The following is a 57,108-nucleotide window of genomic DNA, read 5'->3' on the forward strand; positions in this document are numbered from 1 at the left end:
GAGCAGCCAGCGGCTGGAGATGCCCTGCATCTGGGGGACGGATTTGGTGGTGGTGGCCAGGGTGCGGGCCGCGGCCCGGCTCAGGCTCGAGGGCGCCTGCTCGTCGGTGTTCAGGGCATCCACCGGATCGGTGACAGTCACAGCGAAAACCACCCAATCAGTTCGCATCGGCACGCGCCCGTCACGCGGACGCGCCGGTCATGGCGTGCTATTCCTCGATTTCGCGCGGTTACACGGCGCCGCGAAATCAACATAGCAACCGGGTCGCGGCGCACAATGACACGATCGGGTCTCCGGGCCAATCCCCGGCAGGCGGTCTTGATCATTCCGGGACGGCGTGGTCACCGGCTGTCCCCGGCTGTCACTCGGTCGTGAAGATCGCGGCCCAGCAGCGTAATCCGTGGTCGCGGGCGGTGCGGCGGAACCGGCTCGCGGGCCCCGGAACTGGGCCGAACCGGCGATCTCCGCGGCCGTGGTGCGGCCACCAGGATGAATTCGGCAATTGCCCGTCGCCGGTCCGGAAATGGGTGCTAACTTGAGCGTTCCCCGGCGGCGGAATGCGCCGGTGGTGCGTCCCGCGCTCCGCGGGTGAAAGGACCCGGATGAACATCTTCGTGGCCGGCAGTCTCTGGGTGGCCGGCGCGGCCGTGGTCGCGGGCGTGATCGCGTACCTGGTCCGCCGGTTCGGCTGGGACGAGGGCAGGCCCGACAACAACGACGCGGCGGGCCAGGTGTTCACCATCGTGGGCGGCCTGCACGCGGTTCTGGTCGCCTTCGTGCTCATCTCGCTGTTCGACGCGGTAAGCGAAGCGAGCCAGAACGCGCAGACCGAGGCCGACAGCCTCATCGCGGCGACCTGGGCGGCCGACGCGCTGCCGGCCGAGACGAAGGACCGGGTGCACCAGCTCGCCGCCGCGTACGCGCGGACGGTCGAGGACCAGGAGTGGCCGCGCCTGGCCGACGGCGGCCCGGTGCCCGCCACCGGTGCGGCGCAGCTCGACCAGATGCGCCAGGCGGTGGCGGAGGCCCCGGCCGACGACGACTGGCTGCTGGACCGCAAGACCGAGGCGAGCAACCAGCTCTGGTCGGTCTACCAGGCTCGCGAACAGCGGCTGTCCCACTCGGGCGCCGACGGGGTCGGCGCCGTCGTCTGGTTCGCGCTCATCCTCGGCAGCGTGATCACCGCGATCCTGCTGCCCAACCTGTTCGGCGGCACCCGGCTCGCCGCGCACATCATCATCGTGTCCACCCTGGCCGGCACGATCACGTTGCTGCTGTTCGCCATCTACCAGCTGCAGAACCCGTTCAGCGGCGGTGCGAAGGTGGCGCCGGAGGCGTTCACCTCGGCACTGGAAAAGCTGGTTTGACCGGCACGCGGGCCCGCTGGGCGGCGATGCTCGGCGTGGCCGCGGCGGTCTCGGCGCTGCTGGCGGCGACGGGCTGGCTCGCGCCGCCGTCGGCGAACCCGCCGGCCAAGGCGCCGGACGGCTGCACGATCCTGCAGGCGGAGAACGAACGCGAAGGCGCGCCGACGACCTTGCGGCTGCTGGCGCTGCCCGCCGGAACCACCCGCCGGCTGACCGAGGCCGGGTACTGGATCAACGCGATGGGCTACTCCGCCGCGCAGGACGTCGTCTACGGCGTCGCCGACGGCACCCGCGCCGGCCGGTACGGCCACGGCGCGCACGCGGTGCGGATCGACGCCGCCGGCGTGGTCACCGACCTCGGCGTGATCGGCCGCGCGGGCGCCCGGCGTCCGGTGTGGAGCCTGGTCACCGGGGCCACCGCGGGCGCGATCGACGGCGACCGCTGGTACGTGCGGCAGGGCAGCGATCTGTACACAGTGGACATCGACCCGGCCGGCGCGGACTACCTGCGGGTGGTGCACCGGACGCCGCTGCGCCCGGTGTCGCTCGCCGTCGACGTCGACGACTTCGCCGTGGACCCGGCGGACGGCCTCCTCTACGGCGTCTCGGCGGCCACGCACGGCGACAGCCCGGTGGTCACGCTCGACCCGGCGACCGGGGTGGTCGCGGTGGTCCCCGGGCTCGCCTTCCCCCGCGGCGGCGCGTACGGGGCGGTGGTGCTCGCGCCCGGCGCGATCTACGCCACGGCCAACGAGGACGGGCAGCGCAGCGTCACCTACCGCCTCCCGCGCGACGGCTCGGGCCAGGCCGTCGAGGTCGCGTCGGGGCCGCCGCTGGTGAGCAGCGACGCGGCCGGGTGCTACACCGAAGCAGCCCCTCCGCCGCCGCCCTCGTCGACGTCCCCGTCGCCGACCCCGTCGCCGAATCCGCCCACGCCGTCGCCGAATCCGCCGACCCCGTCGCCGAACCCGCCCACGCCGTCGCCGAACCCGCCGACGCCGTCACCCACGCCGGCTCCGGAGCCGCCGCCACCGCCGCAGCCGCCGCCGGTGGAGCGGCCGGCCGCCGTGCCGCCGCCGGTGCCCACGCCGTCGCCGGTGGTGGTCACGCCACCGCCGTCCACACCGGAGCCACCGCCGCCTTCGCCGTCACCCCTCGTGCGCCCGGCGAAGAAGGCCCAGGTGAAGCCGTCGGACACCGGGAAGCGGACCCGGGAGAAACGCCGCTGGGGGCTGACGGCCCTGATCCTCGTGCTCGGCGGGGGTGCGGGGGCCGCCCACGTGCGGCGGCACCGGTGAGCGTCAGTACTTGAACTGGTCGACGTTGTCGGCGGTGATGAGCAGCGGATCGCCCAGCAGGACGGTCTTCGACGGGGCGTCGTACTTCACCGCCGGCAGCTCCAGGCTCACCTTGTTGACCGGGTTCAGCGGCTTGCCGTCGGCGACCTGCTTGGCCGTCCACGCGGTCAGGTAGCCGAGCGACTCGACGTTCCACAGCACCGACTGCGAGCAGGACCCGTCGAGCAGGAACGGCTTGATGGCCTGCGGCGTGCCGACGCCGACGGTGAACACCTGGCCGATCTTCTGCTCGTCGCCCACGGCCTTCGCCACGCCGGGCGCGGACGTCGTGCACTCGCCGACCAGCCCGGTCAGGCCGGGGTGGCCGGCCATCAGCTGCTTGGCCAGGGTCGTCGCCTTGTCTTCGTCTTCGCCCGCGTACACGGTTTCGACGAGCTCGGCCTTCGGGTAGCGCTCGGCCGCGTACTCCTTCTGGACCGCGATCCACGAGTTCAGGTTCGCCGCGGCCGGGCCGCAGGAGACGATGGCGTACTGGCCGGTGCCGCCGGTCTTCGCCATCAGCGCGTCGACGAGCGCGGTGCCGATACCCCGCGCGCTGGCCTGGTTGACGAACACCTCCCGCTGCGTGCCGGGCGCGTCGGTGTCCGAGGTCAGCACGTGGATGCCCTTCGCGCGGGCCTCGGCGATCACCGGCGCGAGCGCGGCCGGGTCGTTGGGCGCCACCACGATGACGTCGACCTTCTTTGCGATCAGGTCACGCAGGATCGTCACCTGCGCGGCCGGGTCGACCGTCGACGGGCCGGTCGTGTGCCACACCACGCCCAGCTGCTTCGCCGCATCGAGGCCGCCGGTGTCCATCGCCTCGAAGTACGGGATGCCCCGCACCTTGGGCACGAACTCGATCCGGGTCGGCGACGGCGCGGGCGCGTTGCCCAGCTGGTCCGAGCAGCCCCCGAGCGCGAGCGCCGCCACCAGCGGCAGCGTCGCGACCAGCCGGAAGGTCTTCGTCGGCCCTCGCATCCCCACCCATTCCTCACTGCCTTCGATCGGTCTGCGCACGGTGAAGACCAAGGGCGAACGTAGGGCCCCGGGTAACTGTGGTCAACGGGATGTGCGCAAAGGGTTACGGAAGTGAGTTCTGCTCCGGGCGTTTCCGGCGGTAGATCGCCTGGTCGGCGGCGGTTGTCACGCTCCGCAACAACGGACTCGTCCCTCCGTGGTGGAGCGGTGTCGGTCACAGCGATCACCCTTGGTACCCCCAGGGGGTATAGTCCCGGGTATGAGCGAACAGCACGGAGCTTCGTGGGCGACAGCGATCCAGGCGACCCTGCACTGCCTCACCGGCTGCGCCATCGGTGAGGTGCTCGGCATGGTCCTGGGCACGGCGTTCGGCCTGCACAACGCGGCGACGGTCGTCCTGTCGATCGTGCTGGCCTTCGTCTTCGGCTACGGCCTGACCATGCGGGGCGTGCTGAAGTCGGGGCTCGGCGCGGCGGCGGCGTTCAAGGTCGCGCTGGCCGCGGACACCGTGTCGATCGCGGTCATGGAACTGATCGACAACACCGTGGTCGTGGCGATCCCCGGGGCGATGGACGCCGGGCTGGCCAGTTTCCTGTTCTGGCTGTCGCTGGCGCTCTCGCTGGCGATCGCGTTCGTCGTCACGGTGCCGGTCAACAAGTGGATGATCGGGCGTGGCCTCGGCCACGCCAAGGTGCACGCGCACCACCAGCACTGAACCGGCGGCCGGGGAGGTGGCGGCCTCCCCGGCGCCGCTACACGCTCGACAGGTCGATCGCGCGGTCCACCCGGCGCCGGTCGAGCACCCGCAGGATGGCTTCCAGCAGGTAGTAGTCGGCGTAGGGCAGCGACACCTCGACGCCGTCCTCGCTCGGCCGGTTGCGGGTGCAGCGCGCGACGCTCGCCTCGGCCCGGGTGGATTTCGTCGTCAGGCACGTCCGCGACACCGCCGTGAGGATCCGCAGCGCGCTTTCCCGGTAGTGCGGGCGGTGCGTCAGCTCGGCCAGGTCCAGCAGGCCGCACGCCATGATCACGCCCGCGGAGGCGTCCTTGACGTCGTTCGGCGCCTGCGGGGCCAGGTAGTCCCACACCGGCACGTCGTCGGGGGTCAGGTGGGACAGCGCGAAGTCCGCGAGCCGCCGGGCGGTGGTCAGGAACTCCGCGTCCCCGGTGCGCCGGTGGATCGTCGTGAACCCGTAGATGCCCCACGCCTGCCCGCGCGACCAGCACGAGGTGGGGCTGTAGCCCTGCACGGTGTTCGGCCCGATCGGCGCGCCGGTGACCGGGTCGAAGTCGAACACGTGCGGTGTCGACCCGTCCGGGCGGACGAAGTTGCGCTGCGCCGTCTTCGCGTGCGCGACCGCGATCTCCAGGTACTTCGGGTCCTGGGTCTGCCGGCTCGCGAACGCCAGCAGGTCCAGGTTCATCATCGTGTCCATGATGACGCGGCCCGCGTTGTTCGGATCGCCGAGCGCGCCCCAGGCCCGGATGAAGCCGCCCGCGGGGTTGTAGCGCTTGATCAGCGAAGACGCGGCCTGCACCGCGCCCGCCCGCCACTTCTCGTCGCCGGTGAGCCGCCAGGCGGTCACCCACGAGGGGTAGAAGAGGAAGCCGAGGTCGTGCGTGCCGGTGTCGTTCTGGCGCGGCGCGAGTTTGTCCGCGGACGCCAGCGCGAGGGTCTTGAATTGTTCCTCACCGCTGTAGAGCCAGGCCAGCCACAACTGGCCGGGCCAGAATCCGCCGACCCAGTCGCCGTTCTGCGAATAGGTCCATTTCTCGAACTTCGTGCCGACCGGAAACGCGGTGACGCCGGGGGCCACCGCGCGGAGCTTGGCCACTGCGTAATCGGCCGCTTGGCGGAGCGTCCGGGTGGTGGATGCCTGGTCGGAGGCATCGGGGGTGGCCGCGGACGCGGCCGTCGAGGTGCTGGCGCTCACCGCCACCGCGGCGCCGGCCGCGGTGGTCAGCAGGGTTCTCCGGGAAACGCTCACAGGTACCCGCCATTCCGTGAATCCGTGAGAGGAAAGTGCCCGGAATCTTTGCACGATCGGCGGGGCGTTGTACACCCGGCAGAAGTCTGTTCACGGTTGTGAATTGATGTCCCGGTGAGCGGAATGGTCCCGGAAAAGGGCGAAGGCCCGGCGGGGGACACCGGGCCTTCGCGGGTGCCGCGGGGGTGAGGGCAGTCATCCGCGCGACGATCGGGGGTGGTTCAGCAGTGCGGGGCCACGGGGGCGTCCGAACCGGTCTGGAGGTAGGTGTCCGAGACGTAGTTGTTCGGGCCGATCCGGTCCCAGATGTTGGTGGTGCCGAACTTGCCGGCGACCGTGTCACCCTCGACGTAGCACTCGATGTTCACCTTGGCGTAGTTCGCCGCGAGCCCCTTGACGGCGGCCGAGGTGCTGGCGCTGGCCCGGACGTTCATCGGGTCGCCGGCGGTGCTGACGACACCGGTCGGGCCGGAGCCGGTCCACAGGTAGGTGACGTTGACGTTGCCGTTGTCGGACATGCCGAGCCCGTCGTAGAAGACGCCGTCGCCGAGGTCGATGCCGGCCGGGTTGCCGACCTTGTAGCCGAGGTCGTCCTTACCGCCGTTGTAGCCGTTGTGGTAGGCGGCGTACGCCTCGGGCTGGCCCTGCGGGAGGTCCTTGTACTCGGCGCGCACCGACGCCGGGTTCCAGTAGTCGTCCTTGGTGTTCCACGGGCCGACGTCCCACACGGGCGCGTACTCGCACCGGCTGGCGTCGGTCTTGCAGACACGCACGGTGTAGGTGCCGGAACCCTTGCCGGACAGGCCACGCCCGGACGGCAGCGCGACGAAGTGGTCGCGGCTGGTGATGACGTGGCCGTTGGCGGTCGTCTGACCGGTCAGGCCCTCGCGGGTGGCGTAGATCTTGTAGGTGAGCGCGGCGGTGGCGGCCAGCGCGTTCGCCTGCGGGACGCTGTCGGCGCTCAGCGCGACGCTCTTGACCGACGGCCGCACGCCGTCGGTGCTGCTGTGCAGGCTGATCCGCACCTGCACCTCGCTGACGGCGCTCTTCAGCGCGGTCCCGGCGGGCGTCCACTCGGTCCAGTCGTTCACCCCGGTCCGGCCGCGGACGTCGACGTCCACCGACGTGCCCCGGGGGGTGTCGGCGGAAAGTTCGGCACTGACGCGGTTCGACGCGGAGCCGAGTTTGTGCGCGGCGGTGGTCAGGCTGCCCTCGCTGCCGGCGAACACCCGCTCGGTTCTGTGCCACGCGGCGTCGGCCAGCGTCAGTGTCCCGCCCGCGCCGGTGACGTTGACGTCATTGCTGTCCACAGAGGACAGATCGGCGGTCCAGCGCCCGTTGTCGGCGGTGGCGGCCTGCGCGGGGCCTCCGGCCAGCGCCGTCACCGCCCCGGCGGCCAGAACCGCCGCGGTCACGCGGCCGGCCATCTTGATCCGGATCATCCCCGGTTCTCCTCTCGCACCTGTTCACTCGAAGGTGTGAGAAGACTGACGGGACGGCGTACATGATCCGTACAAGCAGGTTGTGCGTCAGGCGGAAACGATGTGCGGCCGCGCCTCGGCCACGGGCGCCTCTTCCTTCGGCCGCGTCGACAGCTCGCGCCAGATCGCCAGCGCCCGCTCCGAATAGTCCCGTGACCGCTCCGGCTGCGCCAGCGCCCGGTGCAACTCCCCGAGCAGCTGCGACACCTCCGCCTCCGAGCGCCGGTCCCCGTTCCGGCGGTGCACCGCCAGCGAGTTCACCAGCAACAGCTGCGCGTGCGCGAAGTCCCCGCTGTGCAAGCACAACTCGCCCAGGTTCTGGTTCGCGTACCCCACGCAGTGGTCGTCGCCGAGGTCGGTGAAGATCGCGATCGCCCGGTCCACGTGCTCGCGGGCCGCCGCCAGGTTGCCCTGGTGCTGGAACAGCAGGCCCAGGCGCTTGAGCGCGTGGGCCTCGCGGTGGCGGTCGCCGATCGCGGCCGACAGCTCCAGTGCGTCGGTGATCCAGCGCTTCGCCGCCGCGTAGCAGCCGCGGGCCATCCAGACCGCGCCCGCGCCCAGGCGGGCCACCGCTTCGCCGTGCGGGTCGTCCGCCTCCGCGAACAGCTCCAGCGCCTCGTGGCAGTGGTCGAGCGCCAGTGCGTCGTCGCCTTCGATGCGCAGGATCGTCGACAGCCCGGTCAGCGCGACGCCGACGCCCTGGGCGTCGCCGAGGGAGTCGAACAGCTTCCTCGACTCCTCGAACGCCACCCGCGACTCGGCGTACTCGTCCTGGTAGAGCAGGTACTGCCCGAGGTTGCGCTGGACGATCGCCTCCGCCCGCACCGAACCGGCCCGCCGGGCCGCCGCCAGGGCGATCAAGTGGGTACTGTGCCAGTCGTCCTGGGGGCCGCGCAGGTCGAAGTACGGGGTCAGCGCCGACGCCAGCTGCCAGGCCAGGTCGTCGAAACCCTGCTGGGCGGCCAGCGAAACCGCGGCGACCGTGCTGCGCCGCTCGGCGGCGAACCACTCCGCCGGGTCTTCGGGCAGGACGTCGGAGGGCACCGCCGGGCGCGGCAGCTCGTCGTCGCAGTACATGCCGAAGAAGTGCAGCGGCATCCGGCGCGCCGCCTCGAGCGCGAGCCCCAGGTAACCCTCCAGCACCCGCCGCAGCCCGGCTCGCGTCTTCGCCGCGTCACTGCGCTCCGCCAGCTCCACCGCGTACACGCGCAGGAGGTCGTGCAGGCGGTAGCGCGGCTGCCCGGCCGAATCCGACCCGACGAGCTCGACGAGGTGGCCGTCGACCAGCACGTCGAGCACGTCCTCGGCGTCCCGGCGGCCCAGCACCGCCGCCACCGCCCAGGCCGGGAACTGGACCGGCCCGAGCAGGCCCAGCCCGCGGAACGCGGTCGCCGCCGACATCGGCAGCAGGTCGTAGGACAGCGTCACGCTCGCCCGGACGGCGAGGTCGCCGACGCGCAGCTCGTCGAGCCGGCGGCGCTCGTCGCCGAGGCGGTCGGCCAGCAGCCGCAGCGTCCAGCCCGGCCGGTGCGTCAGCTTCGCGCCGGCCACCCGGATCGCCAGCGGCAGGTGCCCGCACTGGCGCAGGATCGCCGCGGCGCTCTCCGGCTCGGCCGCCACCCGCTCGGCGCCGACGATGCCCTCCAGCAGCCGCGCGGCCTCGGCCTCCGGCAGCAGGTCGACGTCCACCGGCTGCGCCCCGGCGAGCCCGGGCAGCCGCAGCCGGCTGGTCACCAGCACCGCGCAGGCGCCGGCCCCTGGCAGCAGCGGCCGCACCTGGGCCGCGCTGCCGGCGTCGTCGAGCACCACGCACATCCGGCGCCCGGCCAGCCGCGACCGCAGCAGCGCCGACCGCTCGGCCAGCTCCCGCGGCAGGCCGGCGTCGGGGATGCCCAGCGTGCGCAGCAGTTCGGCGAGCACGCTCATCGGCGCCCGCGGCGACGACGACGTGCCCGCGAGATCGACGTGCAGCTGCCCGTCGGGGAACTCGTCGCGGACCGCGTGCGCGACCCGCACGGCGACCGCGGACTTGCCGACGCCGGGCGCGCCCGACAGCACGACGACGGCGGGCGTGCCGGAGTCCGCGCGCTTCTGCAGCAGCGTGACGACGTCGTGGATCAGCGCGTCGCGGCCGGTGAAGTCCGGCAGGTCCAGGGGCAGCTGGCAGACCGGGGCCACGTCGGCGGGGCGCGGGACGGCGGCGGTTTCCGGCACGAGGGTCGCGCGCAGCTCGCGCAGCCGCGCGCCCGGTTCGGCGTCGAGCTCGTCGCGCAGGACCCGCTCGGCCGACTCGTACGCCTCGACGGCGTCGCCGGTCCGGCCCGCGGCGCGCAGCGCGACGATCAGCTGCGCCCACAGTTCCTCGCGCAGCGGGTGTTCGGTGACCAGCCCGCGCAGCTCGGCGATCGCTTCGCCGGAGCGGCCGAGGCCGATCCGCGCCCGCAGGCGCTGTTCCTGCACCGACAGCCGGAGTTCGGCGAGCCGGGCGACGGTCGCGCCCCAGCTGTGGTCGTGCGGCAGTCCTTCGAGGACTTCGCCGCGCCACAGGGCATCGGCGCGGTCCATCAGCTTCAGCGCGGTTTCGGCTTCGCCGCCGTCGAGCGCTTCCTGCGCTTCGCCGGCCAACGCGGTGAAGGTGAGGTGGTCCAGTTCGCCCGGTTCCGCGGTCAGCAGGTAGCCGGACGCCCGGCTGCTGATCCGCTCACCGAGGTCGGGGTGGATCTCGGCGAACCGTCTTCGCAGCGAATGCACGTACGTGCGGATGTTCGCCGCGGCCGACCGCGGCGCCGATTCCGGCCACAGCACTTCCACCAGCACGTCGGTCGAGACGACGACGTTGGGCTGCAGGGCCAGCGCGGCCAGCAGCAGCCGGGGCTTCGGGCCGCCGAGGGCGATCACCCGCCCGGCGGCGGTGACCTCCAGCGGACCGAGGACGCGGATGGTAAGCGAGGTGGTCTCAACCTGCCCGATGAGTTCCCCCATGTCCCGGACTCTAAGACCCGTCCGGCGCAGGGGATAGATCCATTCGGAGTGTCTGTGCGCACACGTGCGCGCTTTGTACGGGACGTGTACGGCCCGGCGCCACGATGCCGCCATGAAGCGTTCGAATCTCCGGCGTATCGCCGGTGCGGGGACGATACTGGCCGCGGTCGGCGCGCTCGTGACGGGCGGCGCGCTCGAGGCGTCGGCGGCGGCGAGCGGCACGGTGAAGACCGCGGGCGACCCGCTCAACGTGCGCCGGGCGCCCACCGCGAGCGCCACGGCCGTCAAGACCGTCGCGAACGGCGCCGCCGTCACCATCGACTGCCAGGTCAACGGCTCGTCGGTGACCGGCACCTACGGCACGAGCACGTTGTGGGACTACGTGCCCGCGCTCGGCGGGTACATCTCGGACACCTACGTCTTCACCAACTCCGACACGCGGGTGGCGCCGGACTGCGGCGTCGGCTCGGGCAGCGGCCAGTGCGCCGACGCCTGCGCGGGTGAAGGGCAGTACCGCTCGTCCGACTCCCACTTCCTGGTCTACGACACGAATGCCGACGGCTACTCGGCCGTGGTCGCGTACTGGCTCAAGGGCGGCGCCGGCCCGTTCTACGTCTGGAACTCCGGCGGCGAAGGCACGAAGGTCGACAAGGCCGTCACGGTCCCGCACGGCGGGTGGGTCTTCTACAAGGTGTGCGTCGCGAACTACACGACCGCCAAGCCCGACCTGAAGTCCTGCAGCGACGGCATCACCGACTTCGCGGCCTGAGGCGCGTCCACCACGAGAAAGGGCTTTCCCATGGGTCAGGTCAACCGGCGCAAGGTGCTCCTCGGCGGGCTGGCCGCGGTCACCGCCACCGCGGCTTCGGCGGCGCTGCCGTCGTGGGCGAACGCCCGCACCACGGCCGCCGCGCCCGCCATCCACGATCCGTTCCAGCTCGGCGTCGCCTCCGGCGATCCGCTGCCCGACAGCGTCGTGCTGTGGACGCGGCTCGCCCCGGCGCCGCTCAACCCCGACGGCTTCGGCGGCATGCCGGACGCGACCTACGCGGTCGAGTGGGAGATCGCGAACGACGAAGCGTTCAGTTCCGTCGTGCAGAGCGGCTCGGTGAACGCCGTCCGCGCGTCGGCGCACAGTGTCCACATCGAACCGGCCGGGCTGCAGCCCGCGCGCGAGTACTTCTACCGGTTCCGCAGCGGCGGTTACGTCTCGCCGGTCGGCCGGACGCGCACCGCGCCCGCCGCCGGGGCCGCGGTCAACCAGCTCAAGTACTGCTTCACCTCCTGCCAGCACTGGGAGGAGGGCTACTACCACGCGTACAAGGGCGTCGTGGCCGACGACCCGGACCTGGTCCTGTTCCTCGGCGACTACATCTACGAGAAGAAGTCGGGCCGCGCGGCGCAGGAACGCAACCCGCGCAGCCTGGCCGTCCCCGACGACGCGACCACGCTGGCGCTGTACCGCGCCCGCCACGGCCAGCACAAGACCGACGCCGACCTGCAGGCCGCCCACGCGATCGCGCCCTGGATCGTCGTCTTCGACGACCACGAAGTGATGAACAACTGGAACGGCACCACCTCGCCCGCCCCGGCCGCGCGCAAGGCCGCCGGGTTCCAGGCGTTCTACGAGCACACCCCGATCCGGTCGACGGCGAAGCCGAACGGCGCGTCGATCCAGCTGTACCGCCAGCTGACCTGGGGCAACCTGGCCCGGTTCCACATGCTCGACACGCGGCAGTTCCGCAACGCCCAGGTGGCCGACCCGTCCGGTTCGGCCGGGCCGGCCTGCGCGGACATGCGCAACACCTCGCGCAGCATCCTCGGCAGCACGGAGGAGGCGTGGCTGCTCAAGCAGTTCGAGTCGCACCCGGCCACCTGGGACTTCCTCGGCCAGCAGGTCTTCTTCGCCCAGCGTGACGGCGACGGCAACAAGGCGACCTGCGAAAGCCCCGACTCGTGGCAGGGCTACGAGGCGTCCCGCGACCGGATCGCGAAGGGCTGGGTCGACCGGAAGGTCGCCAACCCGGTCGTCCTCACCGGCGACGTCCACCGGCACTGGGCCGCCGACCTGCGGCTCGACTACTTCGACCACAGCGACCCGGTCATCGGCTCGGAACTGGTCACGACGTCGGTGACGAGCAACAGCGACGACGCCGCACCGCCCAGCGCGGCCTGGTACGCGAACAACCCGCACGTGAAGTACTGCAAGGGTGAGCGCGGGTACGTCCGCGTCACGACCACGCCGTCGCAGATGCGGGCGGACTTCATGACGACGTCCGACACGAGCGTCTACGACCCGGCGTCGGTCGTCATCAAGAACGACGTCAGCTACGTAGTGCAAGCAGGCAAGCCCGGCCTGCAGAAGGTCTGAGGCCCCGGGCGCTACGCTCCGTGACATGACCGAGGAACTGGGCCTGCGGGAGCGCAAGAAGCTCCGCACGCGGGCGGCGATCTCGACGGCGGCGATCGGGCTCTTCCTGGAGCGCGGGTTCGACGCCGTCGGGGTCGCCGAGGTGGCGCGGGCGGCCGAGGTGTCCAAGCGGACGCTGTTCGCCTACTTCCCGACCAAGGAGGACCTGGTGCTGCACCGGTTCGCCGACCACGAGACCGACGCGGCGGACGTCGTCCGCGCCCGGCGGCCCGGCCAGGGGGCCTTGGCCGCGCTGCGCGAGGCGTTCCTCCGGGGGCTGGCGGCTCGGGAGCCGGTGACGGGCCTGTGCGACGATCCCGAGGTCGCCGCCGTGTTCCGGCTCGTCACCGGAACTCCGGCGCTCGTGGCCCGGCTCGCGGAATTCACCTCCGCGGGGGAGGTGGCGCTGGCGGCCGCGCTGGCCGAGGCCGGTGCCGGTGAACTCGACGCGAGCCTCGCCGCGGCGCAGATCGCCGCGGTCCGCCGGACGCTGGCCACCGCGAACATGGCGGCGGTCGCGGCCGGGACGCCGGCGGACCGGCGGCTTCCGGAGGCCGTCGCGGCGGCCGAACGGGCGTTCACGCTGCTGTCGTCCGGAGTAGGGCTCGCCTGAGCCGCCGATCGTGCCGGATTCACGTCGTCGACCGTGAAAAACGCACGGGGCACCCGGGCCCCGCGAAGGTAGACTCCGAGAATCCTGAATGGACCGAACCACCGATCACGGGGACCCGCGCCCGACTGGGGGTGGCGCGGGTCCCCGCCCCGCGATCTTGACATTCCGTTGGTGCGGCTCGTAATCTGAGGTCTCCGCCGTCATGCCGAATTTTTCGTTCCATGACAAGGCGGTTTCACGTGAAAAGATTCTTGCTGATCTCCTGCGCGGTGGCGGGACTGGTGGTGGCGGGGGCCGGAATCTCGGCCGCCGCGCCCGGCGGCGTTTACGACGTCCAGGACTACGGCGCCAAGGGAAACGGGTCCGCCAACGATTCCGGGGCCATCGACAAGGCGATCGCGGCGGCCAGTGCGGCCGGTGGCGGTACCGTCCGGTTCACCTCGGGGAACTACAAGTCGGCGAACACCGTCCACCTCAAGAGCAACGTCACGATCCAGCTCGACGCGGGCGCGACGATCACGGGGTCCGGTGCGGACACCTACGACAAGCCCGAGTCGAACCAGTGGGACCAGTACCAGGACTACGGCCACAGCCACTTCCACAACGCGATGTTCTACGGCGACAAGCTGACGAACATCGGCTTCACCGGCGCCGGCACGATCGACGGCGGCGGCAACCTCATCACCGGCAACCCGAAGTCCGGTCAGGCCGACAAGATCCTGTCCCTCACCCGGTGTGACGGGCTGACGCTGTCCGGGATCAAACTGCGCCGCGGCGGCCACTTCGGCGCCCTGATCAACGGCTGCAAGAACGTCGTTTCCGACCACCTGACCATCGACACGGCGAGTGACCGCGACGGCTGGAACATCATCAGCACGACCAACGTCACGATCACCAACGCGACCATCGCGGCGAACGACGACGCCCTGGTGTTCAAAAGCGACTACGCGCTCGGCGCGAAACTGCCGAACGGGAACGTCACGGTGACCGGCGCGAAACTGTCGGCGGTCTGCTGCAACGCGCTGATGTTCGGGTCCGAGACGTGCGGTGACTTCACCGGCTACCAGTTCTCGGACATCACGATCACCGGCGCGCACAAATCGGGCATCGGGATCGTGTCGATGGACGGCGCGAAGATTTCCGACGTGCACTACCGCAACATCACGATGTCCGGGACGTATTCGCCGATCATGATGAAGATCGGCACCCGGAAACGGTGCGGGAACAACCCGGGTGTCGGCTCGATCAGCGGCATCACGCTGGACAACGTCACCGGGACGCACACCGGCACGAACTTCAGCCCGACGATCTGGGGCGCGGACAGCGGTCACCGCGTCTCCGACGTCACGTTCACCGGCGTGAAGCTGAACGTGCCGGGCGGCAACGGGACCATGGGCACGGGCGTGCCGAGCAACACGGCGACGGACTACAACCCGAAGAGCATCGGCACCCGCCCGTCGTACGGCTGGTACGTGCACTACGCGGACGGCATCCGGTTCGTGAACAGCTCGGTGGAGTTCGCCAAGGACGACGGCCGCCCGGCGAGCATCGTCAACAACAGCTCCGACATCACGTTCGACCCCTTCACGGCGGAGAAGGGTTCGAAGAGCCCGTTCGACGTCGGCTTCCAGTCGGTGACGGGCTACTGCGTCAAGGACTCGGCAACCACCTCGGGCTCCGCCCTCCGGGTGAACACCTCAAGTTCCACCTCAACCTGCTGACAACCCCCGAGGCCCCTTCCCGCCCAGGCGGGAAGGGGCCTCACCCGTATCTCGCGTGATCAGAGTCGTAACTCGCGTGACTGGGGCCGGAACTCGCGTGATGGAACCCGGACCGGCTCCGATCACGCGAGTTCCGGGTTGGTGCACGTACGAAGGGGCCCCGGCTGGTGAGCCGGGGCCCCTTCTGCGGCGTGGGCAGGGTCAGTGTGTGTACTGCTCGTTCATGATCAGGAATGCGCCGAGGCCGTGGAAGTCGTTGGTCTTGCGGGCGCGGCCGTAGTAGTAGGACAGGTCGCCGACGTTGGTGCCTTCGCAGATGTCGGTGATGTTCGTCAGGCCGTCCGAGCCGACCGACACCTTCTTCAGCACGCCGGCGTAGCCGCGGTCCGCCACCGCCTGGTAGGACGCCGGGAGGTAGCCGCGCTGGACGCCGCGGGACATCGTGAACGTGTACATCGACGACGCCGACGTCTCCAGCCAGTTCTTCGCTTCGCCGCCGCGGTCGACCACCTGGTACCAGCGGCCGGTCGACGCGTCCTGGTACCGCTCGTAGCCGGCCGCCAGGAACTTCACGACGTCGATCAGCGCCGCCCGCCGCGGGTGGTTCGCCGGGAGCACCTCGAGGATGTCGATGGTGGCCATGCCGAACCAGCCGATCGCGCGCGCCCAGTGGTACTTCGAGTGGTGGCCCGTCCCGGACGCCCACGACTCGGAGCCGTCCTCGTCGTAGGCGTGGTACAGCAGGCCCTTCGCCGGTTCGCGCAGGTGGCTGAAGTACACGGCGATGTTCTTCGCCGACTCTTCGAAGCAGTAGTCGCCGTCGCCGAACGCCGCGCCGTAGAGCGCGAGGAACGGCTGGGCCATGTAGACGCCGTCGCCCCACAGCTGGCCGACCTTGCTGGTGGCGTGGAACATGCCGCCGTCGGACGTCCGGGGGTAGGACGGGAAGCGCTTGCGCAGCTGGTCGGCCGCGGTCCGGTACTTCTTGCGGCCGGTCTCCGCGTACAGCAGCGGCAACATCTGGCACGAGCGCATCGAGTCCAGGTTGCTGAAGCTGTTCGAGATGCCGCTGTCGGTGATGAACCGGTCGTACCACGCGACGATGTAGTCGAGGTACTTCTTCTCGCCGGTGCGCTTGTAGAAGAGGTACTGCCCGTAGAGGTACAGGCCGAGGGTGTAACCCCAGCCGCCGATCTTGTCGGGCGTGTAGCGCTTCATCGTCGAGTCGATGACCGCGCGGGACCAGTCGGCGGGCGCAGCGCCGCCGATCGGGGGGAGCCGGTCCGCGGCCCGCGCGAGGGGACCCGCCGCGGCGAGCGCGCCGACCGCGCCGAGGGTGCCGGCCAGGACCGCGCGCCGGGTCGGGCGAAGGGGGTGTTCGGACATCGTCGTCCCTTTCGTGCACTGGCCCCGCGACGCGGTGGAAAGGTGGCCGGGATGCCGATCCGCCGTCCGTCGGCATCCCGACCAGCTCTGGGGGGGCGCGGCGTGCTGCCCGTGTCGCCGGAGCGATGGTCTCGAAGCGAAAGCGCTTCCGGGGAAACATTTACCCGCCTCCCGGAGGCCGAGTCAAGAGAGATCGGATCTCTTGCGTCATATATCAGATATTTAACCCGAACGGCCGCAGTGCCGATGTACCGGCCAGCGAAACTCCGCGGAAAGGTCGGATCTAAGCCTTGACCAGCCGTTGCGGCGAGGAGTACACCACCGGATGGACCAGACCAATGGAGGTCGTTCATGGCAGACAGGTTCCTCCGCCGGGCACTCGTCGCGTGCGCGTCGATGCTGGCGGTGTCCGGGCTCATCGCCGCGCCGGCTTCGGCCGACCTGCAGAAACCCTCCCAGCAGTGGCTGCGCGACAGCCAGGCGGGGCTGTTCCTGCACTGGGGGATGCGCACCTCACCCGGCTACACCAGCTGCAGCGCCTGGGAAAAGGCGATCACCGACGGCGGGTGGAGTCCCGCCTACTGGGTCACCGAAGCCAAGAAGCTGCACGCGTCCTACCTCGTGCTCGCCTCCTTCCACAGCCGCCTCGGCTACTCGCGAGCCTGGCCGTCGAAGATCCCGGGCAGCTGCAGCACCAAGCGGGACTTCCTCGGCGAGCTGATCGCCGCGGCGAAGCCCCAGGGCCTCAAGGTCATCCTCTACATGACCAACGACGCCCAGTGGCACGACGAGGGCGGTCACGAGTGGCTCGACTCGGACGGCTACTCGAAGTACAAGGGCAAGACCGTGAACCTCGACAGCCAGGACGGCTTCGGCCAGTTCAGCTACGACAACTTCTTCGAGGTCATGAAGAACTACCCCGACCTCGGCGGCTTCTGGATCGACAACGACAACGCCTACTGGGAGTCACACGACCTCTACCAGCAGATCTACCAGCAGCGCCCGGACTACCTGCTCAGCAACAACAACGAAGACACGCCGATCATGGACACGATCAGCAACGAGCAGAAGACCGGCATGACCCCGTCCTACGACTACCCGCAGGCGACGTACACGGCGATGCCACGGCTCACCGAGGCGTGCTTCAAGCTCCCGGACACCGGCTCGTGGTGGTACGGCGGGTCCAACTCCTCGGTGAACAAGATGCTCAACATCGGCCGGTTCATCACGAACTCGGGTTCGTCGATCAAGTCCCTGATGGCCGAGACGGCGATGGTGAACGGCAAGTTCCCGTCGAACCAGGAGGCGTTCAACAACTTCGCCAACACCTACCTCGACGCGATCTGGGAGTCCCTCGGCGGAACCCAGGGCGCCGGGTACATGTACGGCGGCATGCAGCCGGGCTTCTGGAACGACGGCGCCCACGGCGTCATCACCATCAAGGGCGACGCGCAGTACGTCCACGTCCTGACCAAGCCGTCGGGGAGCACGCTCAAGATCCGCGACAACGGCTACCGCGTCCGCCGCGTCACGAACCTGCGCACCGGCGCGGCGATCGCCTTCACCCAGGGCGGCGGCAGCCTCACGCTGACCGGGCTGTCCGGCTGGGACACCTACGACACGGTGTTCAAGGTCGAGACCGCGGGCCGCACCGGCAGCTACGACCCGAAGACCGTGACGCTCAAGGCGAGCGCGTCGGCGAGCGGCCACAGTGGACAGTCGGCGAGCGACGGCGACTACCTCACCTACTTCGACAACAACAAGACGCTCCCGGTCAACCTCGACTACGACCTCGGGACGGCGAAGAAGGTGCAGTACCTCGGCATCAACCAGCGCGAGGACTCGGTCAGCTACGCCCGGTCGGACAGCGAGCAGTCGGCGCGGATCAAGGCGTACAAGGTGTTCGTGTCCGACGACGGCAAGGACTGGGGCAGCGCGGTGAAGTCCGGGACGCTGCCGAGCCACCGCGGCGTCCAGTTCGTCGACCTCTCCGCGGTGACCTCCCGGTACGTGCGGCTCCAGGTGACGAGCACGTACGCGGCGTCGAGCGACAGCACGCGGTACAAGCGGCTGCGGATCGACGAGACCTGGGTCGGTTCGGACTACGCCACCGCGGCGAGCTGAGAGCGGGCCGCCCAGCCGCCCCCGACGCGGCTGGGCGGCCCGCCCGTCAGGCCAGCAGGTCCACGGTCAGGGCCGCGGTCCAGCTGAACGAGCGGGTGCCGTGCCCGGCGCCGGTCAGCGGGTCGACGTACTCCGCGAAGCCGGTCCGGAAAGCGGTTTCCACGAGGTCGTCGCGCAACCGCGCGGCGAGCGCGTGCTCGCCGTGGCGGAGCAGGCCCTGCCGGACCAGCCAGCCGACGTTGAACCACGACGGCCCGCGCCAGTAGCGGCCCGGGTCGAAGCCCGGCGCGGTCAGGTCGTGGCTCGGGACGCCGTGCACCCGGCCGAGCCGGAAGCGGTGGCCGGTCGCGGCCGCCACCAGGGCCGGCGCGACCGCCAGGTCCGGCAGCACCAGCGGCAGCAGGCCCGCGCACGTGTACTCGGGGATCAGCGAGCCGGTGCGGACGTCGCGAGCGAAGAAGAAGCCGTTGTCCCACAGCGTTTCCTGCAACGCCTTCTCGACGCGCGCCGCGGCTTCGCGGTGGGCGGCGGCGGCCGTGGGCAGCCGGAGGATCTCGGCGATCTCGGCCAGCGCCAGCTCGGCGTCGGCCAGCAGGGCGTTGAAGCCGGGGTCCTCCACGACGAAGTCCCCGAAGTCCCGGTAGCCGCTGTCGCGGTAGTCGGTGGCGAGCCGGACGTACCGGCCGTAGTCCTCGTCGCTGGGCCGGTCGGCGGCTTCGCCGTGCTCCAGGTCGCGGCGGACGAACCCGGTCGACGGCGTGACGTGCGAAAGCGGGGCGTCCCACGCCGGGCTGTTGTCCATGCCCGACTCCCACGGGTGCACGATCGCCGCGAGGCCGCGCCCGCCCGCGTCGCGCCCGGTCCGCAGGTACTCGTGCCAGGCCCGCAGCTTCGGGTACAGCGTCGCGAGGAACACCGGGTCGGGCTCGGCTTCGTGCACCGCCAGCACCGCCCGGGCGTGGATCGGAGGCTGGACCAGCCCCGACGTCCGGCCGGCCTGCCAGAACGCCGGGCCGGGGAAGTACGCCTCGGGTGGGGTGTCCGGGTTGAAGAGGATGTGCGGGACGCGGCCGTCGCGCCACTGCGCGGAGAACAGCGTCAGCAGCTCGCGCCGGGCCCGCGCGGGCGAGAGGTGGCGCAGGCCGAACGCGATGAAGGCGGAGTCCCAGCTCCACTGGTGCGGGTACAGCCCGCGGGAGGGCACGGTCGACGAGCCGAGCCAGTTGCCCGCCAGAACCTCGGCGGCACGCCCCCGTGTTACGTTCATGTGTCCAACATATCTCCTACTTATGTCTTGTCAATGGACAAAAGTCCGAAGGGGGCGGGATGGCGAGCGCCGGCGAGCTGTTGCTGCTGGTCAGGACCGGGCAGGCGACCACGCGCAAGGCGCTCCAGACGCGCAGTGGGCTGTCACGCTCGACGCTGACCGCGCGCCTGGAGCAGCTGCAGACGGCGGGTCTGCTCGCCGAAGGCGGTCAGGAGGACTCCACCGGCGGCCGCCCGGCGCGGCAGCTGCGGTTCGACGACGAGCACGCCGTCGTCCTCGCCGCGAGCATCGACACGATGCACGCCGAAGCCGCGGTGACCGACCTGGCCGGCGCGGTGCTGGCCCGCCGGGCCGGCGCGCTGCGGGTCGCCGACGGCCCGGAGCCCGTGCTCGGCCGGATCGCGGAGTGGTTCGACGCGATGCTGGCCGAAACGGGCCGTCCGGTGTGCGGCATCGGCGTTTCCGTGCCGGGCCCGGTGGAACCCGGCCGCGGCCGGGTCACCCAGCCGCCGATCATGCCCGGCTGGGACGAATACCCGATCGACGCCTTCCTCGGCGCGCGCTTCGGCGCCCCGGTGCTGGTCGACAACGACGCGAACCTGATGGCGCTGGGCGAGCACCGCGCCCGGTACCCGGACTCGGCCGCGCTGGTCGTGGTCAAGGTGTCCACCGGGATCGGCGCCGGGCTGGTGCTCGGCGGCGAGGTGTACCGCGGCATCGACGGCGGCGCGGGCGACATCGGGCACATCCGGCTGCCCGGCCACCCCGAGGCGCAGTGCCTGTGTGGTTCACACGGGTGTCTCGCGGCGGTCGCGGGCGGCGGCGCGCTGGCCGCGCGGCTGACGGAACTGGGCCTGCCGACGGTGTCCGGCTCCGGCGTGCGCGACCGGATCGTGGCGGGCGAGCCGGCCGCGGTCCGGCTCGCCGAGGTCGCCGGCCGCCAGGTGGGGGAGGTGCTCGCGACGCTGGTGTGCGTGGTCAACCCCGGGGTGGTGGTGCTCGCCGGCGACCTCGCCGAGCCGCACTTCGCCGCCGGTGTCCGCGAGGTCCTGTACCGGCGGGCGCTGCCGCGGGCGACGCAGAACCTGCGGGTGGAGATCGGCGGCCGCGGGGAAGGGCTCGCCCTCGCCGGCGCGGTGGCCATGGTCGTCGACGCGGTGTTCGCCCCGGCCGAGGTGGACCGGCGGCTGGCCGCCCGCGCGTGACGGCCGAACTGCCGTCACCGGCCGGACTGTCCGGAGTGGACGGAGCGACCGACTTTAGTAGGTGGCGGGCGGCCGTCGCGCGTGGTCCGCGATACCGCCATGAACCGGACTTAACGTACAGAAAATAATAATCCTCGCGTTTTTCCGGCGACAAATCGGATTTCCGTACCACGGTCAACGGCTCGCGAATTCCTGCCCAGATAACGGTTCCGCAGGCACTTCCCGGGAGCGGAACACCGATCTAGTCTCAGCCGGTGTTCCAAGGCCCATTTACCGGGGGCCGTTTCGAAGAGGGAGATTTCTGTGCGAAGAAGCTCCACCCTGCTCCTTTCGCTCGCGGTGGTGGGTGGCCTGACCGGCACCCTGCCGGCCACGGCGTCCGCGCAGGGGCGTCAGGACATTCCGCAGTCGCACCCGTTGTGGGCGAACGCGCAGGCGAAGGTCGCCGACACGGCGCCCGCGTCGAAGCTGAGCTTCCGGGTCTACCTGAACCAGCGCGACAACGCCGGTGCCGAGGCGCTGGCCCAGGCCGTGTCCGACCCGGACAGCGCCACCTACCGGCAGTACCTCAGCCCCGACCAGGTGCGCGACCGCTTCGCGGCCAGTGACGCGACCGTCGCCGCCGTCAAGTCGTGGCTGACCGGCAACGGGTTCAGCATCGGCGAGGTGCCGTCGAACCGCGCCTACGTCGAGGCCACCGGCACCGCGGCCCAGACCGAGAACGCGTTCGCGGTCGACCTCGCCAAGTACCGGGTCAAGGGCCAGACGCTCCGCGCCGCCGACAAGAACCTGTCGGTGCCGGCGAACCTGGCCGGCGACGTCCTCGGCGTCGTCGGCGTCGACCAGGCGACCAACCTGTTCAAGCCGGACCACGCCACCGGTTCCGGGACGCCCTCCGACGTCCCGCCCGGCCCCGGCTTCCGCAACGCCCGGCCGTGCAGCGCCTACTACGGCGAGAAGATCGACACCACCGATCCCGCCTACAACGGCAAGCAGCTGCCGTACGCGCCCTGCGGGTACACCCCGGCGCAGCTGCGCTCGGCCTACGGCATCGACAAGGTCGGCGCCGATGGCAAGGGCACCACGATCGCCATCGTCGACGCGTTCGCCTCGCCGACCATCTACTCGGACGCGAGCACGTACGCGAAGAAGAACGACCCGCAGCACCCGCTGAAGCAGAGCCAGTTCAAGCAGCACGTCTTCCCGGCGAACCCGGTCCTCGAGCCGCCGGACCAGTGTGACGCGGCCGGCTGGTACGGCGAGGAGACCCTCGACGTCGAGGCCGCCCACGGTCTCGCGCCGGGCGCCGACATCCTGTACGTCGGCGGCGAGTCCTGCGAGGACAACGCCCTCGACGTGGCGCTGAACTACGTGATCGCCGGCCACAAGGCCGACATCGTGTCGAACTCCTACGGCGACACCGGCGAGGACATCCCGGCCGACGAGGTCAAGGTGTTCAACCAGATCTCGCTGCAGGCGGTGCTCGAGGGCATCGGCGTGTACTTCTCCTCGGGCGACAACGGTGACGAGGTCGCGCGCCTCGGCACGCCGTCGCCGGACTTCTCCGCCTCGGCGCCGTGGATCACCGCGGTCGGCGGCACGTCCATCGCCATCGGCAAGGACGGCAAGAAGATCTTCGAGACCGGCTGGGAGACCAGCAAGTCGACGCTGACCAACGGTGTCTACGGCCCGGCCGCCTACACCAGCGGTTCCGGCGGCGGCACGAGCCGGCTGTTCGCGCAGCCCTTCTACCAGAAGGGTGTCGTGCCGGACTCGCTGTCGACGAAGAACCAGACCGGCAACAAGAAGGGCCGGGTCGTCCCGGACATCTCCGCGGTCGGTGACCCGAACACCGGGTTCCTGGTCGGCCAGACGCAGACCTTCCCGGACGGCGCCTACTACGACCAGTACCGGATCGGCGGCACGAGCCTCGCGTCGCCGGTGTTCGCCGGCATCATGGCGGTGGCCGACAGCTTCGACCACTTCCACCACGGCTTCATCAACCCCGTGATCTACAAGCTGACCTCGCGCACCTCGGCGATCAGCGACGTGAAGCACGTGGACGCCGCGGTGGCTCGCGTGGACTACGCGAACTCGGTCGACGCCTCGGCCGGCCTGCTCCACTCGGTGCGGACGCTGGACTACCAGGGCCTGACCATCCACACCACCCCGGGCTACGACGACGTGACCGGCCTCGGCACGCCCAACGGCCTGCTGTTCCTGCTGCTCGTCTAGTTCAGTTCGCCGTCTGCCGCCGCTGGTCGTGAGTGAGAAACAGTGTTAGAACACTGTTTCTCACTCACGACGGCGGCGGCAGAGTCTTGGTGGCGAGGGGGATGACTGCGTGCACTGTGGTGCCGCTGGGGCTGCTGGTGACGGCGAGGTCGCCGCCGAGGGCCTGCACCCGGTCGCGCAGCCCGGCCAGGCCCGACCCCTTCTCGACGTCCGCGCCGCCGACGCCCGCGTCCGTCACCTCGACCCGCAGCTCGGCGCCGGTCACCTCGATCCGGACGTCGGCGCGCTCGGTCCGCGCGTGCTTCAGCGCGTTGGTCAGCGCCTCTGACGTCACGAAGTACGCCGTCGCCTCCACGGCCGCATCGAGGCGCGGGACCCGGCCGACCGCCAGCGCCACCTTCATCGGGATCCGGTCGGCCAGCGACCGGACCGCCGCGACCAGCCCCGCCTCGGTGAGGATCGCCGGGCGGATGCCGCGGGCCAGCTCGCGCAGCTCGGTGATCGCCGTCTGCAGCTCGTCGACCGCGCCGGCGAGCAGCGCCCGGATCTCCGGCGGCAGGTCGGCGCCGGAGCGGCGGCCGGCCATCCGCAGCAGCAGCACGACGCTGACCAGCCGCTGCTGGGCGCCGTCGTGGAGGTCGCGCTCCAGGCGGCGGCGTTCGTCGTCGCCGGCCGCGACCAGTCGCGCCCGTGACGCGCGCACCTCGGACAGCCGCTGCTCCAGCTCGGCGGTGAGCCGCAGGTTGTCCAGCACCAGCCCGGCGGCCGCGTTGAGCGCGTCGATCGACCGGCTGTCCTTCCACACCTCGTCGTCCTGCACGAGCGCGGCCAGCCCGGTGCCGTCGCGTTCCAGCAGCAGCCGGACCATCTCGGCGTTGCCGACGCGGGCGCGCATCACCCCGGCCAGGAACGCCAGCGGCCACAGGCAGAACAGGACCCGGTACGCCTGCAGCAGCGGTTCGGACAGCGGGTGCCCGTCGCCGAGGGCCGTGCCCGCCCCCGACGTCAGCGCGCCGGCCAGCGCGATCACCACCACCGGCGACAGCAGCCGCCGCTGCGGCAGCCGCCCGGTCAGCCACCGGTAGAGCAGCACGACGATCACCCCGGCGCTGATCGCCGACGCGGCGAGCCCGAGCGCGCGGCCGACCACCGGCCCGGCCTGTGAGTTGGCGGCGACGGCCAGCAGGTCACGCGGGTCGTCGTCGGTCAGCAGGCCGACCACGCCGATGCCGAGCACCACGACGTAGGCGGCGGCCACCAGCAGCCGTTCCCACCGCGAGCGGAGCCTGCCGTGCGGGAACGCGAGCACCAGGTGCGCGATCACCGGGCTGGACGCGGCCCGCAGCGGCACGGCGATCGTGTACAGCACCCGGTTCTGCGTGAACTGCAGGTCCTCCAGGAACAGGGCGACGCCGGCGAGGGCGATGAGCACCCCGATCGGGTTGGCCGGCCGCCGCACGTGCGCGACCGCGCCCGCGAGCAGGAAGAGGAACCCGGTCGTGGTGCTGAGCGCGGTGTCGAGCGCCGGGTGGCTGCCCTCGCCGGCTTTCAGCGTCAGCGCGACCACGCCGAGCGCGCACCCGGCGGCCAGCAGGCCGGTCATCGCCGGCGTCCGCGGGTGCTGCACTGTGGCGACCCTCCCGATGGGTCTTGGCCGGCGGGTGAAGCAGTCCGGTAACGGCTAACCGTGATTCGTCCGTTCGGGCCGTCGCGTTACACCGCGCGGCTGCGCTTTAGGGTGATCGGCGACGGGAGGCTGACATGAGCGGACACGGCCTGGACGCGGAGGTCTTCGGCGGGCGGATGCCGGCCGGCGGCGGTGACCTGGCGATCGAAACCCACGGCATCGCGCCGGTGCCGGCGGGCAACCGGTTCGGCCGCCCGTGGCGGCTGTTCAGCGTGTGGTTCGCGCCGAACCTGACGATGACGGCGGTGTTCACCGGCACCCTCGCGGCGGCGCTCGGCCTCGGCTTCTGGACGGGACTGGCCGCGATGCTCGCCGGCACGGTGCTGGGCTCGCTGCCGGTGGCGTACCTGTCGACGTGGGGCCCGCGCACCGGCACCGGCCAGCTGCCGCTCGCCCGGCTGCCCTTCGGCGGCGGCGTCGTGCTGCCCGGCCTGCTGCAGTGGCTCGGTTCGATCGCCTGGGACGCGCTGGTCGGCCTGTTCGGCGGCGAGGCACTGGCGGAGCTGACCGGGCTGCCGTTCTGGGCGGCGGTGCTGATCGTGCTGGTGCTGCAGTGCACGCTCGGTGTGTTCGGTTACGCGCTGATCCACCGCGTGCAGGCGGTGATGAGCGTGCTGCTGGTGCTCGCGTTCGCCGCGCTCACCGTGAAGGTCCTGGCCGGGCACCCGATCGCGACCGCCGACACGGCTTCGGGCGCCGACCTGGCAGGCGGCGTCGTCCTCTTCACGACTGTGACGTTGTCGCTGGCGATCTCCTGGGCGCCCTACGCCTCGGACTTCAGCCGGTACCTGCCCGCTTCGACGTCGTCGCGCAGCATCTTCTGGGCCACGCTGCTCGGGCTCGTGGCGTCGTACGCGATCGGCGAGGGCCTCGGGCTCGCGCTGGGGTCGTCGCTGGGCGACCAGACGGCGAAGGGCGTCGCCGGCCTGCTCGGCGGCGGGTTCCTCGGCGGCCTCGCGCTGGCGGTGATCGCGCTGGCGGCGGTGTCGTCGAACGCGATGAACGACTACAGCGGCTCGCTGGCCCTGCAGACGGTCGGTGTCCGGCTGCGGCGCCCGGTGTCGGCGGTGGTCGTCACGGTGCTCGCCTTCGCGCTGATCCTCTGGATGCACAGCGGCGACCTGTCGGCGAAGTTCGAGAACGTGCTGCTGTTCGTCAGCTACTGGATCCCGCCGTTCCTCGGTGTCGTCGTGCCGGACTGGCTCGCGCGCACCCGCGGCGGACACCCGGTGGACGTCCTGGCTTCGGTTCCGGTCCGCCCGTGGGCCGCGGTGGTGGCCTTCGTCGTGGGGTTCGGCGCCGCGGTGCCGTTCATGAACACGACCCTCTACACCGGACCGGTCGCGGCGGCGCTGCACGGCGCGGACCTCGCGTACTACGTCGGTCTCGTCGTTTCGCTGGCAGCGTATTCGCTGCTGCGCGGCCGCACTCCGGTTGACCTCAAGTAATGTAGAGGTTTCACGATGGTGTGGTACCCCTCGAAGGAGGCACCATGCCCACCGCACTCGTCACCGGCGCGTCCGCCGGGCTGGGCCGCGCGCTCGCGGCCGCCCTGGTCCGTCGCGAGTGGACGGTCATCGGGACCGGCCGCGACGCGGCGGCGCTGGAATCGGCGGCGCGCGAGATCGGCTTCACGGCCGTCCCCGGCGACGTCACCGACCCGGCCCACCGCGCCGCGCTCGCCCGTTCCGAGTTCGACCTGCTCGTCAACAACGCCAGCTCGCTCGGGGTCAGCCCGCTGCCGCCGCTGGCCCGCTATCCCTTGGCGGAACTGGAAGACGTCTACCGCGTCAACGTCTTCGCGCCACTGGCGCTGACGCAGCTGCTGCTGCCCGCGCTGACCGCGGCCCGGGGTGTCGTGATCGACGTCAGTTCCGACGCCGCGGTCGAAGCGTACGAAGGCTGGGGCGGTTACGGCTCCGCGAAGGCCGCGCTCGACCAGGTGACCGCCGTCCTGGGCGTGGAACACCCGGACCTGTCCGTGTACGCGGTCGACCCGGGCGACCTGCGCACGGCCATGCACCAGCGGGCGTTCCCCGGCGAGGACATCTCGGACCGGCCGCTGCCGGAGACGGCGGTCCCGGCGTTCCTGCGGCTGCTCGACGAGCGCCCGCCGAGCGGCCGCTACCGCGCCGCCGATCTCCTGTCCATCCATGCCCCCGCCACCACCCTCAACGGAGGCGCTGCGCGCCCGGAGTTTTCATGAGCATGAACGTCCGGTTCGACCTCCCGCCGGACCTGTCGGCGTCGGCACCACCGGAGGCCCGCGGGCTGGCCCGGGACGGCGTCCGCCTGCTGGTCGCCTCGCCCGAGAGCGTCCACCACACGGTGTTCTCCGCGCTGGGGGAGCACCTGCGACCCGGTGACCTGCTGGTCGTCAACACGTCCGGCACCCTCCCGGCCGCCGTCGACGCCCGCCGGGACGGGCGGCCGGTCGTGGTCCACTTTTCGACACCGCTCGACGACGGTTCCTGGGTCGTCGAGCTGCGCGCCCCCGGCGGGCCGCTGCTCGACGGCCGCCCGGGGGAGCGGCTCGAACTGCCCGGCGGCGCGTCCCTGACGCTGCTGGCGCCGGTGGTCGCGGGCGCGGCGCGGCTGTGGCGGGCCGAGGTGCCGCCCGAGGCGACCCGGTTCCTGGCCGGCGTCGGCCGGCCGATCCGCTACGGGTACGTCCCGCGGGCGTGGCCGCTGTCGGACTACCAGACGGTGTTCGCCCGCGAACCGGGCAGCGCCGAGATGCCCTCGGCGGCCCGTCCGTTCACGCCGGAGCTGGTGACCAGCCTGGTGACGGAGGGCGTGCTGTTCGCCCCGCTGCTGCTGCACACGGGCGTGTCGTCCCCGGAAGCGGGCGAGCCGCCCCAGGCCGAACGCTTCCGCGTCCCGGCGACGACGGCGGCGCTCGTGTCGTGGGTCCACGGCCGCGGGGGCCGGGTGATCGCGGTGGGCACGACGGCCGCCCGCGCCCTGGAGTCGGCCGCTTCGGACGGCGCCGTCCACGCGGCCGAGGGCTGGACGGACCTGGTACTGGGCCCGGACCGGCCGGCCGCGGTGGTCGACGGCATCGTCACCGGCCTGCACGCACCGGACGCTTCGCACCTGTTGCTGCTGGAGGCCGTCGCCGGGGCGGCCGTCGTCCAGCGGGCGTACGACGCCGCCGTGGCGCAGCGGTACCTGTGGCACGAGTTCGGTGACGTGTCACTCCTGCTGCGTCACTGACGCGCCTCGGCCTGCCGGCGCGACCGGACCAGCCCGGAGACGGTCACCACCGCCACCCCCAGCCCGACCCCGCTGACGATCGACGCCACCAGGCTCGCCGTCCCGGTGGCCAGGCCGAACGCCCCGGCCAGGTACACCGGGATGGAGATCGCCACCGGCAGCCAGTTGCGCAGGGCGAACGCGCGGTCCGACGCCACCCACAGCACCAGCGTCACCGCCGCGGCGGTGACGACCGGGATCGCCCACACCACCAGGCCCGTCAGCGCGTCCATGCCGAGTGACCTGAGCCACTCGAACGACGCCTGGCCCAGCCCGATGAACAGCAAGACCAGCGCCACGCGGACGCCGGCGACCCCGTGGCCCCGTCGGTGTGCGGTGCTCGTCATGACTTCCTCCCGAATCCGTGGTCACCTTTACCACGTCCGGGTGACGCGAGCGGTTGCCCGCGCCGGCGACTTTCTCCCCGGGCGCTAGGCGCCCACAGCGCCGATGTCAAGAAATCTCACGAGGTGTCCCGGGATGCGGATGGCTATGCGCCTGAGTGGGTGACCGTGCGAACCTCGCCCCCACATCGACCCGAAAGGCGACGCTGACGTGCGCACCCACCACAGAACCCGCATCCTGGCCTCGGCGCTGGCCGCGCTGACCGCCGTGGGCGTGCTCGCCGGCTGTTCGCGGGCGGACAGCAGCGCCGCGCCGGCCGCCAACCAGGGCGCCGCCGGCGAGGTCCGCGTCGGGTTCTTCCCGAACGTCACGCACGCCCCCGCGCTGATCGGCGTCAAGAAGGACTTCTTCAAGACCGAGCTCGGCTCCACCAAGCTCACCACCCAGACCTTCAACGCCGGCCCCGAAGAGGTCAACGCCCTGCTGGGTGGCTCCCTCGACGTCGCCTTCCTCGGCTCCGGCCCGGCGATCAACGCCTTCACCAAGTCCAAGGGTGCCATCCAGCTGATCTCCGGCGCCGTCTCCGGCGGCGCGCAGCTGGTCGTCAAGCCGGACATCACCAGCGTCGACGGGCTCAAGGGCAAGAACATCGCCACGCCGCAGCTGGCCAACACCCAGGACGTCGCGCTCAAGAAGTTCCTGGCCGGCAAGCAGCTGACCGGCCAGGTCAAGATCACCAACCTCGACAACCCGAAGACCCTCGACGCGTTCAAGAAGGGCGAGGTCGACGGCGGCTGGCTGCCCGAGCCGTGGGCGTCCCGGCTGGTGCTCGACGCCGGCGCGAAGGTACTGGTCGACGAGAAGGCGCTGTGGCCGGGCGGCCGCTTCCCGACCACCGTCGTCATCGTGCGCAGCGAGTTCCTGCAGCAGCACCCGGACACCGTCCGCGCGATCCTCAAGGGCGAGCTGGCCGCCATCGACTGGGCCAAGGCGAACCCGGCGGACGCGAAGACCGTGGTCAACGGCGCGCTCAAGGAGCTGGCCGGCAGTACCCTGAGCGCAGCGGTCCTGGACCGCGCCTTCTCCGGCATCGAGCTGACCACCGATCCCATCGCCGCCGAATTCCCGCAGCTCGCGCAGGACTCGGTGACGGCCGGCGTGGTGAAGTCGGCCGTGGCGCTGAAGGGCTTCGCGGACTTCGGTCCGCTGAACGAGGTGCTGAAGGCCAAGAACCTGCCCGCCGTAGACGCTCCCGAACTGACCAAGTGATCCGGAGAGGCAGCCAGCGATGACCACCACCCTCCCGACCGGCCGCAGCAGCTTCACCGGCGCGACAGCGGTGCGTCTCGACGGCGTGCGCAAGACGTTCGGCACGGCCGGCCGCGCGGTCGTCGCGCTCGACGGCGTGGACCTGACGGTCGCGCCCGGCGAGTTCGTCTGCCTGCTCGGCGCGTCCGGCTGCGGCAAGAGCACGCTGCTGAACCTGGTCGCCGGCCTGGACGCGCCGTCGGCGGGCGAGATCACGCTGAACACGTCGCGGCCCGCGGTGATGTTCCAGGAAGCCGCGCTGATGCCGTGGCTGACCGCGGCCCGCAACGTCGAGCTGCCGCTGCGGCTGGCCGGCTTCGGCCGCACCGAACGCCGGGAGAAGGCCGCCGAGCTGCTGGACCTGGTCCGGCTGACCGACGCGGGTGGCAAGCGGCCGCACGAGCTGTCCGGCGGCATGCGGCAGCGCGTCGCGCTGGCCCGCGCGCTGGCGGCGACCCTGCGCGTCGGCGGCGACCCGGAGCAGGCGCTGCTGCTGATGGACGAGCCGTTCGCCGCGTTGGACGCCATCACCCGCGACGTCCTGCAGGGCGAGCTGCTGCGCGTCTACCGCAGCACGGGCACGTCGGTGCTGTTCGTGACCCACGACGTGCGCGAGGCGGTCCGGCTGGGCCAGCGCGTGGTGCTGCTGTCGTCGCGGCCCGGCCGGGTCGTGCGCGAGTGGACGGACGTGCCGCTGGCCGACGCCGAGGAGCTGACCGAGGAAATCACCGGGCACCTGCGTGAGGTGATCAGTACCCATGCCGCAGCTTGACCGGTCCGCGGAGCCCGACCTCGACGCGGTCGGCGCCGGACTGGATTCGCTCGACGCCCCGGTCGGCGACCGTCGTCCCAGCTTCTGGAAGCGGTTCGCCTGGGGGTTCCTGCCTCCGGTGGGCGCGCTGGTCGTCCTGGTGGCGGTCTGGCAGATCCTCTGGGCGGCGGCGTTCTGGCCGGAATCCCAGCTGCCGTCCCCGGCGGCCGTGTGGGGCGAGTTCTGGGGCATCGTGGCCGACGGGCAGGTGTTCGGGTTCGTCTGGACTTCGGTTCACCGGGCCGCGCTCGGCTTCCTGGCGGGGGTCCTGATCGGCACGCCGCTCGGCCTCGTCGTGGCGAAGGTCCGCGTGGTTCGCGCGGCGATCGGTCCGTTGCTGACCGGGTTGCAGAGCCTTCCGTCGGTGGCGTGGGTTCCGGCGGCGATCCTGTGGTTCGGTATCAACGACGGTGCGATCTATTTTGTGGTGCTGATGGGTTCGGTGCCTTCGATCGCCAACGGGCTCGTGTCGGGGATTGACCAGATTCCGCCGATCCTGCCTCGGGTCGGGCAGGTGATGGGGGCGAACCGGCTGTCTTCGGCTCGGCACATTCTGTTGCCTGCTGCGTTGCCTGGGTTCTTGGCCGGGTTGAAGCAGGGGTGGGCGTTTTCGTGGCGGTCGCTGATGGCTGCTGAGTTGATCGCGTTGTCGCCGCAGTTGGGGATTGGGCTGGGGGCTTATCTGAACCAGGGGTCGTCGTTCAACAGCATGGAGACTGTGATTGCGGCGATCTTTTTGATTCTGCTTGTCGGGGTGGGGATTGAGCTGCTTGTTTTCCGTCCGCTGGAGCGGGCGGTGCTGCGGGCTCGGGGGCTTACCTCGTCGCTCTGAGGTCGGTTGGCTCGAAAGATTGTCCTCGCCGGACGGGCAGGCTCTGGGATGACCCTGGTTTTGGTGTCTGCTCGGCTTGCGTTGTGGGTCGCTGGGTTGTCATCCCGTCGCCTGGTTGAGGCCTATCACTTTGAGCCGGGCCCGCAAGGTTGCGTTGTTGTCCCGCCTAGCGCTGTGTGTTGCGGGCCCGGCTCAAAGTGATTTGACGGCCTCAGGCGACGGGATGACCACCCAGCTTGGTTGCGTGGGCCGGGTTGCGCTTGCCCCGCGTTGCGCTTGCCGTGCAGAAAGAGGCATCACGCGTGTCCGTATGGGCATCGCGTGTGTCTGGAGGGGCATCGCGATGATGCCCGCCCAATCACGCGTGATGCCCTCGCAGACACACGTGATGCCCGCTCAAGCACGCATGATGCCCGCTCAAGCACACCTCGTGACCTAGCGTGAGCGGCGGGCGCCCGCGCGGGTACCGGCTGAGAATGCCGCCGCGCCGCCGCTTCGGCGGTTGCCCGCCGCCTGTGCTCCGGCCGCGGCGCCTCCGCTGGTCCGGCGGCCGCTTGCCGCTGGTGCTGCCGCTCGGGCTGTTCCGGCCGCCTTGGTCGCTCCGGTCGATCGGCGCTGACCCTGGCCGCCCCGGGTCGGTGTTGCCGAGCGCTGCTGCTGGTCCTCGCGTCGTGCCTGTCCGTTTGCCCGCGAACGCTGGCCGCCGCGGTTCTCCTTCGGTGCTGCCGACCGGCGGCCGCGGCCGCCGCCCGGGGCTGCGCCCGTTGCCGAGACCTTCTTCGGGCGGTTGTCCACCGCCGGGGCCTTCGAGAACGTTCGCTCGCCCGGGGCCAGCTCTGCCAGCAGCGGGTGGCCCGGGCCCAGCTGGGTCGTCGTCGGCTTGATGCCCGCCTTGCGCGTCAGGTCGCGGACGTCGCGGACCTGCGCGTCCGTCATCAGCGTCACCACCGTGCCCGACGCCCCCGCGCGGGCCGTTCGGCCCGATCGGTGCAGGTACGCCTTGTGCTCCACCGGGGGGTCCGCGTGGATCACCAGGCGGACGTCGTCGACGTGGATGCCGCGGGCCGCGATGTCCGTTGCCACCAGCGTGCGGGCCGTTCCCGACGAGAATGCTTCGAGGTTGCGCGTCCGGGCGTTCTGGCCCAGGTTGCCGTGCAGCTCCACCGCCGGCACGCCCGAGGCCACCAGCTTCCGCGTCAACGCCTTCGCGCGGCTCTTCGTCCGCGTGAACACCAGCGTGCGGCCCGGGGCCGCCGTCAGGTCGACCAGGACCGGCAGCCGGTGGGTCTCCTCCAGGTGCAGGACGTGGTGCTCCATCGTCGCCACCGGGGACTGGGCCGAGTCGACGCTGTGCAGGACCGGGTCGTCCATGAAGCGCTTGACCAGCACGTCCACGCCGTTGTCCAGGGTTGCCGAGAACAGCAGCCGCTGGCCGCGGGATGGTGTTGCGTCCATGATGCGCCGGACCTCGGGCAGGAAGCCCAGGTCGGCCATGTGGTCGGCCTCGTCCAGGACCGTGATCTCGACGGCGTCGAGTTTCACGTGGCCGGAGCGCATGTGGTCGGCGAGCCGGCCGGGGCAGGCGACGACGATGTCGACGCCGTCTCGCAGGCGCGTGATCTGCGGGTTCGCGCTGACCCCGCCGAAGATGGTGGTCGCCTTGAGCCCGAGGGGGCGCGCCAGCGGCAGGATCGACGCCTCGATCTGCGTCGCCAGCTCGCGCGTCGGCGCCAAGATCAGCGCGCGGGGACGGCCCGGCTTGCGCCGCGTCGGGCCCGCGGCGAGGCGGGCCAGCACCGGCAGCACGAAGCCGTACGTCTTGCCGGAGCCGGTGCGGCCGCGGCCGAGGACGTCGCGGCCGGCGAGGGTGTGCGGCAGGGTCGCCGCCTGGATCGGGAAGGGCTCGGTGACCCCCTGGGTGGCCAGTGCGGCCACCAGCGGGGTCGGCAGGCCCAGTTCAGCGAAAGTGCTCATAAGTCGTGCGGGCACGCGAGTGCCCTGGTCTCCGTAACCTGAGAAGGGTTGTCCTGCCCGGCGCAGACCGGTCAACGGCCGCGGCGCGTGGTAGTCGACAACAGCAGCGGGCCGAGGCAGAACTGAGCGGCCCGCATGATCAGTGTAGCGGCAGCGGGTGACATACCCCCAGTGAGATTGCCCGCACTCGCGCGGCCTTGCTAAGTTACCGGTCGGTAATCGAGGAGGACGACCATGCTGCTGAACCCGCGCGAGTACGACCCGGCGCACTTCGACGCCGAGACGCGGCGCCTGCTGCGCGCCACCATCGACTGGTTCGAGCAGCGCGGCAAGGCCAAACTGACCGAGGACTACCACAACCGCACCTTCTACGCGGACTTCATCGAGTTCGCGGGCAAGGAGGGGCTGTTCTCGACCTTCCTGACCCCGTCGGCGAACGCGGACGGCAACCCGGACAAGCGCTGGGACACCAGCCGCGTCGCCGCGCTGTCGGAAATCCTCGGTTTCTACGGCCTGAACTACTGGTACCCGTGGCAGGTCACGATCCTCGGCCTCGGCCCGGTCTGGCAGAGCGGCAACGACGTCGCCCGCAAGCGTGCCGCGGAAGCCCTCGACGCCGGCGGCGTCGGCGCCTTCGGTCTGTCCGAAAAGGACCACGGCGCCGACATCTACTCCTCCGACATGGTGCTGGCGAAGGACGGCGACGGCTACCGCGCGACCGGCTCGAAGTACTACATCGGCAACGGCAACTGCGCCCGCACGGTGTCGGTCTTCGGCCGCATCGACGGCGTCGAAGGCCCGGACCAGTACGTCTTCTTCTACGCCGACTCCGAGCACCCGAACTACCACGTGGTGAAGAACGTCGTGCCGTCGCAGATGTACGTCGCCGAGTTCCGGCTCGAGGACTACCCGGTGCGCGCCGAGGACATCCTCCACGTAGGCGCCGAAGCCTTCAGCGCCGCGCTGAACACGGTCAACATCGGCAAGTTCAACCTCTGCTTCGGCGGCATCGGCATGGCGACGCACTCGCTGTACGAGGCCATCACGCACGCCCACAACCGCGTCCTGTACGGCAAGCCCGTCACGGACTTCCCACACGTCCGGCGCGAGTTCGTCGAGGCGTACGCGCGGCTGATCGGGATGAAGCTGTTCTCCGACCGCGCCGTCGACTACTTCCGCAGCGCGAACCCGGACGACCGGCGCTACCTGCTGTTCAACCCGATCACCAAGATGAAGGTGACGACGGAGGCGCAGAAGGTGATCGGCCTGGTCGCCGACGTCGTGGCGGCCAAGGGCTTCGAGGCCGACACCTACCTGGCGATGTCGAAGAACGACATCGACGGCCTGCCGAAGCTCGAGGGCACGGTGGCCGTCAACCTGGCGCTGATCGCGAAGTTCATGCCGAACTACCTGTTCGCGCCGCAGGAGTACGCGCCGGTGCCGACCCGCACCGACGCCGCGGACGACGAGTTCCTCTTCCGCCAGGGCCCGGCGCGCGGCCTGTCGAAGGTCCGGTTCCACGACTGGAAGACCGCCTACGCCGAAGCCGCGCACATCCCGAACGTCGCGCTGTTCACCGAGCAGGCCGGCTACCTGGTCAAGCTGCTCACCGAGGCGGCGCCGGACGAGGCCCAGCAGGCCGACCTCGACTTCGGGCTCGCGCTGACCGAGCTGTTCACGCTGATCGTGTACGGCCAGCTGATCCTGGAGCAGGCCCGGATCACCGGCCTGGCCGACGAGGTCACCGACCAGATCTTCGCGGTGCTGGTGCAGGACTTCAGCGCCGCGGCGGTGGACCTCAACGGCAAGGCGAGCTCGACCGAAGCCCAGCAGGCGATCGCGCTGGCCGCGCTGCGCAAGCCGGTGGTGGACGCCGCGCGGTTCGAGAACGTCTGGGCGCGGGTGCGGGACCTCTCCGGGGTCTACGCTATGCACCCGTGATGGCGCGGAAGTACCGGCTGGGCGTGGCGCGCAAGGCCGTCAACGCCCTGGTGAAGGCGTTGCTGGCGCGCGGGATCCCGGCCGCGGGCGGCACCGGGTTCCTGCTGACCACGCGGGGGCGCAGGAGCGGCACCGACCGGACCACGCCGGTCAACGTCGTCGAGGACGGCGGCGACCGCTGGCTCGTGTCGCCGTACGGGCAGGTCGGCTGGGTGCACAACCTGCGCGCCGACGCCACCGCCCGGCTGTGGCGCGGCCGACGGCGCGAGACGTGGGAGGTCGAGGAGGCCGACGCCGCCACGGCGGGCCCGGTGCTGCGCGCGTACGTCCGCAAGGTCCCGGTGACGGCGCCGTTCTTCGACGCGAAGCCGGGCGACCCGGCCGAGGTGTTCGCCGCGGAAGCCGATCGACACCCGGTGTTCCGGTTGGCAAGATCGCGGGCGTGAACCGAGCGCGGGCGGCGGAGCTGATCTGGGACGCGTGGCTGACCGGCAAGCGGCTCGACGGCCTCCCGGACGACGTCCGCCCGCGCGACCTCGCCGAGGGCATGGCGGTGCAGGCGGACCTCGCCGAGCTGGCCGGGCCGGTGTCGGGCTGGAAGATCGCCGCGACCACGGTGTACGCCCGGCAGTACCTCGGCGTCCCCGGCCCGCTGCCGGGCGCGATGTTCGAGCGGTTCCACCACGTCGAGGGGGCGCCGGTGCCGGCGGACACCATGACGATGGGCGTCGCCGAACCAGAATTCGCCTTCCGGCTCAAGGCCGATCCGGGCCTGTCGCCGTCACTGACGGCGGTGCTCGACGCGGTCGACACGATGTTCCTGGCGATCGAGCTGCCGGACAGCCGCTACACCGACCACCGCCACGCGGGCGGCCCGCAGCTGCTGGCCGACGTGGCGTGCGCGGGCCGGTTCGTCGAGGGGCGGCCGGTCCCGGGGTGGCGCGACCTCGACCTGCCGCGCCGCCCGGTGGTCCTGCACGCCGACGGCGAGGAGTTCTCCCGCGGCAGCGGCAGCCTGGTACTGGGCGACCCGCGGCTGGCGCTGCACTGGCTGGCGATGGAGCTGCCCCGCCACGGCCGCTCGTTGCGCCCGGGCGACATCGTGACGACCGGAACGGCCACCCCGCCGTGCCCGATCCACGCCGGCGGCCACGTGGTCGCGGACTTCGGCGAGCTGGGAAGCGTGGAAGCGCGGTTCAGCTCGCTAGAGTGATCGGGTGCTGACTTTCCGTGCGGGTTTCGTCGTGCTGGCGGTGGTCGTCGCGGCGCTCGACGCGGGATTCTGGCTCGTCGCCCGCGGCCCCCGCCCGATGACGGCCCGGATCGCGTTCGTGGTGGCGTTCGTGCTGCTGCTGGCCCTGCTGGCGGCGGCCGCGGGCGTGGTCCGCTGGGAAGTGGCGGCGCCGTTGGGGGCGGCCTCGACGTCGGGTTTGCTGTCGGTCGGCGCGGCGGCGATCTTCAGCGTGGGGCTGGGCTTCCTGCTGACGGCGGTGGTGGAGGCGGCCCTGGTCCGGCGGCTGGTCCTGGAGGCATCCCCGGTGGGCTGGCGCGGCGGGACGTGGCTGATCAGCGCGGCGGCCGCCGTGGTGCCGGTGGTGCTGCTCGCGGTGGGGTTGTTCGCGCTGCGGCAAGGCGGGCCGCGCTGAGGTGAGCGGCCCGCGGCGAGGCGGGCCACCCGGAGGTGACCCGCCTGCACCGGAGAGCTACTTGCCGAACCCGGCCCGCCGGAGCGCGTCGGCCATCGAGCCGCTCGCCGCCGCGTTGCCGCCGCGGTCCCGGCCGCCGCCACCGCCGCCACGACGGTCGCCGCCCTGGCCGCCGCGGCGCTGACCGCCGCCGCCCTGGCCGCGGTCGCGGCGCTCGCCGCCGCCGCGGTTGCCCGCGCCGGCGCCCGGCTCGTCGTCCAGGCGCAGGGTCAGCGAGATGCGCTTGCGCGGCACGTCCACGTCCAGCACCTTCACCTTCACGATGTCCCCGGGCTTCACCACCTCGCGCGGGTCCTTCACGAAGTTCTTCGACAGCGCCGAAACGTGGGCCAGGCCGTCCTGGTGCACGCCCACGTCGATGAACGCGCCGAACGCCGCCACGTTCGTCACCACGCCCTCCAGGCGCATGCCCGGCTTGAGGTCCGAAATCTTGTCCACGCCCTCGGCGAACGTCGCCGTCTTGAACGCCGGGCGGGGGTCGCGGCCCGGCTTGTCCAGCTCCGACAGGATGTCCGTCACCGTCGGGAGACCGAACTGCTCGTCCACGAACTCGGCCGGGCGCAGCGACGACAGCGTCCGCGTGTTGCCGATCAGGGACCGGATGTCGGTGCCGGTCGAGGAGAGGATCCGGCGGACCACCGGGTACGCCTCCGGGTGCACCGCCGACGAGTCGAGCGGGTCGTCGCCGTCCGGGATGCGGAGGAAGCCCGCGCACTGCTCGAACGCCTTCGGGCCGAGCCGCGCGACCTCCTTCAGCGCCGTCCGGGAGCGGAACGGGCCGTTCGTGTCGCGGTGCGCCACGATGTTCTCCGCCAGCCCCGTCGTGATGCCCGAAACCCGGGTCAGCAGCGGCGCCGACGCCGTGTTGACGTCCACGCCGACCGCGTTCACGCAGTCCTCGACCACCGCGTCGAGCGAGCGCGACAGCGAAACCTCGGACAGGTCGTGCTGGTACTGCCCGACGCCGATCGACTTCGGGTCGATCTTCACCAGCTCGGCCAGCGGGTCCTGCAGCCGCCGCGCGATCGAGACCGCGCCGCGCAGCGAGACGTCCATGTTCGGCAGTTCCTGCGACGCGAACGCCGACGCCGAGTACACCGAAGCGCCCGCCTCGGACACGACGGCCTTCGTCAGCTTCAGCTCGGGGTGCTTCTTGATCAGCTCTTGCGCGAGCTTGTCCGTCTCGCGCGACGCCGTCCCGTTGCCGATCGAGATCAGGTCGACCTCGTGCCGGGCGGCCAGGGCCGCGAGCTCGGCGATCGACTGGTCCCACTTGTTCGCCGGCTGGTGCGGGTAGATGACGTGGGTGTCGACGACCTTGCCGGTCGCGTCCACGACGGCCACCTTGACGCCGGTCCGGAAGCCCGGGTCGAGGCCCATCGTGGCGCGGGTGCCGGCCGGCGCGGCGAGCAGCAGGTCGCGCAGGTTCGACGCGAACACGCGGACGGCGTCGTCCTCGGCGGCCTGGCGCAGCCGCATCCGCAGGTCGATGCCCAGGTGCAGCAGGATCTTGGTGCGCCACGCCCAGCGGACGGTGTCGCCGAGCCACTTGTCGGCCGGGCGGCCCTGCTGGGTGATGCCGAACTTCGCCGCGATGCGCTGCTCGTACTCGGTCGGCCCGACCTGCGGCTCGTCCGAAGGCTCGTCCGGCGCCATCGTGAGGTCGAGGACCTCCTCCTTCTCGCCGCGCAGCATCGCGAGGATGCGGTGCGAGGGAAGCTTGGTGTACGGCTCGGAGAAGTCGAAGTAGTCGGAGAACTTCGCGCCTTCCTCCTCCTTGCCGGACCGGACCTTGGCCACCAGGTGGCCCTGGCCCCACATCTTCTCGCGCAGGTCGCCGATGAGGTCGGCGTCCTCGGCGAACCGCTCGACGAGGATCGCGCGGGCGCCGTCGAGGGCGGCCTGCGTGTCCGCGACACCCTTGTCCGCGTCGACGAACACCGCGGCGGCGGCCTGCGGGTCCGTCGAAGGGTCGTTCAGCAGGCCGTCGGCCAGCGGCTCCAGGCCGGCTTCGCGCGCGATCATGGCCTTCGTGCGGCGCTTCGGCTTGTAGGGGAGGTAGATGTCCTCCAGCCGCGACTTCGTGTCCGCCGCCAGGATCGACGCTTCGAGGGCGTCGTCGAGCTTGCCCTGGCTGCGGATGGACTCGAGCACGGCGAGCCGGCGCTCCTCGAGTTCCCGCAGGTAGCGCAGCCGCTCTTCGAGCGTGCGCAGCTGCGCGTCGTCGAGCATGCCGGTGACTTCCTTGCGGTAGCGGGCGATGAACGGCACGGTCGACCCGCCGTCGAGCAGTTCGACGGCGGCCTTGACCTGTCCTTCGCGCACGCCCAGTTCTTCGGCGATCTTCTGCTCGACCGACACGCTCACTGCAACACGCTCCTGCTTCGCCTGGATCCGATCGTCACATTCTGCCGTTTCGGGCGCCCCGACTTTCGGATGGGGTTCCTTGACATTCAGATTGGTCTAGTCCATTTTGTGGTGACCTGCCTCACCAGTGTCACGGAGGTTGCCCGTGGTCCCCAAGGTCCGCTTCGCTCTGCTTTCCTTACTTTCCGTGGTGACGCTGTGTCTCGGCGTGACCTTCGTGCTCGCCGGCAGCGCATCGGCGGCGAACATCCTGGCCAACCCCGGCTTCGAAGCCGGCACGACGGGCTGGACGTGCACCGGCACGGCGGCCGCGGTGAGCTCGCCGGTGCACGGCGGCAGCCGCGCCCTGAACGCGACGCCGTCGTCGTCGGACAACGCGCAGTGCTCGCAGACGCTCACCGTCTCGGCGAACACCGCCTACAAGCTGTCGGGCTGGGTCCAGGGCAGCTACGTCTACCTGGGCGTCTCCGGCTCGGCGACGGCCAGCACGTGGACGCCCGGCACCAGCGGCTACCAGCAGCTGTCGCTGAGCTTCACGACCGGCTCGAGCACCTCGCTGACGGTGTACCTGCACGGCTGGTACGGCCAGCCGGCGTACTACGCCGACGACGTCAGCCTCGACGGCCCGGGCACCCCGCCCACCACGACGCCGACCACGCCGACCACTCCCACCACCCCGACCACCCCGCCGACGACGACCACCACCCCGCCGACGACGACCACGACCCCGCCGACGCAGGGTGACCTGCCGAAGCACGTCCTGACCGGCTACTGGCAGAACTTCTACAACGGCGCCAAGGCGCTGAAGCTGGCCGACGTGCCGACGAAGTACAACATCATCGCGGTGTCGTTCGCGGACGCCACGGGCACGCCGGGCGCGGTGAGCTTCACGCTCGACTCGGGCCTGTCTTCGCAGCTCGGCGGCTACACGGACGCCCAGTTCAAGGCCGACATCAAGACGGTCCAGGCGCGCGGCCAGCGCGTGATCATCTCGGTCGGCGGCCAGAACGGCACGATCAGCGTCGGCGACTCTTCGTCGGCGAACAACTTCGCGAACAGCATCAAGACGCTGATCGCCAACTACGGCTTCGACGGCGTCGACATCGACCTGGAGAACGGCATCAACGCCACGTACATGGGCCAGGCGCTGCGCAGCATCTACAACGGCGGCGGCAAGGTCATCACGATGGCGCCGCAGACGATCGACATGCAGTCCACGGCGGGCGGCTACTTCCAGCTGGCGCTGAACATCAAGGACATCCTGACGATCGTCAACATGCAGTACTACAACTCGGGCTCGATGAACGGCTGCAACGGCAACGTCTATTCGCAGGGCACGGTCGACTTCCTGACGGCGCTGGCCTGCATCCAGCTGCAGGGCGGCCTCCGGGCGGACCAGGTCGGCCTCGGCCTCCCGGCCTCCCCGCAGGCGGCGGGCGGCGGCTACCAGGCCCCGGCCAACACGGTGTCGGCCCTGAACTGCCTGGCCCGCGGCACGTCGTGCGGCAGCTTCAAGCCGTCGGCGACGTACCCGGCGATCCGCGGCGCGATGACGTGGTCGATCAACTGGGACGCGTCGCAGGGGTACGCGTTCGCCAACACGGTGTCGGCGGGCCTCGCGGGCCTGCCGTGACCGTGGGTTGAGACGGCCCTCCCGGACGGCGCGGTCCGGGAGGGCCTTTTCACGCGAGCGGCAGCCGGAGGGCGCCGGGTGCCTCGGAAGGCACCACCGGGTTCTTCGGCGCCACCGCCGCCACGCGCTGGTACGGCGAGCCCAGCTCCGGCCGCGGGTCCTCCTCCCCGGCGTTCGGCCAGAACGCCATCGCCCGCTCCGCCTGGGCCGTGATCGTCAGCGACGGGTTCACGCCCAGGTTCGCCGAGATCGCCGAGCCGTCCACCACGTGCAGCCCCGGGTACCCGTACAGCCGCTGGTACGGGTCCACGACCCCCGAAGCCGGCGAATCGCCGATCGCGCAGCCGCCGATGAAGTGGCCCGTGATCGGGATGTTCGCCAGGTCCGTCCACGCGCCCTGCGGCAGGCCGCCGATCTTCGCCGCCACGCGGCGCGTCACCTCGTGGCCCGCCGGGATCCAGTCCGGCGAAGGGGCGCCTGCGCCCTGCTTGGTCGTCATGCGGCGGCCGAACAGCCCGCGCTTGGTGTACGTCGTCACCGAATTGTCGAGGGTCTGCATCACCAGCAGCCCGATCATCCGCTCCGACCAGTGCCGCGGGTTGTGGATGCGCAGCAGGTCGCGCCGGGCGCGCCACAGTTCGCGCAGGCCCAGCGCCCAGCGGCGGCGGCCCGGCGAGCCGTCCACCAGCACCGTTGCCAGCAGGCCCAGCAGGTTGCTGCCGCGCCCGTACCGCACCGGCTCCACGTGCGTCACCGCGTCCGGGTGGATCGACGACGTGATCGCGACCCCGCGCGAGTAGTCCGTGTCCGCCCGCAGCGACCGCGCCGCCAGCACCGCCTCCGAGTTCGTGCGGGCCAGGAGCCCCAGCCGCGGGGACACGCCCGGCAGCGTCCCGGTGTCCCGCATCCGGTGCAGCAGCCGCTGCGTCCCCAGTGCCGCCGCCGAGAACACCACCTGTGACGCGGTGAACGTCCGCCGGGAAAAGCCGCCGGTGCGCCGCGTGTCCACCGCGTACCCGCCGTCGACCGGCCGCACCGACACCGCCGTCGTCAGGGGGTGCACCTCCGCGCCCGCCTGCTCGGCCAGGTACAGGTAGTTCTTGACCGTCGTGTTCTTCGCCCCGACCCGGCACCCGGTCATGCATTCGCCGCACAGCGTGCACGAGGTGCGCGCCGGGCCCGCACCGCCGAAGAACGGGTCCACTCCGGACTGTCCGAAGTAGACGCCGACGGGGGTGCGGCGGTACGTGTGGCCGATGCCCATGTCCTCGGCGACGTCCTTCAGCACCCGGTCCGCCGCCGTCGTCGCCGGGTTCTCGACCACGCCGAGCATCCGCTTCGCCTGGTCGTAGTACGGCGCGAGCTCGGCCCGCCAGTCCGTGATGTGCGCCCACTGCGGGTCGGCGTAGAACTGCTCCGGCGGCTCGTACAGCGTGTTCGCGTACACCAGCGAACCGCCGCCGACGCCGGAGCCGCTCATCACGAAGGTGTTCTTCAGCAACGTCAGCCGCTGGATGCCGAAGCAGCCCAGCGCGGGCGCCCACAGGTACTTCCGCAGCCGCCACGACGTCTTCGCGAACTCGTCGTCGGCGAACCGGCGGCCGGTCTCCAGCACGCCGACGCGGTAGCCCTTCTCGGTCAGCCGCAGCGCCGTGACGCTGCCGCCGAACCCCGAGCCGATCACCAGGACGTCGTAGTCCATCACGCCACCACCCGGTAGTCGGCGACGTCGAGCCGCCGCGTCCGGCGGTCGTACTCGGTGACCAGGCCCGGCCAGTTGGTCGTCACCCGGCCGTCGGCCTGGCGGTACCAGCTCGTGCAGGCGCTCCACACGCTCCTGCCCAGCCGCCGCTGCACCTCGCGGTCGTACCGCTCCTCCACCTCCGGCCGGACGTCCAGGTAGGACACGCCGGGTCGCGCGAGCTGCTCCACCGCCTGCCGGATGTACCGCGCCTGGCGCTCGATCATGTAGATGATGGACCCGGCGCCGAGGTTCGTGTTCGGCCCGTAGACGCAGAACAGGTTCGGGAAGCCGGGCACGGTGATGCCCAGGTACGCCCGCGCGCCACCGGACCACTCCTCCTGCAGCGACCGCCCGCCGAGGCCGCGCACGTCCATCCGGTGGAGGAACTCCGTCGCGGCGAACCCGGTGCCGTAGATCAGGACATCCGCCTCGAGCTCGGTGCCGTCCTCGACCCGCACGCCCTTCTCGGTGATTTCGCGGATCCGCCGCGTCTCGACGTCGACGTCCGGCTGGGCCAGCGCGGGCAGGTAGTCGTTGGTGAACAGGATCCGCTTGCAGCCCAGGGGATAGGCCGGCGTCAGCTTCGCGCGCAGCTCGCGGTCCTTGATGTGGCGGCGCCGCAGCTGCGCGGTCCGCAGCTCGAACATCTTCGCCAGCACCGGGTGGCGCGTCATCGCGTAGGTGGCGTACTCGGCGAGCAGGAAGATCCGCAGCCGGCCGAGCAGCTGCGTGGGCGGCAGGTGCTCGAACAGCCAGTGCTGCCACCGCCGGTAGCTCGGGTCGGACTTCGCCATGACGTACGGCGGCGTGCGCTGGAAGACGGTGACGTGCTGGGCCCGTTTCCGCAGCTCGGGCACGAACTGCACGGCACTGGCCCCGGTCCCGATCACGGCGACGCGCTTCCCGGTCAGGTCGACACCGTGGTCCCACCGCGCGGAGTGGAACGCGTCGCCGGCGAACCTCTCGCGGTTCGGGATGGCGGGCAGCACCGGCCGCGACAGCTGCCCGACGGCGGGCACGAAGACGTTCGCCTCGTAGGTTTGCCCGTCCTTCGTCTCGACCCGCCAGAGACCGCGCGTTTCGTCGAACGCGGCTCCGGTGACCTCGGTCCGGTACCGGATGTGCCGCTCCAGGCCGTACTTCGTGATGATGCGCCGCAAGTAGGCGAGGATGTCCGGCTGGTGCGAAAACCGCTTCGGCCAGCGCGGGTTCGGCTCGTACGAGAAGGAGTAGAGCGGCGAGGGGATGTCACAGGCCGCGCCCGGATAGGTGTTGTCCCGCCAGACCCCGCCGGCCGTGGCGGCGCTCTCCAGGATCGTGAAGTCGGTGAACCCCGCGCGCTTCAGCTCGATGGCCGTCCCGATGCCGCCGAATCCGGTGCCCACGATCAGCACCGATGGCCCCTTCGCCGCACTGCTCATGCGGGAAAAGCTACGCACCGGACGCCTGTGACAACAGGCCACGAGCGGTCACACAATCGAGAATTCCGGCCAGCTCAACCCGCCGGGTGGACGCGCACCTCGTGCGTCGCCGACCCCGGCTCGGCCCACCGCACCAGTTCCCCCGCCGCCTTCTCCAACGCCGCCGAAGCCCGCTTCGGCAGCTTCTCGAACGGCGACAGCCCGATCACCGCCGCCTTCTTCGACGCCTGGATCTCCCAGCAGCCGCGCACCTGCCCGTCGACCAGCAGCGTGCCCTTGACCAGGCCGTTCTGCGTGATCACCCGCTTGCGGTGGTCGTCGGTGATGACCCGCGTCCGGTCCGCGTACGAAAGGATCGTCTGGTCGAACGGCCCCAGCAGCCGCGGCGGGGCCGGGACGTCCTCGTCCGGCACCGTCAGCTCCGGCAGGTCCAGCAGCTCGCGGCCGTCCGGATCGCGGTAGCGCCGCAGGTCCATCGACGCGGCCACCTCGCCCAGCCGCGTGATGCCCGCCCACGTCTGGACGTCCGCCACCGTCGCCGGGCCGAAGGCGCGCAAGTACCGCGAGATCAGCGAAGCGGGCGAAGGCGGCGGCAGGGGAGCGCCCACCCACTCGTCCAGGCACGCGTACGTCGTCTGGCCCGCCTTGCCCCAGATCGCCCGCGGCGGCGTCTGCACCAGCGGCAGCCGGCCGCGGGCCAGGTGGGTCAGGGAGGCTGCCGGGACGTCCCAGGTGCGCGCCAGCTCGGCGCCCAGTGCCGTGCTCGACAACGCCGACGCCGCCAGCAGTTCCCGGGCCGCCGACGCGACCGCGGCGTGGTCGAGGCCGGCCAGCGCCCGCGCGTGCTGCGTGTTCGTCCTCAGGTCGCGGTCGTAGAGCGGCTGCACCACCGGCCGCCACGCCAGCGCGTCCGCCGCCGTCACCAGGTGGACCGTGCCGCGCATCAGGGCGATCCGGACCACGCGCCGGCTTTCCAGGAGCTCTGCCAGCTCCGACGGACGGAATCCTTCGAGCCGCGACCACAGCCCGAAGTACGGCGGGAACGGCGCCTGCGCCTGGAGCCCGGCCAGGTGCTCCACCGCGTCGAAGGCGGACATCTCCGCCCGGCGCAGCAGCAGCTGGCGCTCCAGCGTGGCGCGGTTCAGGGCGCGCCTGCTCAACGTCTCCACGCCGTCACCCTAACGACCACCCCGGACAGTTCCGGTCCTCGATTGGACACCTTCTCCGCCCGTGATCCAGAATTCCGGCCATGGCCGAGCTCGCCGCGCCCGCCGTCGGGGACTGGGACTTCCCGCGCGGCACCGCGAGCATCGAGCTGATGACCCGGTTCGCCGCCGGACGCGGCCTGCCGTCCGCGCAACTCCTGGCCGCGACCACCCTCACGCCGGAGCTGCTCGCCGATCCGGCCGTCCAGGTCGACGCGCGCCAGGAGCTGGCCGTCGTCCGGGCGCTGGCCGCACTGGACGGTTCGGACGGGACCGCGCTGGAGCTCGGCCGCCGCTACCGCGTCACCACCTTCGGCATCTTCGGGTTCGCCTGCATCAGCAGCCCGACGCTGCGCGACGCGATGCTGTTCGCGCTCCGCTACTTCGACCTGAGCTTCGCGTTCTGCATCCCGCACGTCGTCCTCGGCCGTGACCGGCTGACGCTGGAGCTCGACGACAGCCGCGTGCCCGCCGACGTCGCCCGCTTCCTCGTGCTGCGCGACCTGGCCGCGATCTTCGCGGTCATGCGCGACCTGCTGCCCGAGATCGCCCTGGACGAACTGACCTTCCGGCACGAAACGGCCACGCCGGAGCCGTACGTGGCCGCGTTCGGCGTGCGCCCGCGCTTCGGTGCCGACGCCTGCCGAGCCACGCTCGACCCGGCGCTGCTGACCCGGCCGCTGCCGCAGGCCAACGACCAGACCGTCGCCCTGTGCGCCGCGCAGTGCGAAGCGCTCGTCGCCCGTCGCCGGCAGCGTTCGGGAATCTCGCAGCAGGTGCGCGAACGCCTGGTCCGGCTCGGCGGGGTCGACGCCGGGATGGACGAGATCGCCCGCCGGTTGTCACTGAGCACGCGCACCCTGCGCCGCCGCCTGACCGAGGCGGGCACCAGCTACCGGGCGCTGGTCGACGAGGTCCGCCAGACGCTCGCCGAAGAGCTGCTCGACACCGGCGTGCTATCGGTCGAGGACGTCGCCTACCGGCTCGGGTACGCCGAGGCGTCGAGCTTCATCCACGCGTTCAAGCGCTGGACCGGGATGACGCCGGCGGCGTTCGCCCGTCGCTACCGCGCCGCTCGGCAAGCACCGCCGGGTAGGTGAGCTTCAGCAGGTTGAGCAGCGAATCGGTGAGGAAGGTGCGCAGCGCCGCGCGGTCCAGCGCGCCGCGGATCAGCCACTCCCGCGACGCCGCGCGCAGCATCCCGCCGAACGACCGGATCATCGCGCGCAGCTCTTCGCGGCCCTCGGTCACGCCGGTCATCAGCGCGGCCTCCAGGACCCGGTCGGCGGCCACCTCGTCGGCCTCGCGCATGATCCGCTCGATCTCGGGGTCGCGCCCGGCCGCCTCCGGCCCGATCACGGTCAGCCACGCGTCGCGGTTGCGGTCCACGACCTCGATCCACCGCTCGACGCCGATCGCCAGCCGCTGCTCCATCGTGGTGTCCGGCAGGGCTTCGGTGACCGGCGCGGGCACGATCATCATCTGCCGCACCACTTCGAGGTACAGCTCGCGCTTCCCGCCGAAGTAGTGGTTGATCAGCGGGCGGGCCACCCCGGCCGCCTCGGCGATGTCCGAAGTGGACACCGAGGCGTAGCTGCCCGCCCCGAACAGGTGCCGGGCGGCGGCGAGGATCTCGGCGCGCCGCTCGGCCGGTTCGAGCCGGCGGCGCCGGGGCCGGGTCCCACTCGTCATCCGCTCAGCCTCGCGGGGGACCGGCACGCTGTCAACAAGCAGTTGACCCGGTGTCAAAAGAGTGGCTCCGGTGGCGGGCAGGGGGTGTTTCGCGCCAACCTTTGTCGTTACGCAACCGGAACAACCGGCCGGTAACTTCCCGGCACCCGGATGCGACGAGACGGCAGGGACCCGCGACCGGGGGTAGGAGCAGATGAACGAAGAAGACGCGCCGATCCGGCCGGCCGGACGCTGGGTGAGCGTCCGCCTGCAGCATCGCCACGTCAGCTTCGACGACGGCTTCGAAGCCGAAGAACCCCTGCCCGGCGGCGACTGCGCGGACGAAGAGTCCCTGTCGTACTCGGGAATCGTGATCACCAGCTACGACCACGGCGAGAAGGTGTCGGAACGCTGGATCCCGCTGGGCGTCGACCCGTCCGAAGCGGACGACGAGCGGCTCATCGGCCAGCTGCGCGAGGCCCTGCTGTGGCAGGCGGGCCGCCCACCCCAGACCGCCGAGGACTGACCCCTCGTGAGTGGTAAGGCGAGTTCTAACTCGTCTTACCACTCACGAGCCGGTGCGCAGGCCCTCGAAGGCCACTTTGCACACCGCGTCCGCGACCTCCGCCGCCGCTGAGCCGCGCCGCGGCCGGTACCACTCGATCAGCGAGTTGACCATGCCGAACACCAGCCGGGCCGTCACCGCCGGGTCGACGTCGGGGCGGATGTCGCCCTCCGCCGCCGCCTGCTTCACCAGGTCCGTCACCAGCCGGTCGAACTCGCGGCGGCGGGCCAGCGCCGCCCGCTCCACCTTCGTGTTGCCGCGCACGCGCAGCAGCAGCGTCACGAACGGCAGCCGGTCCGCGAGCACCAGCACGCTGCCGCGCACCAGGTGCTCCAGCCGGTCGATCGCCCGCCCGTCCAGCTGGTCGGTCGAAGCAGCCACCTCGAACAGCCCGTCCAGGGCGCGGTCGACCGCCAGCCGCAGCAGTTCCTCCTTGCTGGGCACGTGGTGGTAGATCGCCGACTTCGTGATGCCGAGCTTGCGGGAGAGGTCCTCCATGCTCGTGCCGTCGTAGCCGCGCTCGTTGAACAGCTTCACCGCCACCTGCAGCAGCGATTCGAGGTCGTAGCCGGGCCGCCCGCGCCGCGGGGTCGTCACGGCTTGTCCCGCTGGTCGACGATCCGCCGCATCTTGCCCATGGACCGCTCGAGGGTGTCCGGGTCGACGACGTCCACCGACACGGTGACGCCGACGCCGTCCTTCACCTGCGAAACCAGCGAAGCCGCGGCGTCCTCCCGCGCGGCCGAAGAGGCGTCGTGACGCGCCTCCACCCGCACGGTCAGGTGGTCGAGCCGCCCGCGGGTGGACCGGACGAGCTGGAAGTGCGGGCTCAGCCCGGCCGTGCGCAGCACGATCTCCTCGATCTGCGTCGGGAAGACGTTGACCCCGCGCAGGATGATCAGGTCGTCGGTGCGCCCGGTGACCTTGGCCATCCGCCGGAACGCCGGCCGTGCCGTACCCGGCGAAAGGGCCGTGAGGTCCCGGGTGCGGTAGCGGATGATCGGCAGCGCCTGCTTGGTCAGCGACGTGAACACCAGCTCGCCGGTCTCGCCGCCGCCGAGGACGGCTTCGGAGTACGGGTCGATCACCTCGGGGTAGAAGTGGTCCTCCCAGATGTGCAGGCCGTCCTTCGTCTCGACGCACTCCTGCGCGACGCCCGGCCCCATCACCTCCGACAGCCCGTAGATGTCGACGGCGTCGAGGGCGAACCGCTCTTCGATCTCCGCGCGCATCTGCTCGGTCCACGGCTCGGCGCCGAAGATGCCCACCTTCAGCGAACTGGCCCTCGGATCCACGCCCTGGCGCTCGAACTCGTCGAGCAGCGTCAGCATGTAGGACGGCGTCACCATGATGACCTCGGGCCGGAAGTCGGTGATCAGCTGCACCTGCCGCGCGGTCATCCCGCCCGACGCCGGGATCACCGTGCAGCCGAGCTTCTCGGCGCCGTAGTGCGCGCCGAGACCGCCGGTGAACAGGCCGTAGCCGTACGCGACGTGCACCTTGTGCCCCGGCCGCCCGCCCGCGGCGTGGATCGAGCGGGCCATCACCGTCGCCCAGGTGTCGATGTCCTGCTCGGTGTACCCGACGACGGTGGCCTTGCCGGTGGTGCCGCTGGAGGCGTGGATGCGCCGCACCTGGTCCTGCGGCACGGCGAACATCCCGAACGGGTAGTTCTCGCGCAGGTCCTGCTTGGTGGTGAACGGGAACTTCGCCAGGTCGGCCAGTTCCTTGCAGTCGTCCGGGTGGACGCCGGCTTCGTCGAACTTCCGCGTGTAGGCGGGCACGTTCGCGTAGGCGTGCCGGAGTGTCCACTGCAGACGTTCCAGCTGGAGGGCGGCCAGCTCGTCCGCGCCGATGTCCGTCTCGATCATGGTCAGTCCCGTTTCGCGGAGAGGACGCGGCTGCGGCCGCGGAATTCGGCGACGACCTCGGGCCCGCCGGGGGTCTCCCGGTGCACCGTGACGTCGTAGATGCCGTTGCGGCCGTAGCGGGTGCGCTCGGTGGCCGTGGCGACGAGGTGGTCCCCGAGCCGGCCGGCCGCGACGAAGGAGATGTCGGCGCCCGCGGCGACCGTCGCGGGGCCGTGGGTGTTGCAGGCGAGCGCGAACGCCGTGTCGGCCAGCAGGAAGATGTACCCGCCGTGGGCGATGTCGTGGCCGTTGACCATCTCGCGGGTGATCGTCATGGTGGCCACCGCGCGGCCGTCGCTCGCTTCGACGAGTTCGATGCCCAGTGCGCGCGAGGCCTCGTCGGCGGCGAACATGGTGTGCGCTGCGTTGGTCATTCCTGCTCCGTGCGGACTTACCGAATGGACGGTCACTTGGCGGTGCCGCTCAGTAAAGGCAGTGGTCCACGCCGGTGTCAAGCGCCCGGCCCTTCCGATCTTCGGGTCCGGCGGCTACCATGCGATTAACTGAACGTCCGGTAGGTAATTCGGCGAGAGGGACCTGATGGCACTGCTGCGCAGCTACGTCTCCGGGAGCTGGCACACGGCGGCGGACGAGGGCGTCCCGCTGCACGACGCGGCCACCGGCGAGGAGGTCGCCCGGATCTCGTCGGCGGGCGTCGACTTCGCCGCGGCCCTCGAGTACGGCCGCCGCGTCGGCGGCCCGGCCCTGCGCGAGCTGACGTTCCACCAGCGTGCGGCGCTGCTCAAGGCCCTGGCCTCCCACCTGCGTGAACACCGCGAGGAGCTGTACGCCCTCTCCGCGCGCACGGGTGCCACCCTCGGGGACTCGAAGTTCGACATCGACGGCGGCATCGGCGTCCTGTTCAGCTACGGCTCGAAGGGCAAGCGCGAGCTGCCCAACGACACGGTCTACGTCGAGGGCAACGTCGAGCCGCTCAGCCGCGGGGGCACGTTCGTCGCCCAGCACATCGCGACCCCGCTGCGGGGTGTCGCCGTCCAGATCAACGCGTTCAACTTCCCGGTGTGGGGGCCGCTGGAGAAGTTCGCGCCCGCGTTCCTGGCCGGCGTCCCGAGCCTGGTCAAGCCGGCCAGCTCGACCGCGTACCTGACCGCGCGGCTGGTCGAGCTGATCGTCGAGTCCGGCATCCTGCCGGAGGGCTCGCTGCAGTTCGTCGCGGGCAGCGTCGGCGACCTGCTCGACCACGTCACCGCGCAGGACCTGGTGTCGTTCACCGGGTCGGCGTCGACGGCCCAGAAGCTGCGGACCCACCCGGCGATCGTGCGCAACGCGGTCCGGTTCAACGCGGAGGCCGACTCGCTGAACTGCTCGATCCTGGGCCCGGACGCGGTTCGCGGGACCACCGAGTTCGACTTGTTCGTCAAGCAGCTGACCACCGAGATGACGGTCAAGGCGGGCCAGAAGTGCACCGCCATCCGCCGCGCGTTCGTCCCGGCGGAGCTGCTGGACGACGTCGCCGCGGCCGCCGCTGAGCGGCTGGCGAAGGTGACGGTCGGCAACCCGGCGTCCGAAGGCGTCCGGATGGGCGCGCTGGCCAGCCTGGAGCAGCGCGAAGAGGTCCGGCGGTCGCTGAAGGCGCTGCTCGACGCCGGCAGCGTCGTGTTCGGCGACCCGGAGAAGGTCGACGTCGTGGACGCGGACGCCGAGCGCGGCGCGTTCATCTCGCCGGTGCTGCTCAAGGCCGACCCCGAGCGCTCCGAGCCGCACGAGGTCGAGGCGTTCGGCCCGGTCTCGACGCTGATGCCGTACACGTCCACCGAGCAGGTCGTCGACTTCGCCGCCCGCGGCGGCGGCAGCCTGGCCGGGTCCGTGGTCAGCGCGGACAAGGAGTTCGTGCGCGAGGTCGTGCTCGGCGCGGCGCCGTTCCACGGCCGCCTGCTGGTGCTCGACGCCGAGGACGCGAAGGAGTCCACCGGGCACGGCTCGCCGATGCCACAGCTGGTCCACGGCGGCCCGGGCCGCGCGGGCGGCGGCGAGGAGATGGGCGGCATCCGGGGCGTGCTGCACCACATGCAGCGCACCGCCGTGCAGGGCTCGCCCGCGGTGCTGTCCGCGGTGACCGGCCGCTGGGTCGCCGGCGCGCCGCGTGCCGAGGGTGTCCACCCGTTCCGGAAGTCCCTGGCCGAGCTGAAGATCGGTGACTCGGTCGTCGCCGGGCCGCGCACGGTCACCCAGGAAGACGTCGACCACTTCGCCGAGTTCACCGGCGACACGTTCTACGCGCACACCGACCCCGAGGCGGCCGCGGCCAACCCGCTGTTCGGCGGGATCGTCGCGCACGGCTACCTGGTCGTCTCCTTCGCCGCGGGCCTGTTCGTCTCGCCCGAGCCGGGCCCGGTGCTGGCCAACTACGGCCTGGAGAACCTCCGCTTCCTGACGCCGGTCAAGGTCGGCGACTCGCTCACGGTGACGCTGACCGCCAAGCAGATCACCCCGCGGATCGACCAGGAGTACGGCGAGGTCCGCTGGGACGCCGACGTCACCAACGCCGAGGGCGAGTCGGTGGCCAAGTACGACGTCCTGACGCTGGTTTCGAAGGAGCAGCCGTGACCGCCACCGTCTCGCTGGAAGAGCACTTCGAGCACACCATCGAGCGCGACCAGCGCATCGAGCCGCGCGACTGGGTGCCCGAGGGCTACCGCAAGACGATGATCCGGCAGATCGCGCAGCACGCGCACTCGGAGATCATCGGCATGCAGCCCGAAGGCAACTGGATCACGCGGGCGCCGTCGCTGCGGCGCAAGGCGATCCTGCTGGCCAAGGTCCAGGACGAGGCCGGCCACGGGCTCTACCTGTACTCCGCGGCGGCGACGCTGGGCGCGGACCGGGCCGACCTGACCGACAAGCTGATCACCGGCAAGCAGAAGTACTCGTCGATCTTCAACTACCCGACGCTGACCTTCGCCGACGTCGGCGTGATCGGCTGGCTGGTCGACGGCGCGGCGATCTGCAACCAGGTGCCGCTGTGCCGGTCGTCCTACGGGCCGTACGCGCGGGCGATGATCCGGATCTGCAAGGAGGAGTCCTTCCACCAGCGGCAGGGCTACGAGCTGCTGATGACGATGATGAAGGGCACCGAGCAGCAGCGGGAGATGGTCCAGGAGGCCGTGAACCGCTGGTGGTGGCCGTCGCTGATGATGTTCGGGCCGCCGGACGCCGATTCGCCGAACACCGCGCAGTCGATGGCGTGGAAGGTCAAGCGCCACACCAACGACGAGCTGCGCCAGCGGTTCGTGGACATGTCGGTGCCGCAGGCCGAGGCCCTCGGCGTCACGTTCCCGGATCCCGACCTGAAGTGGAACGCCGAGCGCGGGCACTACGACTTCGGCGCCGTCGACTGGGACGAGTTCAAGAACGTCCTGAAGGGCAACGGCCCGTGCAACGCGCAGCGGATCGCGCACCGGCGCCGCGCCCACGAGGACGGCGCCTGGGTCCGCGAAGCCGCCGTCGCGCACGCCGGAAAGAAGGAGCGCAAGTGACCGAGCTGACCGCCGAGGGCGGCCACGGGGCCGTCCCCCTCGAAGGCGTCCCCGCCGCGCCGGGCCCGATCAAGCACGACTGGCCGCTGTACGAGGTGTTCGTCCGCGGCAAGCGCGGCCTGAACCACGTGCACGTCGGATCGCTGCACGCCGCCGACGACCGGATGGCGCTGCACCACGCGCGTGACCTCTACACCCGCCGCAACGAGGGCGTGTCGATCTGGGTCGTGCGCGCTGCGGACATCACGGCGTCGTCCCCGGACGAGAAGGACCCGTTCTTCGCGCCCAGCGGCGACAAGGTCTACCGGCACCCGACGTTCTACGACATCCCCGAGGAGGTGCCGCACATATGAGCTTCGACAACGTCTACGAGTCGCTGACCGAGGAGAACGACGCCCGCTGGGCGTTCGGCACCGGCTTCGAGGACCCGCTGTCCGGAGTGGACACTTCGGTCCCGTCCGGTGTGGACGGTGCCGCGCTGGCCGCGTACTGCCTGATGCTCGGCGACGACGCGCTCATCTTCTCCCACCGGCTGCAGGAGTGGTGCACCAACGCCCCCGAGCTGGAGGACGAGGTCGCCATCGCGAACATCGCACTGGACCTCCTGGGCCAGGCGCGGCTGCTGCTGGCCAGGGCCGGCAAGGCCGACGGCTCCGGCCGCTCGGAGGACTCCTACGCGTTCCAGCGCGCGGAGCACGAGTTCCGCCACGTCCGGCTCGCCGAACTGGGCGGCGGCCACTTCGGGCACCTGATCGCCCGGCTGTTCGTGTTCTCGACCTGGCGGCTGGCGTTGTTCCAGCGCCTCGAAGCGTCGGTGGACCCGGTGCTGGCGGCCATCGCGGACAAGGGCGTCAAGGAACTGACCTACCACCGCGACTACGCGGCGCAGTGGCTGGTCCGCCTCGGCGACGGGACACCGCTGTCGCACGAGCGGATGCAGGAGGGGCTCGACGCGGTCTGGCCGTACGTGGGGGAGCTGTTCCGCACGCACCCGGTGGAGCTCGTCGACGCGGCTTCGCTGCGGCCGGAGTTCGACGCGGTCCTGGACCAGGCGCTCGCCGCGGCGACATTGGTGCGGCCGTCCTCGGGTGAACTGGCCGGCGTTTCGGGCCGGACCGGCCGCGACGGCGTCCACACCGAGCAGCTGGGGTACGTGCTGGCGGAGCTGCAGAGCGTCGCCCGGGCGATGCCGGACGCGAAGTGGTGACCGCCGCCGCGGTGGCCGCGACGGTCACCGACCCGGAGCTGCCGATGCTGACGCTGGCGGACCTGGGCGTGCTGCGCTCGGTGTCCGAAGAGGACGGCCGCGTCGTCGTCGCGATCACGCCGACCTACACCGGCTGCCCGGCGATGGACACCATGCGCGACGACCTGGAGCACGCCCTGCTCGCGGCGGGGTTCCCCGACGTCGAGATCCGGACGCAGCTGGCGCCGGCGTGGACGTCGGACTGGATCTCGTCGTCCGGACGGGAAAAGCTGGCCGCGGCCGGCATCGCGCCGCCGGGTGCGGCGCCGCGGCGGTTGGGGCCGATCCCGCTGACGCTGTCGGCGCCGGTGTCGGCGGTCCGCTGTCCCCTGTGCGGGTCGGCGGACACCGAAGAGCAGTCCCGTTTCGGCGCGACGGCGTGCAAGGCGCTGCGGCGCTGCCGCGCGTGCCTGGAGCCGTTCGAGCACGTCAAGGAGATCTGAAAGTGGCGGCGTTTCACTCGCTCAAGGTGGCGGGCGTCGAGCGGCTGTGCGATGACGCGGTCGCGGTGACGTTCGACGTGCCTCCCGCGCTGGCTTCGGAATACGCGTTCAAACCGGGCCAGTCGCTGACCTTGCGGCGTTCGGTCGACGGCCGTGACGAGCGCCGGTCGTACTCGATCTGCGCCCCGGCCGGCGCCCCGCCGCGGGTCGGCGTCCGCCTGGTGCCGGACGGGCTGTTCTCGGCGTGGCTGGTCGGCGAGGTGCGCCCGGGCGACACGATCGAGGTCGCGCCGCCGACCGGTTCGTTCACCCCGGACCTGTCCGCGGGCGGCCACCACGTGCTGATCGCCGCGGGCTCGGGCATCACGCCGGTGCTGTCGATCGTGGCGTCCCTGCTGGACACCCCGGACGCGACGGTGACGGTGCTCTACGGCAACCGCCGCACGGACACGGTGATGTTCGCGGACGAGCTGGCGGACCTGAAGGACCGGGCGCCGTCGCGGCTGGAGCTGATCCACGTGCTCTCGCGCGAACCGCGCGAGGCGGAGTTGTTCACCGGCCGCCTGGACGTGCCCAAGCTGCGCACGCTGTTCGCCACGCTGGTGCCGGTGGATTCCGTGGACCACTGGTGGCTGTGCGGTCCGTTCGAGATGGTGTCGGGCGCGCAGGAGCTGCTGACGTCGCTGGACGTGCCCCGCGCGCGGATCCACCAGGAGCTGTTCTACGTGGACACGCCCCCGGCGCCGGTGGAACACCTCGACCCGGCGGTGGCGGGCGAGTCGTCGGAGGTGTCGGTGGTCCTGGACGGCCGCTCGACCCCGATGACGCTGCCGCGCTCGTCGTCGGTGCTCGACGGGGCCCAGAAGTTCCGCCCGGACCTGCCGTTCGCGTGCAAGGGCGGCGTGTGCGGGACGTGCCGCGCCCGCGTGACGGAGGGCAAGGTCGACCTGCGGCGCAACTTCGCGCTGGAGGAGGCGGAGGTCGCGGCGGGGTTCGTGCTGACCTGCCAGTCGTACCCCGTGTCGGAAACCCTCACGGTCGACTTCGACGCCTGAGCTCAGCCGAGATCGGATTCTTCGGCTTCGACGAAGCCCCAGCCGCGGGCCAGGCGGGTGAGGGCCTTGGCGGCCCAGGCCCGCCGCTCGGTGCGGCCGAACCCGATCGGCGCGATCACGGTGGCCGCGCCCAGCAGGCCCGGCCGGCCCGCCGGCTTGCCGAACACCGACAGGTCGACCGCCTCCGCAACATCGGCCTCGACGTGCAGTTCCACCGTCGGCGGGCCCAGCAGGACGGCGTTCGCGGGATCGGGCACGAGGGCGCGCGGCACCACGACGGCCGCCGTGTCCCACGCCGCCGTCCACAGGTCCACGACCTCGTTCGCGGTGATCCGCAGCGTGGTCTGGAACTCGACGCAAACGGTGATCACGGGCGTCGGGCCGGTGGACAGCATGATCCGCGCGACCGCGCGGACGTCGTCGTCGCCGGTGTGGTCGTACCGGGCGTCACGGCCGGTCTGGCGGATGTCCGGCCCGCTCGCGAGCGCCCACCGGAGCCAGGACTGTGGCCTGCCCCGCCGCTGGGACAGGGCCGGTATCTGCGCGGTGATTTCGGCCTGGGGCAGGGCCGACTCGATCAGCTTCCGGGTCAGGCCGGTGATTTCGAGGTCGTCGTCCAGCTGCCACGGCAGGGTCGCGATGGCCCGCACGGTCAGGTCCGCAAGCCCGGCCATCGGCAGCTGGAAGGCTTTCCGGGCCACCATGTCGAGCCGCGGCCGGGGATGCCACCGCGGTTCGGGGTCGCGGAGCAGCACACCGGCTTTCCACGTCCCGCCGTCGAGGTCGACGACGGGGGCGGCCCCCTCGACGTAGTCCATGGTCGGGAACCCGGGACCGGAAGGAAAACCCGGCAGGCCCGAGAGGTCGTCCCACACGGGCCCGGCGACGGCGACGGCCTGCTTGCCGGTCACGGCGCAGATCACGGCGTCGCCGGTGAAGTGCTGGACGAACCCGGGTCCCTCCCGGACGGCCGGGCCAGCGGGCTCGCCCAACCGCCCCCCGGCCCGCTGCCAGGCATCCTCGAAGGTTCGCCTCGCCCGCGAATCGGCCCCGTCACCGACCGCCACGCGGGGCGCGGCGGCCGGGCCGGGGACGGTCATCGATCCGACGTTCCCGACCTGGAGCAGGAAGCCGCTGACGTCACGGGCCTCGTTGTGCACGTGGGTGGCAGGAGGCCGCCGCGGCGCCGCCGCCGGTGCTACGGGCCGCGGTTTCAGGTCCGGCACCGGCCCCAGCGGCGGCTCGAGGATCTCGGGTTGGTCGGTGAGCAGCCGCAGGAGCGGCTCCGCGCCTTCGACGGTGAAGGCCGAGACGGTGTACACGTCCGCGGTGTCCGGGCCCAGGAAGTCCGGCACACCGTCCTTGCTCTGCCCGGGCAGGACGACGGGGATGAAC

47 protein-coding genes and 1 pseudogene (1 of these 48 only partly in view) are annotated in these 57,108 nt (G+C 71.3%); 29 read left to right on the forward strand and 19 right to left on the reverse strand.

What is annotated here, in order from left to right; all coding sequences use genetic code 11:
• Nucleotides 1-141, reverse strand: a pseudogene (locus OO60_RS48075) (Crp/Fnr family transcriptional regulator); the annotation flags it as partial.
• A 461-nt stretch (nt 142-602) separates the two neighbouring features.
• Between OO60_RS48075 and OO60_RS42360 the strand changes: the two are divergent.
• Together OO60_RS42360 and OO60_RS42365 are read left to right on the forward strand one after the other, a co-directional pair.
• A complete protein-coding gene (locus OO60_RS42360; RefSeq protein WP_004559965.1) occupies nt 603-1,367 on the forward strand; it encodes a bestrophin-like domain in 765 nt (254 codons plus the stop codon).
• Nucleotides 1,364-2,665 carry a DUF6923 family protein gene (locus OO60_RS42365; protein WP_033263511.1) on the forward strand — a complete coding sequence of 434 codons (1,302 nt, stop codon included), beginning with the start codon at nt 1,364-1,366 and terminating at the stop codon, nt 2,663-2,665. The genes OO60_RS42360 and OO60_RS42365 overlap by 4 nt, the downstream gene beginning before the upstream one ends.
• 3 nt (nt 2,666-2,668) lie before the next feature.
• Here OO60_RS42365 and OO60_RS42370 read toward each other — a convergent pair whose 3' ends face one another.
• On the reverse strand, nt 2,669-3,685 hold the full coding sequence (locus OO60_RS42370; RefSeq protein ID WP_003072072.1) for an autoinducer 2 ABC transporter substrate-binding protein: 1,017 nt from the start codon (nt 3,683-3,685) through the stop codon (nt 2,669-2,671).
• A gap of 259 nt (nt 3,686-3,944) precedes the next feature.
• Between OO60_RS42370 and OO60_RS42375 the strand changes: the two genes are divergently transcribed.
• Entirely contained in the window at nt 3,945-4,400 is a 456-nt protein-coding gene (locus OO60_RS42375; protein WP_003072070.1) for a DUF4396 domain-containing protein, read from the forward strand.
• A gap of 37 nt (nt 4,401-4,437) precedes the next feature.
• Here OO60_RS42375 and OO60_RS42380 read toward each other — a convergent pair whose 3' ends face one another.
• The 3 genes from OO60_RS42380 to OO60_RS42390 form a co-directional block, all read right to left on the reverse strand.
• Nucleotides 4,438-5,673, reverse strand: coding sequence for a glycoside hydrolase family 88 protein (locus OO60_RS42380; RefSeq protein ID WP_003072067.1), 1,236 nt, complete (start codon nt 5,671-5,673; stop codon nt 4,438-4,440).
• A 221-nt stretch (nt 5,674-5,894) separates the two neighbouring features.
• Nucleotides 5,895-7,115, reverse strand: a complete 1,221-nt coding sequence (locus tag OO60_RS42385; RefSeq protein ID WP_003072063.1) for a hypothetical protein — start codon at nt 7,113-7,115, stop codon at nt 5,895-5,897.
• Nucleotides 7,116-7,202: 87 nt separating this feature from the next.
• Entirely contained in the window at nt 7,203-10,136 is a 2,934-nt protein-coding gene (locus tag OO60_RS42390; RefSeq protein ID WP_003072060.1) for an AfsR/SARP family transcriptional regulator, read from the reverse strand.
• A 112-nt stretch (nt 10,137-10,248) separates the two neighbouring features.
• Here OO60_RS42390 and OO60_RS42395 point away from each other — a divergent pair, with 112 nt between their 5' ends.
• From OO60_RS42395 to OO60_RS42410, 4 genes are all read left to right on the forward strand, one after another.
• A complete protein-coding gene (locus OO60_RS42395; protein WP_003072057.1) occupies nt 10,249-10,905 on the forward strand; it encodes a hypothetical protein in 657 nt (218 codons plus the stop codon).
• A 30-nt stretch (nt 10,906-10,935) separates the two neighbouring features.
• Entirely contained in the window at nt 10,936-12,507 is a 1,572-nt protein-coding gene (locus OO60_RS42400; protein WP_003072054.1) for an alkaline phosphatase D family protein, read from the forward strand.
• A 25-nt stretch (nt 12,508-12,532) separates the two neighbouring features.
• The gene (locus tag OO60_RS42405; RefSeq protein ID WP_003072051.1) at nt 12,533-13,159 is read left to right on the forward strand and encodes a TetR family transcriptional regulator; all 627 of its coding nucleotides are present in this window, start codon (nt 12,533-12,535) and stop codon (nt 13,157-13,159) included.
• 239 nt (nt 13,160-13,398) lie between these two features.
• A complete protein-coding gene (locus tag OO60_RS42410) occupies nt 13,399-14,880 on the forward strand; it encodes a glycoside hydrolase family 28 protein (protein ID WP_033263513.1) in 1,482 nt (493 codons plus the stop codon).
• A 201-nt stretch (nt 14,881-15,081) separates the two neighbouring features.
• On the opposite strand, the gene OO60_RS42415 is transcribed toward OO60_RS42410, so the two are convergent.
• Nucleotides 15,082-16,266 carry a glycoside hydrolase family 88/105 protein gene (locus OO60_RS42415; protein WP_003072046.1) on the reverse strand — a complete coding sequence of 395 codons (1,185 nt, stop codon included), beginning with the start codon at nt 16,264-16,266 and terminating at the stop codon, nt 15,082-15,084.
• A 351-nt stretch (nt 16,267-16,617) separates the two neighbouring features.
• On the opposite strand from OO60_RS42415, the gene OO60_RS42420 reads away from it, so the two are divergent.
• On the forward strand, nt 16,618-18,390 hold the full coding sequence (locus OO60_RS42420) for an alpha-L-fucosidase (RefSeq protein WP_033263514.1): 1,773 nt from the start codon (nt 16,618-16,620) through the stop codon (nt 18,388-18,390).
• A gap of 46 nt (nt 18,391-18,436) precedes the next feature.
• Here OO60_RS42420 and OO60_RS42425 read toward each other — a convergent pair whose 3' ends face one another.
• Nucleotides 18,437-19,657, reverse strand: coding sequence for an MGH1-like glycoside hydrolase domain-containing protein (locus OO60_RS42425; RefSeq protein ID WP_003072040.1), 1,221 nt, complete (start codon nt 19,655-19,657; stop codon nt 18,437-18,439).
• A 59-nt stretch (nt 19,658-19,716) separates the two neighbouring features.
• Here OO60_RS42425 and OO60_RS42430 point away from each other — a divergent pair, with 59 nt between their 5' ends.
• Together OO60_RS42430 and OO60_RS42435 are read left to right on the forward strand one after the other, a co-directional pair.
• Complete coding sequence (locus OO60_RS42430; protein ID WP_033263515.1) at nt 19,717-20,862, forward strand: ROK family transcriptional regulator; 1,146 nt, start codon at nt 19,717-19,719, stop codon at nt 20,860-20,862.
• Between the two features lie 303 nt (nt 20,863-21,165).
• Nucleotides 21,166-23,097 (forward strand): S53 family peptidase, encoded by a 1,932-nt coding sequence (locus OO60_RS42435; RefSeq protein ID WP_004562342.1) that lies wholly within the window; start codon nt 21,166-21,168, stop codon nt 23,095-23,097.
• Nucleotides 23,098-23,161: 64 nt separating this feature from the next.
• On the opposite strand, the gene OO60_RS42440 is transcribed toward OO60_RS42435, so the two are convergent.
• Nucleotides 23,162-24,700: a sensor histidine kinase gene (locus OO60_RS42440; protein WP_209441429.1), complete on the reverse strand. Its 1,539-nt coding sequence runs from the start codon at nt 24,698-24,700 to the stop codon at nt 23,162-23,164.
• 158 nt (nt 24,701-24,858) lie between these two features.
• On the opposite strand from OO60_RS42440, the gene OO60_RS42445 reads away from it, so the two are divergent.
• From OO60_RS42445 to OO60_RS42455, 3 genes are read left to right on the forward strand one after another with little or no spacing between them, the layout of a single operon-like run.
• A complete protein-coding gene (locus OO60_RS42445; RefSeq protein WP_004562344.1) occupies nt 24,859-26,232 on the forward strand; it encodes a purine-cytosine permease family protein in 1,374 nt (457 codons plus the stop codon).
• Nucleotides 26,233-26,276: 44 nt separating this feature from the next.
• A complete protein-coding gene (locus OO60_RS42450) occupies nt 26,277-26,990 on the forward strand; it encodes an SDR family NAD(P)-dependent oxidoreductase (RefSeq protein ID WP_004562345.1) in 714 nt (237 codons plus the stop codon).
• Between the two features lie 2 nt (nt 26,991-26,992).
• Complete coding sequence (locus OO60_RS42455) at nt 26,993-28,000, forward strand: S-adenosylmethionine:tRNA ribosyltransferase-isomerase (protein ID WP_033263517.1); 1,008 nt, start codon at nt 26,993-26,995, stop codon at nt 27,998-28,000.
• Here OO60_RS42455 and OO60_RS42460 read toward each other — a convergent pair.
• On the reverse strand, nt 27,994-28,386 hold the full coding sequence (locus OO60_RS42460; protein WP_033263518.1) for a hypothetical protein: 393 nt from the start codon (nt 28,384-28,386) through the stop codon (nt 27,994-27,996). The genes OO60_RS42455 and OO60_RS42460 overlap by 7 nt on opposite strands.
• 208 nt (nt 28,387-28,594) lie before the next feature.
• Here OO60_RS42460 and OO60_RS42465 point away from each other — a divergent pair, with 208 nt between their 5' ends.
• The 3 genes from OO60_RS42465 to OO60_RS42475 are packed head-to-tail and all read left to right on the forward strand — an operon-like array spanning nt 28,595 to nt 31,335.
• Entirely contained in the window at nt 28,595-29,653 is a 1,059-nt protein-coding gene (locus tag OO60_RS42465) for an ABC transporter substrate-binding protein (protein WP_033263519.1), read from the forward strand.
• Nucleotides 29,654-29,672: 19 nt separating this feature from the next.
• A complete protein-coding gene (locus OO60_RS42470) occupies nt 29,673-30,464 on the forward strand; it encodes an ABC transporter ATP-binding protein (RefSeq protein WP_003061120.1) in 792 nt (263 codons plus the stop codon).
• Nucleotides 30,451-31,335 (forward strand): ABC transporter permease, encoded by an 885-nt coding sequence (locus tag OO60_RS42475; RefSeq protein ID WP_003061122.1) that lies wholly within the window; start codon nt 30,451-30,453, stop codon nt 31,333-31,335. The genes OO60_RS42470 and OO60_RS42475 overlap by 14 nt, the downstream gene beginning before the upstream one ends.
• A 435-nt stretch (nt 31,336-31,770) precedes the next feature.
• Here the strand turns inward: OO60_RS42475 and OO60_RS42480 are convergent, their stop codons facing one another.
• On the reverse strand, nt 31,771-33,309 hold the full coding sequence (locus OO60_RS42480) for a DEAD/DEAH box helicase (protein WP_003061125.1): 1,539 nt from the start codon (nt 33,307-33,309) through the stop codon (nt 31,771-31,773).
• Nucleotides 33,310-33,543: 234 nt separating this feature from the next.
• Between OO60_RS42480 and OO60_RS42485 the strand changes: the two genes are divergently transcribed.
• The 4 genes from OO60_RS42485 to OO60_RS42500 are packed head-to-tail and all read left to right on the forward strand — an operon-like array spanning nt 33,544 to nt 36,896.
• Nucleotides 33,544-35,250, forward strand: coding sequence for an acyl-CoA dehydrogenase family protein (locus tag OO60_RS42485; protein WP_033263520.1), 1,707 nt, complete (start codon nt 33,544-33,546; stop codon nt 35,248-35,250).
• Nucleotides 35,250-35,696 carry a nitroreductase family deazaflavin-dependent oxidoreductase gene (locus tag OO60_RS42490; RefSeq protein ID WP_003061129.1) on the forward strand — a complete coding sequence of 149 codons (447 nt, stop codon included), beginning with the start codon at nt 35,250-35,252 and terminating at the stop codon, nt 35,694-35,696. The genes OO60_RS42485 and OO60_RS42490 overlap by 1 nt, the downstream gene beginning before the upstream one ends.
• Nucleotides 35,693-36,463 (forward strand): 2-keto-4-pentenoate hydratase, encoded by a 771-nt coding sequence (locus OO60_RS42495; protein WP_003061130.1) that lies wholly within the window; start codon nt 35,693-35,695, stop codon nt 36,461-36,463. Before OO60_RS42490 ends, OO60_RS42495 begins: the two co-directional genes overlap by 4 nt.
• Before the next feature lie 4 nt (nt 36,464-36,467).
• Nucleotides 36,468-36,896 carry a hypothetical protein gene (locus OO60_RS42500; RefSeq protein WP_003061133.1) on the forward strand — a complete coding sequence of 143 codons (429 nt, stop codon included), beginning with the start codon at nt 36,468-36,470 and terminating at the stop codon, nt 36,894-36,896.
• Between the two features lie 57 nt (nt 36,897-36,953).
• Here the strand turns inward: OO60_RS42500 and OO60_RS42505 are convergent, their stop codons facing one another.
• The gene (locus OO60_RS42505) at nt 36,954-39,323 is read right to left on the reverse strand and encodes a Tex family protein (protein ID WP_033263521.1); all 2,370 of its coding nucleotides are present in this window, start codon (nt 39,321-39,323) and stop codon (nt 36,954-36,956) included.
• A 145-nt stretch (nt 39,324-39,468) separates the two neighbouring features.
• Here OO60_RS42505 and OO60_RS42510 point away from each other — a divergent pair, with 145 nt between their 5' ends.
• A complete protein-coding gene (locus OO60_RS42510) occupies nt 39,469-40,956 on the forward strand; it encodes a chitinase (protein WP_004559650.1) in 1,488 nt (495 codons plus the stop codon).
• Between the two features lie 49 nt (nt 40,957-41,005).
• On the opposite strand, the gene OO60_RS42515 is transcribed toward OO60_RS42510, so the two are convergent.
• From OO60_RS42515 to OO60_RS42525, 3 genes are all read right to left on the reverse strand, one after another.
• On the reverse strand, nt 41,006-42,658 hold the full coding sequence (locus OO60_RS42515) for a GMC oxidoreductase (protein ID WP_033263522.1): 1,653 nt from the start codon (nt 42,656-42,658) through the stop codon (nt 41,006-41,008).
• Nucleotides 42,658-44,121: a flavin-containing monooxygenase gene (locus OO60_RS42520; protein ID WP_033263523.1), complete on the reverse strand. Its 1,464-nt coding sequence runs from the start codon at nt 44,119-44,121 to the stop codon at nt 42,658-42,660. The genes OO60_RS42515 and OO60_RS42520 overlap by 1 nt, the downstream gene beginning before the upstream one ends.
• 74 nt (nt 44,122-44,195) lie before the next feature.
• On the reverse strand, nt 44,196-45,290 hold the full coding sequence (locus tag OO60_RS42525; RefSeq protein ID WP_004559653.1) for a winged helix DNA-binding domain-containing protein: 1,095 nt from the start codon (nt 45,288-45,290) through the stop codon (nt 44,196-44,198).
• An 80-nt stretch (nt 45,291-45,370) separates the two neighbouring features.
• Here OO60_RS42525 and OO60_RS42530 point away from each other — a divergent pair, with 80 nt between their 5' ends.
• Nucleotides 45,371-46,426 carry an AraC family transcriptional regulator gene (locus OO60_RS42530; RefSeq protein ID WP_004559654.1) on the forward strand — a complete coding sequence of 352 codons (1,056 nt, stop codon included), beginning with the start codon at nt 45,371-45,373 and terminating at the stop codon, nt 46,424-46,426.
• On the opposite strand, the gene OO60_RS42535 is transcribed toward OO60_RS42530, so the two are convergent.
• A complete protein-coding gene (locus tag OO60_RS42535; protein WP_004559655.1) occupies nt 46,347-47,018 on the reverse strand; it encodes a TetR/AcrR family transcriptional regulator in 672 nt (223 codons plus the stop codon). The two genes, OO60_RS42530 and OO60_RS42535, sit on opposite strands and share 80 nt — an antisense overlap.
• 193 nt (nt 47,019-47,211) lie before the next feature.
• Here OO60_RS42535 and OO60_RS42540 point away from each other — a divergent pair, with 193 nt between their 5' ends.
• Nucleotides 47,212-47,523, forward strand: coding sequence for a hypothetical protein (locus OO60_RS42540; RefSeq protein WP_004559656.1), 312 nt, complete (start codon nt 47,212-47,214; stop codon nt 47,521-47,523).
• 42 nt (nt 47,524-47,565) lie between these two features.
• Here OO60_RS42540 and OO60_RS42545 read toward each other — a convergent pair whose 3' ends face one another.
• The 3 genes from OO60_RS42545 to paaI are packed head-to-tail and all read right to left on the reverse strand — an operon-like array spanning nt 47,566 to nt 49,846.
• Nucleotides 47,566-48,159, reverse strand: coding sequence for a TetR/AcrR family transcriptional regulator (locus OO60_RS42545; protein WP_004559657.1), 594 nt, complete (start codon nt 48,157-48,159; stop codon nt 47,566-47,568).
• On the reverse strand, nt 48,156-49,433 hold the full coding sequence (gene paaK, locus OO60_RS42550; protein WP_004559658.1) for a phenylacetate--CoA ligase PaaK: 1,278 nt from the start codon (nt 49,431-49,433) through the stop codon (nt 48,156-48,158). Before paaK ends, OO60_RS42545 begins: the two co-directional genes overlap by 4 nt.
• Before the next feature lie 2 nt (nt 49,434-49,435).
• Nucleotides 49,436-49,846: a hydroxyphenylacetyl-CoA thioesterase PaaI gene (gene paaI / locus OO60_RS42555; protein ID WP_004559659.1), complete on the reverse strand. Its 411-nt coding sequence runs from the start codon at nt 49,844-49,846 to the stop codon at nt 49,436-49,438.
• Between the two features lie 166 nt (nt 49,847-50,012).
• Here paaI and paaZ point away from each other — a divergent pair, with 166 nt between their 5' ends.
• From paaZ to paaE, 6 genes are all read left to right on the forward strand, one after another.
• Nucleotides 50,013-52,040 carry a phenylacetic acid degradation bifunctional protein PaaZ gene (gene paaZ / locus OO60_RS42560; RefSeq protein WP_004559660.1) on the forward strand — a complete coding sequence of 676 codons (2,028 nt, stop codon included), beginning with the start codon at nt 50,013-50,015 and terminating at the stop codon, nt 52,038-52,040.
• Nucleotides 52,037-52,969, forward strand: a complete 933-nt coding sequence (gene paaA / locus OO60_RS42565; RefSeq protein ID WP_004559661.1) for a 1,2-phenylacetyl-CoA epoxidase subunit PaaA — start codon at nt 52,037-52,039, stop codon at nt 52,967-52,969. Before paaZ ends, paaA begins: the two co-directional genes overlap by 4 nt.
• 68 nt (nt 52,970-53,037) lie before the next feature.
• Nucleotides 53,038-53,322 carry a 1,2-phenylacetyl-CoA epoxidase subunit PaaB gene (gene paaB / locus OO60_RS42570; RefSeq protein ID WP_033263526.1) on the forward strand — a complete coding sequence of 95 codons (285 nt, stop codon included), beginning with the start codon at nt 53,038-53,040 and terminating at the stop codon, nt 53,320-53,322.
• A complete protein-coding gene (gene paaC, locus OO60_RS42575) occupies nt 53,319-54,176 on the forward strand; it encodes a 1,2-phenylacetyl-CoA epoxidase subunit PaaC (protein WP_004559663.1) in 858 nt (285 codons plus the stop codon). Before paaB ends, paaC begins: the two co-directional genes overlap by 4 nt.
• Nucleotides 54,170-54,658, forward strand: a complete 489-nt coding sequence (paaD, locus tag OO60_RS42580; RefSeq protein ID WP_004559664.1) for a 1,2-phenylacetyl-CoA epoxidase subunit PaaD — start codon at nt 54,170-54,172, stop codon at nt 54,656-54,658. The genes paaC and paaD overlap by 7 nt, the downstream gene beginning before the upstream one ends.
• Nucleotides 54,659-54,660: 2 nt before the next feature.
• On the forward strand, nt 54,661-55,713 hold the full coding sequence (paaE, locus tag OO60_RS42585; RefSeq protein WP_004559665.1) for a 1,2-phenylacetyl-CoA epoxidase subunit PaaE: 1,053 nt from the start codon (nt 54,661-54,663) through the stop codon (nt 55,711-55,713).
• A gap of 2 nt (nt 55,714-55,715) precedes the next feature.
• Here paaE and OO60_RS45275 read toward each other — a convergent pair whose 3' ends face one another.
• On the reverse strand, nt 55,716-57,108 hold the 3' portion of the coding sequence (locus OO60_RS45275) for a toll/interleukin-1 receptor domain-containing protein (RefSeq protein ID WP_004559666.1). It continues 368 nt past the right edge of the window; only the last 1,393 of its 1,761 coding nucleotides appear in the window; the start codon falls outside the window, past its right edge; the stop codon is at nt 55,716-55,718.

The sequence above is a fragment of the Amycolatopsis vancoresmycina genome (assembly GCF_000716785.1).
GTDB lineage: Bacteria > Actinomycetota > Actinomycetes > Mycobacteriales > Pseudonocardiaceae > Amycolatopsis > Amycolatopsis vancoresmycina.

Bases quoted from the DNA above. Each gene is read 5' to 3' on its own strand.
- OO60_RS42390 (WP_003072060.1), bottom strand. From the start codon at position 10,136: ATGGGGGAACTCATCGGGCAGGTTGAGACCACCTCGCTTACCATCCGC.
- OO60_RS42370 (WP_003072072.1), bottom strand. From the start codon at position 3,685: ATGCGAGGGCCGACGAAGACCTTCCGGCTGGTCGCGACGCTGCCGCTG.
- OO60_RS42520 (WP_033263523.1), bottom strand. From the start codon at position 44,121: ATGAGCAGTGCGGCGAAGGGGCCATCGGTGCTGATCGTGGGCACCGGA.
- OO60_RS42450 (WP_004562345.1), top strand. From the start codon at position 26,277: ATGCCCACCGCACTCGTCACCGGCGCGTCCGCCGGGCTGGGCCGCGCG.
- OO60_RS42530 (WP_004559654.1), top strand. From the start codon at position 45,371: ATGGCCGAGCTCGCCGCGCCCGCCGTCGGGGACTGGGACTTCCCGCGC.
- OO60_RS42385 (WP_003072063.1), bottom strand. From the start codon at position 7,115: ATGATCCGGATCAAGATGGCCGGCCGCGTGACCGCGGCGGTTCTGGCC.
- OO60_RS42470 (WP_003061120.1), top strand. From the start codon at position 29,673: ATGACCACCACCCTCCCGACCGGCCGCAGCAGCTTCACCGGCGCGACA.
- OO60_RS42535 (WP_004559655.1), bottom strand. From the start codon at position 47,018: ATGACGAGTGGGACCCGGCCCCGGCGCCGCCGGCTCGAACCGGCCGAG.
- OO60_RS42540 (WP_004559656.1), top strand. From the start codon at position 47,212: ATGAACGAAGAAGACGCGCCGATCCGGCCGGCCGGACGCTGGGTGAGC.
- OO60_RS42515 (WP_033263522.1), bottom strand. From the start codon at position 42,658: ATGGACTACGACGTCCTGGTGATCGGCTCGGGGTTCGGCGGCAGCGTC.
- OO60_RS42420 (WP_033263514.1), top strand. From the start codon at position 16,618: ATGGCAGACAGGTTCCTCCGCCGGGCACTCGTCGCGTGCGCGTCGATG.
- OO60_RS42360 (WP_004559965.1), top strand. From the start codon at position 603: ATGAACATCTTCGTGGCCGGCAGTCTCTGGGTGGCCGGCGCGGCCGTG.
- OO60_RS42405 (WP_003072051.1), top strand. From the start codon at position 12,533: ATGACCGAGGAACTGGGCCTGCGGGAGCGCAAGAAGCTCCGCACGCGG.
- OO60_RS42485 (WP_033263520.1), top strand. From the start codon at position 33,544: ATGCTGCTGAACCCGCGCGAGTACGACCCGGCGCACTTCGACGCCGAG.
- paaI (WP_004559659.1), bottom strand. From the start codon at position 49,846: ATGACCAACGCAGCGCACACCATGTTCGCCGCCGACGAGGCCTCGCGC.
- OO60_RS42445 (WP_004562344.1), top strand. From the start codon at position 24,859: ATGAGCGGACACGGCCTGGACGCGGAGGTCTTCGGCGGGCGGATGCCG.
- OO60_RS42415 (WP_003072046.1), bottom strand. From the start codon at position 16,266: ATGTCCGAACACCCCCTTCGCCCGACCCGGCGCGCGGTCCTGGCCGGC.
- OO60_RS42400 (WP_003072054.1), top strand. From the start codon at position 10,936: ATGGGTCAGGTCAACCGGCGCAAGGTGCTCCTCGGCGGGCTGGCCGCG.
- OO60_RS42395 (WP_003072057.1), top strand. From the start codon at position 10,249: ATGAAGCGTTCGAATCTCCGGCGTATCGCCGGTGCGGGGACGATACTG.
- OO60_RS42475 (WP_003061122.1), top strand. From the start codon at position 30,451: ATGCCGCAGCTTGACCGGTCCGCGGAGCCCGACCTCGACGCGGTCGGC.
- paaC (WP_004559663.1), top strand. From the start codon at position 53,319: ATGAGCTTCGACAACGTCTACGAGTCGCTGACCGAGGAGAACGACGCC.
- paaK (WP_004559658.1), bottom strand. From the start codon at position 49,433: ATGATCGAGACGGACATCGGCGCGGACGAGCTGGCCGCCCTCCAGCTG.
- OO60_RS42490 (WP_003061129.1), top strand. From the start codon at position 35,250: ATGGCGCGGAAGTACCGGCTGGGCGTGGCGCGCAAGGCCGTCAACGCC.
- OO60_RS42375 (WP_003072070.1), top strand. From the start codon at position 3,945: ATGAGCGAACAGCACGGAGCTTCGTGGGCGACAGCGATCCAGGCGACC.
- OO60_RS42480 (WP_003061125.1), bottom strand. From the start codon at position 33,309: ATGAGCACTTTCGCTGAACTGGGCCTGCCGACCCCGCTGGTGGCCGCA.
- OO60_RS42460 (WP_033263518.1), bottom strand. From the start codon at position 28,386: ATGACGAGCACCGCACACCGACGGGGCCACGGGGTCGCCGGCGTCCGC.
- OO60_RS42455 (WP_033263517.1), top strand. From the start codon at position 26,993: ATGAACGTCCGGTTCGACCTCCCGCCGGACCTGTCGGCGTCGGCACCA.
- OO60_RS42440 (WP_209441429.1), bottom strand. From the start codon at position 24,700: ATGACCGGCCTGCTGGCCGCCGGGTGCGCGCTCGGCGTGGTCGCGCTG.
- OO60_RS42425 (WP_003072040.1), bottom strand. From the start codon at position 19,657: ATGAACGTAACACGGGGGCGTGCCGCCGAGGTTCTGGCGGGCAACTGG.
- paaZ (WP_004559660.1), top strand. From the start codon at position 50,013: ATGGCACTGCTGCGCAGCTACGTCTCCGGGAGCTGGCACACGGCGGCG.
- OO60_RS42430 (WP_033263515.1), top strand. From the start codon at position 19,717: ATGGCGAGCGCCGGCGAGCTGTTGCTGCTGGTCAGGACCGGGCAGGCG.